59 protein-coding genes and 1 tRNA gene (1 of these 60 cut by a window edge) are annotated in these 54,647 nt (G+C 68.8%); 31 read left to right on the forward strand and 29 right to left on the reverse strand.

Going from position 1 to position 54,647, the window contains the following annotated elements:
* Positions 1-334 precede the first annotated feature (334 nt).
* Positions 335-553 (forward strand): hypothetical protein, encoded by a 219-nt coding sequence (locus ACZ5ZX_RS08225; protein ID WP_465501302.1) that lies wholly within the window; start codon positions 335-337, stop codon positions 551-553.
* Positions 554-663: 110 nt separating this feature from the next.
* Here the strand turns inward: ACZ5ZX_RS08225 and ACZ5ZX_RS08230 are convergent.
* Positions 664-739: transfer RNA gene (locus ACZ5ZX_RS08230), tRNA-His, on the reverse strand.
* An 84-nt stretch (positions 740-823) separates the two neighbouring features.
* Entirely contained in the window at positions 824-1,426 is a 603-nt protein-coding gene (gene orn, locus ACZ5ZX_RS08235) for an oligoribonuclease (RefSeq protein WP_465501303.1), read from the reverse strand.
* A 112-nt stretch (positions 1,427-1,538) separates the two neighbouring features.
* On the opposite strand from orn, the gene ACZ5ZX_RS08240 reads away from it, so the two are divergent.
* Complete coding sequence (locus ACZ5ZX_RS08240; RefSeq protein ID WP_465501304.1) at positions 1,539-3,065, forward strand: helicase HerA-like domain-containing protein; 1,527 nt, start codon at positions 1,539-1,541, stop codon at positions 3,063-3,065.
* Between the two features lie 47 nt (positions 3,066-3,112).
* Positions 3,113-3,490: a DUF3224 domain-containing protein gene (locus tag ACZ5ZX_RS08245; RefSeq protein ID WP_465501305.1), complete on the forward strand. Its 378-nt coding sequence runs from the start codon at positions 3,113-3,115 to the stop codon at positions 3,488-3,490.
* Positions 3,491-3,591: 101 nt separating this feature from the next.
* Here ACZ5ZX_RS08245 and ACZ5ZX_RS08250 read toward each other — a convergent pair whose 3' ends face one another.
* From ACZ5ZX_RS08250 to ACZ5ZX_RS08260, 3 genes are all read right to left on the reverse strand, one after another.
* Entirely contained in the window at positions 3,592-4,533 is a 942-nt protein-coding gene (locus ACZ5ZX_RS08250; protein WP_465501306.1) for a S1C family serine protease, read from the reverse strand.
* Positions 4,534-4,613: 80 nt separating this feature from the next.
* Positions 4,614-5,942: a M20 family metallopeptidase gene (locus ACZ5ZX_RS08255; RefSeq protein WP_465501307.1), complete on the reverse strand. Its 1,329-nt coding sequence runs from the start codon at positions 5,940-5,942 to the stop codon at positions 4,614-4,616.
* Entirely contained in the window at positions 5,939-6,709 is a 771-nt protein-coding gene (locus tag ACZ5ZX_RS08260) for a class I SAM-dependent methyltransferase (RefSeq protein ID WP_465501308.1), read from the reverse strand. Before ACZ5ZX_RS08260 ends, ACZ5ZX_RS08255 begins: the two co-directional genes overlap by 4 nt.
* Before the next feature lie 142 nt (positions 6,710-6,851).
* Between ACZ5ZX_RS08260 and ACZ5ZX_RS08265 the strand changes: the two genes are divergently transcribed.
* The 4 genes from ACZ5ZX_RS08265 (at position 6,852) to ACZ5ZX_RS08280 (ending at position 10,270) form a co-directional block, all read left to right on the forward strand.
* Positions 6,852-7,793, forward strand: coding sequence for a DNA-3-methyladenine glycosylase family protein (locus ACZ5ZX_RS08265; protein ID WP_465501309.1), 942 nt, complete (start codon positions 6,852-6,854; stop codon positions 7,791-7,793).
* A gap of 35 nt (positions 7,794-7,828) precedes the next feature.
* Positions 7,829-8,542, forward strand: coding sequence for a M50 family metallopeptidase (locus tag ACZ5ZX_RS08270; protein ID WP_061982143.1), 714 nt, complete (start codon positions 7,829-7,831; stop codon positions 8,540-8,542).
* A 52-nt stretch (positions 8,543-8,594) separates the two neighbouring features.
* Positions 8,595-9,827: an aldehyde dehydrogenase family protein gene (locus ACZ5ZX_RS08275; protein WP_465501310.1), complete on the forward strand. Its 1,233-nt coding sequence runs from the start codon at positions 8,595-8,597 to the stop codon at positions 9,825-9,827.
* 146 nt (positions 9,828-9,973) lie between these two features.
* A complete protein-coding gene (locus ACZ5ZX_RS08280) occupies positions 9,974-10,270 on the forward strand; it encodes a DUF1330 domain-containing protein (RefSeq protein ID WP_465501311.1) in 297 nt (98 codons plus the stop codon).
* A gap of 57 nt (positions 10,271-10,327) precedes the next feature.
* Here the strand turns inward: ACZ5ZX_RS08280 and ACZ5ZX_RS08285 are convergent, their stop codons facing one another.
* The 4 genes from ACZ5ZX_RS08285 to ccrA form a co-directional block, all read right to left on the reverse strand.
* Positions 10,328-11,491 (reverse strand): adenylate/guanylate cyclase domain-containing protein, encoded by a 1,164-nt coding sequence (locus ACZ5ZX_RS08285; protein WP_465501312.1) that lies wholly within the window; start codon positions 11,489-11,491, stop codon positions 10,328-10,330.
* Entirely contained in the window at positions 11,491-11,940 is a 450-nt protein-coding gene (locus tag ACZ5ZX_RS08290) for a universal stress protein (protein ID WP_465501313.1), read from the reverse strand. The genes ACZ5ZX_RS08285 and ACZ5ZX_RS08290 overlap by 1 nt, the downstream gene beginning before the upstream one ends.
* 104 nt (positions 11,941-12,044) lie before the next feature.
* On the reverse strand, positions 12,045-13,154 hold the full coding sequence (locus tag ACZ5ZX_RS08295; protein WP_044852594.1) for a coiled-coil domain-containing protein: 1,110 nt from the start codon (positions 13,152-13,154) through the stop codon (positions 12,045-12,047).
* A 105-nt stretch (positions 13,155-13,259) separates the two neighbouring features.
* Positions 13,260-14,600, reverse strand: a complete 1,341-nt coding sequence (gene ccrA / locus ACZ5ZX_RS08300; RefSeq protein ID WP_465501314.1) for a crotonyl-CoA carboxylase/reductase — start codon at positions 14,598-14,600, stop codon at positions 13,260-13,262.
* A gap of 204 nt (positions 14,601-14,804) precedes the next feature.
* Here ccrA and ACZ5ZX_RS08305 point away from each other — a divergent pair, with 204 nt between their 5' ends.
* Both ACZ5ZX_RS08305 and ACZ5ZX_RS08310 read left to right on the forward strand, forming a co-directional pair.
* Positions 14,805-15,173 carry an SPW repeat protein gene (locus ACZ5ZX_RS08305; RefSeq protein ID WP_465501315.1) on the forward strand — a complete coding sequence of 123 codons (369 nt, stop codon included), beginning with the start codon at positions 14,805-14,807 and terminating at the stop codon, positions 15,171-15,173.
* Positions 15,174-15,189: 16 nt separating this feature from the next.
* The gene (locus ACZ5ZX_RS08310; RefSeq protein WP_465326326.1) at positions 15,190-15,753 is read left to right on the forward strand and encodes a TetR/AcrR family transcriptional regulator; all 564 of its coding nucleotides are present in this window, start codon (positions 15,190-15,192) and stop codon (positions 15,751-15,753) included.
* On the opposite strand, the gene mce is transcribed toward ACZ5ZX_RS08310, so the two are convergent.
* Positions 15,747-16,196 carry a methylmalonyl-CoA epimerase gene (mce, locus tag ACZ5ZX_RS08315; protein ID WP_465501316.1) on the reverse strand — a complete coding sequence of 150 codons (450 nt, stop codon included), beginning with the start codon at positions 16,194-16,196 and terminating at the stop codon, positions 15,747-15,749. The genes ACZ5ZX_RS08310 and mce overlap by 7 nt on opposite strands.
* A gap of 132 nt (positions 16,197-16,328) precedes the next feature.
* On the opposite strand from mce, the gene ACZ5ZX_RS08320 reads away from it, so the two are divergent.
* Complete coding sequence (locus ACZ5ZX_RS08320) at positions 16,329-17,510, forward strand: acetyl-CoA C-acetyltransferase (RefSeq protein WP_465501317.1); 1,182 nt, start codon at positions 16,329-16,331, stop codon at positions 17,508-17,510.
* Between the two features lie 5 nt (positions 17,511-17,515).
* The gene (gene meaB, locus ACZ5ZX_RS08325; RefSeq protein ID WP_465501318.1) at positions 17,516-18,481 is read left to right on the forward strand and encodes a methylmalonyl Co-A mutase-associated GTPase MeaB; all 966 of its coding nucleotides are present in this window, start codon (positions 17,516-17,518) and stop codon (positions 18,479-18,481) included.
* A 43-nt stretch (positions 18,482-18,524) separates the two neighbouring features.
* Here the strand turns inward: meaB and ACZ5ZX_RS08330 are convergent, their stop codons facing one another.
* Both ACZ5ZX_RS08330 and ACZ5ZX_RS08335 read right to left on the reverse strand, forming a co-directional pair.
* A complete protein-coding gene (locus ACZ5ZX_RS08330; RefSeq protein ID WP_465501319.1) occupies positions 18,525-18,878 on the reverse strand; it encodes a beta/gamma crystallin domain-containing protein in 354 nt (117 codons plus the stop codon).
* 787 nt (positions 18,879-19,665) lie between these two features.
* Positions 19,666-20,253, reverse strand: coding sequence for a hypothetical protein (locus tag ACZ5ZX_RS08335; RefSeq protein ID WP_037304628.1), 588 nt, complete (start codon positions 20,251-20,253; stop codon positions 19,666-19,668).
* Between the two features lie 146 nt (positions 20,254-20,399).
* Between ACZ5ZX_RS08335 and ACZ5ZX_RS08340 the strand changes: the two genes are divergently transcribed.
* Entirely contained in the window at positions 20,400-21,080 is a 681-nt protein-coding gene (locus tag ACZ5ZX_RS08340) for a peptidylprolyl isomerase (RefSeq protein ID WP_465501632.1), read from the forward strand.
* A gap of 9 nt (positions 21,081-21,089) precedes the next feature.
* On the opposite strand, the gene pdxR is transcribed toward ACZ5ZX_RS08340, so the two are convergent.
* On the reverse strand, positions 21,090-22,469 hold the full coding sequence (gene pdxR / locus ACZ5ZX_RS08345; protein WP_465501320.1) for a MocR-like pyridoxine biosynthesis transcription factor PdxR: 1,380 nt from the start codon (positions 22,467-22,469) through the stop codon (positions 21,090-21,092).
* Positions 22,470-22,515: 46 nt separating this feature from the next.
* On the opposite strand from pdxR, the gene ACZ5ZX_RS08350 reads away from it, so the two are divergent.
* A complete protein-coding gene (locus ACZ5ZX_RS08350; protein WP_037304632.1) occupies positions 22,516-22,980 on the forward strand; it encodes a carboxymuconolactone decarboxylase family protein in 465 nt (154 codons plus the stop codon).
* Positions 22,977-23,720, forward strand: a complete 744-nt coding sequence (locus ACZ5ZX_RS08355; RefSeq protein ID WP_465501321.1) for an isocitrate lyase/PEP mutase family protein — start codon at positions 22,977-22,979, stop codon at positions 23,718-23,720. The genes ACZ5ZX_RS08350 and ACZ5ZX_RS08355 overlap by 4 nt, the downstream gene beginning before the upstream one ends.
* A 64-nt stretch (positions 23,721-23,784) precedes the next feature.
* Here the strand turns inward: ACZ5ZX_RS08355 and ACZ5ZX_RS08360 are convergent, their stop codons facing one another.
* The 6 genes from ACZ5ZX_RS08360 to ACZ5ZX_RS08385 form a co-directional block, all read right to left on the reverse strand.
* On the reverse strand, positions 23,785-25,413 hold the full coding sequence (locus tag ACZ5ZX_RS08360; RefSeq protein WP_465501322.1) for a solute symporter family protein: 1,629 nt from the start codon (positions 25,411-25,413) through the stop codon (positions 23,785-23,787).
* Positions 25,410-25,751 (reverse strand): DUF485 domain-containing protein, encoded by a 342-nt coding sequence (locus ACZ5ZX_RS08365; RefSeq protein ID WP_465501323.1) that lies wholly within the window; start codon positions 25,749-25,751, stop codon positions 25,410-25,412. Before ACZ5ZX_RS08365 ends, ACZ5ZX_RS08360 begins: the two co-directional genes overlap by 4 nt.
* Before the next feature lie 145 nt (positions 25,752-25,896).
* Complete coding sequence (locus ACZ5ZX_RS08370; protein WP_465501324.1) at positions 25,897-27,630, reverse strand: sodium/solute symporter; 1,734 nt, start codon at positions 27,628-27,630, stop codon at positions 25,897-25,899.
* Positions 27,630-27,977 carry a hypothetical protein gene (locus tag ACZ5ZX_RS08375; RefSeq protein WP_465501325.1) on the reverse strand — a complete coding sequence of 116 codons (348 nt, stop codon included), beginning with the start codon at positions 27,975-27,977 and terminating at the stop codon, positions 27,630-27,632. The genes ACZ5ZX_RS08370 and ACZ5ZX_RS08375 overlap by 1 nt, the downstream gene beginning before the upstream one ends.
* Positions 27,974-28,744, reverse strand: a complete 771-nt coding sequence (locus tag ACZ5ZX_RS08380) for a LytR/AlgR family response regulator transcription factor (protein WP_465501326.1) — start codon at positions 28,742-28,744, stop codon at positions 27,974-27,976. The genes ACZ5ZX_RS08375 and ACZ5ZX_RS08380 overlap by 4 nt, the downstream gene beginning before the upstream one ends.
* On the reverse strand, positions 28,741-29,787 hold the full coding sequence (locus ACZ5ZX_RS08385; RefSeq protein ID WP_465501327.1) for a sensor histidine kinase: 1,047 nt from the start codon (positions 29,785-29,787) through the stop codon (positions 28,741-28,743). The genes ACZ5ZX_RS08380 and ACZ5ZX_RS08385 overlap by 4 nt, the downstream gene beginning before the upstream one ends.
* Before the next feature lie 71 nt (positions 29,788-29,858).
* Here ACZ5ZX_RS08385 and ACZ5ZX_RS08390 point away from each other — a divergent pair, with 71 nt between their 5' ends.
* Positions 29,859-30,338, forward strand: coding sequence for a hypothetical protein (locus ACZ5ZX_RS08390; RefSeq protein ID WP_465501328.1), 480 nt, complete (start codon positions 29,859-29,861; stop codon positions 30,336-30,338).
* Positions 30,339-30,418: 80 nt separating this feature from the next.
* Here the strand turns inward: ACZ5ZX_RS08390 and ACZ5ZX_RS08395 are convergent, their stop codons facing one another.
* Genes ACZ5ZX_RS08395 through ACZ5ZX_RS08415 form a run of 5 tightly spaced genes read right to left on the reverse strand, consistent with a single transcriptional unit; the run spans position 30,419 to position 35,292 of the window.
* Positions 30,419-31,408, reverse strand: coding sequence for an ABC transporter substrate-binding protein (locus ACZ5ZX_RS08395; protein ID WP_465501329.1), 990 nt, complete (start codon positions 31,406-31,408; stop codon positions 30,419-30,421).
* 26 nt (positions 31,409-31,434) lie between these two features.
* Entirely contained in the window at positions 31,435-32,496 is a 1,062-nt protein-coding gene (locus ACZ5ZX_RS08400) for an ABC transporter permease (RefSeq protein ID WP_465501330.1), read from the reverse strand.
* Positions 32,493-33,257, reverse strand: a complete 765-nt coding sequence (locus ACZ5ZX_RS08405) for an ATP-binding cassette domain-containing protein (protein WP_465501331.1) — start codon at positions 33,255-33,257, stop codon at positions 32,493-32,495. The genes ACZ5ZX_RS08400 and ACZ5ZX_RS08405 overlap by 4 nt, the downstream gene beginning before the upstream one ends.
* Positions 33,254-34,309, reverse strand: a complete 1,056-nt coding sequence (locus ACZ5ZX_RS08410; RefSeq protein ID WP_465501332.1) for a class I mannose-6-phosphate isomerase — start codon at positions 34,307-34,309, stop codon at positions 33,254-33,256. The genes ACZ5ZX_RS08405 and ACZ5ZX_RS08410 overlap by 4 nt, the downstream gene beginning before the upstream one ends.
* A complete protein-coding gene (locus ACZ5ZX_RS08415; protein ID WP_465501633.1) occupies positions 34,306-35,292 on the reverse strand; it encodes a LacI family DNA-binding transcriptional regulator in 987 nt (328 codons plus the stop codon). Before ACZ5ZX_RS08415 ends, ACZ5ZX_RS08410 begins: the two co-directional genes overlap by 4 nt.
* Positions 35,293-35,564: 272 nt before the next feature.
* On the opposite strand from ACZ5ZX_RS08415, the gene ACZ5ZX_RS08420 reads away from it, so the two are divergent.
* From ACZ5ZX_RS08420 to ACZ5ZX_RS08470, 11 genes are all read left to right on the forward strand, one after another.
* Positions 35,565-36,011: a hypothetical protein gene (locus tag ACZ5ZX_RS08420; protein ID WP_465501333.1), complete on the forward strand. Its 447-nt coding sequence runs from the start codon at positions 35,565-35,567 to the stop codon at positions 36,009-36,011.
* Positions 36,012-36,041: 30 nt separating this feature from the next.
* Positions 36,042-36,641 (forward strand): phage tail tube protein, encoded by a 600-nt coding sequence (locus ACZ5ZX_RS08425; RefSeq protein ID WP_465501334.1) that lies wholly within the window; start codon positions 36,042-36,044, stop codon positions 36,639-36,641.
* Between the two features lie 24 nt (positions 36,642-36,665).
* Positions 36,666-36,974, forward strand: a complete 309-nt coding sequence (locus ACZ5ZX_RS08430; RefSeq protein ID WP_125673574.1) for a hypothetical protein — start codon at positions 36,666-36,668, stop codon at positions 36,972-36,974.
* Between the two features lie 47 nt (positions 36,975-37,021).
* Positions 37,022-37,357, forward strand: coding sequence for a hypothetical protein (locus ACZ5ZX_RS08435; protein ID WP_465501335.1), 336 nt, complete (start codon positions 37,022-37,024; stop codon positions 37,355-37,357).
* Complete coding sequence (locus ACZ5ZX_RS08440; RefSeq protein ID WP_465501336.1) at positions 37,354-38,949, forward strand: phage tail protein; 1,596 nt, start codon at positions 37,354-37,356, stop codon at positions 38,947-38,949. Before ACZ5ZX_RS08435 ends, ACZ5ZX_RS08440 begins: the two co-directional genes overlap by 4 nt.
* Positions 38,931-39,800, forward strand: coding sequence for a phage distal tail protein (locus tag ACZ5ZX_RS08445; RefSeq protein WP_465501337.1), 870 nt, complete (start codon positions 38,931-38,933; stop codon positions 39,798-39,800). Before ACZ5ZX_RS08440 ends, ACZ5ZX_RS08445 begins: the two co-directional genes overlap by 19 nt.
* Before the next feature lie 14 nt (positions 39,801-39,814).
* On the forward strand, positions 39,815-40,771 hold the full coding sequence (locus ACZ5ZX_RS08450; protein ID WP_465501338.1) for a hypothetical protein: 957 nt from the start codon (positions 39,815-39,817) through the stop codon (positions 40,769-40,771).
* 7 nt (positions 40,772-40,778) lie between these two features.
* Complete coding sequence (locus tag ACZ5ZX_RS08455; protein WP_465501339.1) at positions 40,779-41,882, forward strand: hypothetical protein; 1,104 nt, start codon at positions 40,779-40,781, stop codon at positions 41,880-41,882.
* Between the two features lie 28 nt (positions 41,883-41,910).
* Positions 41,911-42,369 (forward strand): hypothetical protein, encoded by a 459-nt coding sequence (locus ACZ5ZX_RS08460; protein WP_465501340.1) that lies wholly within the window; start codon positions 41,911-41,913, stop codon positions 42,367-42,369.
* Between the two features lie 94 nt (positions 42,370-42,463).
* Positions 42,464-44,851 carry a GH92 family glycosyl hydrolase gene (locus ACZ5ZX_RS08465; RefSeq protein WP_465501341.1) on the forward strand — a complete coding sequence of 796 codons (2,388 nt, stop codon included), beginning with the start codon at positions 42,464-42,466 and terminating at the stop codon, positions 44,849-44,851.
* A gap of 203 nt (positions 44,852-45,054) precedes the next feature.
* Positions 45,055-45,423: a DUF3817 domain-containing protein gene (locus ACZ5ZX_RS08470; protein ID WP_465501342.1), complete on the forward strand. Its 369-nt coding sequence runs from the start codon at positions 45,055-45,057 to the stop codon at positions 45,421-45,423.
* Between the two features lie 74 nt (positions 45,424-45,497).
* On the opposite strand, the gene ACZ5ZX_RS08475 is transcribed toward ACZ5ZX_RS08470, so the two are convergent.
* Positions 45,498-45,998, reverse strand: coding sequence for a MarR family winged helix-turn-helix transcriptional regulator (locus tag ACZ5ZX_RS08475; RefSeq protein WP_061982117.1), 501 nt, complete (start codon positions 45,996-45,998; stop codon positions 45,498-45,500).
* An 87-nt stretch (positions 45,999-46,085) separates the two neighbouring features.
* On the opposite strand from ACZ5ZX_RS08475, the gene ACZ5ZX_RS08480 reads away from it, so the two are divergent.
* Positions 46,086-46,385, forward strand: coding sequence for a thiamine-binding protein (locus tag ACZ5ZX_RS08480; protein WP_465501343.1), 300 nt, complete (start codon positions 46,086-46,088; stop codon positions 46,383-46,385).
* 14 nt (positions 46,386-46,399) lie between these two features.
* Here the strand turns inward: ACZ5ZX_RS08480 and ACZ5ZX_RS08485 are convergent, their stop codons facing one another.
* On the reverse strand, positions 46,400-46,783 hold the full coding sequence (locus ACZ5ZX_RS08485) for a hypothetical protein (protein ID WP_465501344.1): 384 nt from the start codon (positions 46,781-46,783) through the stop codon (positions 46,400-46,402).
* Positions 46,784-46,915: 132 nt separating this feature from the next.
* Here ACZ5ZX_RS08485 and ACZ5ZX_RS08490 point away from each other — a divergent pair, with 132 nt between their 5' ends.
* Entirely contained in the window at positions 46,916-47,890 is a 975-nt protein-coding gene (locus ACZ5ZX_RS08490) for a tetratricopeptide repeat protein (protein WP_465501345.1), read from the forward strand.
* Between the two features lie 104 nt (positions 47,891-47,994).
* Here the strand turns inward: ACZ5ZX_RS08490 and ACZ5ZX_RS08495 are convergent, their stop codons facing one another.
* Positions 47,995-49,464, reverse strand: a complete 1,470-nt coding sequence (locus ACZ5ZX_RS08495) for a neutral zinc metallopeptidase (protein WP_465501346.1) — start codon at positions 49,462-49,464, stop codon at positions 47,995-47,997.
* Between the two features lie 138 nt (positions 49,465-49,602).
* On the opposite strand from ACZ5ZX_RS08495, the gene glgP reads away from it, so the two are divergent.
* Positions 49,603-52,143 carry an alpha-glucan family phosphorylase gene (gene glgP / locus ACZ5ZX_RS08500; RefSeq protein ID WP_465501347.1) on the forward strand — a complete coding sequence of 847 codons (2,541 nt, stop codon included), beginning with the start codon at positions 49,603-49,605 and terminating at the stop codon, positions 52,141-52,143.
* A gap of 115 nt (positions 52,144-52,258) precedes the next feature.
* Positions 52,259-53,107, forward strand: a complete 849-nt coding sequence (locus tag ACZ5ZX_RS08505) for a hypothetical protein (RefSeq protein WP_465501348.1) — start codon at positions 52,259-52,261, stop codon at positions 53,105-53,107.
* 3 nt (positions 53,108-53,110) lie between these two features.
* Here ACZ5ZX_RS08505 and ACZ5ZX_RS08510 read toward each other — a convergent pair whose 3' ends face one another.
* Both ACZ5ZX_RS08510 and ACZ5ZX_RS08515 read right to left on the reverse strand, forming a co-directional pair.
* On the reverse strand, positions 53,111-53,506 hold the full coding sequence (locus ACZ5ZX_RS08510) for a rhodanese-like domain-containing protein (protein WP_465501349.1): 396 nt from the start codon (positions 53,504-53,506) through the stop codon (positions 53,111-53,113).
* Positions 53,503-54,051, reverse strand: a complete 549-nt coding sequence (locus ACZ5ZX_RS08515) for a cysteine dioxygenase (protein ID WP_465501350.1) — start codon at positions 54,049-54,051, stop codon at positions 53,503-53,505. The genes ACZ5ZX_RS08510 and ACZ5ZX_RS08515 overlap by 4 nt, the downstream gene beginning before the upstream one ends.
* A 325-nt stretch (positions 54,052-54,376) precedes the next feature.
* Between ACZ5ZX_RS08515 and ACZ5ZX_RS08520 the strand changes: the two genes are divergently transcribed.
* Positions 54,377-54,647, forward strand: partial view of an ABC transporter ATP-binding protein gene (locus tag ACZ5ZX_RS08520; protein WP_465501351.1) — the start only. It continues 542 nt past the right edge of the window; only the first 271 of its 813 coding nucleotides appear in the window; it begins with the start codon at positions 54,377-54,379; the stop codon falls past the right edge of the window.

Genomic DNA, 54,647 nt, shown 5'->3' on the forward strand with positions numbered 1-54,647 from the left:
GGGGGCCCCCCCCCGCGGGGGGGGGGGGGGGCCTGTGGGGGGGGCCGCAGTGCCCCCGGGGCGGCCCCCGCACCCCCCCGGTGTTCTGGGGGGCCCCCATGGGCCCTTTTCCCCCCCCGGGGCCACCCCACATGGCGTTCCGGGCGGAGGAGTGCCGTTGAGGTACTCCCACTGCGTTTCGCCGCTGGTCTTGTAGCGGCACTTCTGCGTGGTGGTGTCCCAGGTCTTCTCCGGGTCACGGCGGCACCTCTGGTACTCCAGGTCGGCGAGATACTTCTGCGATTGGGCCTTCGTGCAGTTCGGATATCCGGGCTCGCATCGCCACGGTGACTTCGTGGCGGAGCTCTTGGAAGGCGGCGGGGCCGGGGTCACCGTGACCGTTATCGGCGGCGCCGTCGAGGTGGACGGTGGGGCGGTCACGGTCGTGACAGGTCTGGGCGCCATCGGCGAAGTCGGCGCTGGGTCCGGTGAGGAGGTCGTGCAGGCCCCGGCCAGTACGCAGAGCCCGAAGATCACCGAGATCGGCCAGCGTCCCATGGTGCCCTCCACGTGAGTTCGCTCTGAACTCGCGCCAGCACCACGCCGCGTTACCGATGACCCCGGAAAAAGCGAAACCCCAGCCTGTCAGGAAGGGGCCCGAAGGCCCCGAACAGGCTGGGGTGATGGGGTGAGCGACGGGTTTCGAACCCGCGACCTCCTGGACCACAACCAGGTGCTCTACCAGCTGAGCTACGCCCACCATCGCCGGGCTCGGGAAGCTTCCCCATCACCTCGGCCGCACTATATTAGCGTGCCCGTTTCCGGGGCCCGCAACGGGTTACGGTTAGTGGCGTTCCTGCACTTCAGCGGCCGCGGCCTTGGCCTGTTCGGTGGTCGGGCCGGGCTGCGGGACGAAGGCGACGCGGCGGTAGTAGTCGAGTTCGCCGATGGACTCCTTGATGTCGGCGAGCGCGCGGTGCGCGAGGCCCTTTTCGGGCTTGGCGTAGTAGATCCGCGGGTACCAGCGCCGGACGAGTTCCTTGATGGACGAGACGTCGACCATGCGGTAGTGCAGGTGCCCGTCGAGGTTGGGCATGTCGCGGGTGATGAAGCCGCGGTCGGTGCCGATGGAGTTGCCGGCGAGCGGCGCGACGTTGGCCTCGGGTACGTGCTCCCTGATGTACTCGAGGACGCGCTGTTCGGCCTCTTCCAAGGTGACGGAGGAGCGCCGGACCTCTTCGGTGAGGCCGGATCGCGCGTGCATTTCGCGGACGATCTCCGGCATGCCGGCGAGGGTTTCGTCGTCGGTGTGGATGACGATGTCGACGCCTTCGCCGAGGACGTTGAGTTCGGCGTCGGTCACCAGCGCGGCTATTTCGATCAACGCGTCCTTGCCGAGGTCGAGCCCCGTCATCTCGCAGTCGATCCAGACTAGGCGGTCGTTCACCCCGGAACCCTAACCCGACCCGGGGATTCAGGGCGCGCGACGTGCGGGTGGAGCCCGTTACTGGCAGCGTGTGCATCCTCAGGTGAGCCATCTCACAGATCGGGGAGCGACAGTGGCCGAACAGGGTCCAGCCCAGGAGATCGCGCAGGGTTACGTGAGCGAGGGCGCCGCGGTCGAGCTCGGCGCCGTCGTGATCGACGGCAAGGCCGACGCCGGTGCGGCGGTCCGGCTGCCGCTGGCGACGCTGAACCGGCACGGGCTGGTCGCGGGCGCGACCGGTACCGGCAAGACGAAGACCTTGCAGCTGATCGCCGAGCAGCTGTCGGCCGCCGGGGTCCCGGTGGTGCTGGCGGACGTGAAGGGCGACCTCTCGGGGCTCGCCGCGCAGGGCGAGAACAACGACAAGATCGCCAAACGCGCGGAAGAACTGGGAGACCAGTGGGAGCCCGCCGCGTTCCCCGTGCAGTTCCTGTCGCTGGGCACCGGTGGCAAGGGCTCGCCGATCCGGGCGACGATCACGAGTTTCGGTCCGATCCTGTTGTCGAAGGTGCTGGGGCTCAACGAAACCCAGGAGTCGACGCTCGGCCTGATCTTCCATTGGGCCGATCAGCGCGGCCTGGCCCTGCTGGACACCAAGGACCTCCGTTCGGTCATCACGCACCTGACCAGTGACGAGGGCAAGGAGGACCTGAAGGGCATCGGTGGCGTCTCGGCGGCGACGGCCGGGGTGATCCTGCGGGCGCTGTCCAATCTGGAGGCCCAGGGCGGCGAGGACTTCTTCGGTGAGCCCGAGCTGGACGTCCACGATCTGATGCGCCAGGTCGACGGCAAGGCGATGGTGACCTTGCTGGAGCTGGACAACCTCCAGTCGAAGCCCGCGCTGTTCTCGACGTTCCTGATGTGGCTGCTGGCCGAGTTGTTCGAGGAGCTGCCCGAAGAGGGCGATCTCGACAAGCCGAAGCTGGTGTTCTTCTTCGACGAGGCACATCTGCTGTTCAACGACGCGTCGAAGGCGTTCCTGGAGCGCATCGAGCAGACCGTGAAGCTGATCCGGTCGAAGGGCGTCGGCGTGTTCTTCTGCACACAGCTTCCGACGGACATCCCGAACAACGTCCTGTCGCAACTGGGCGCTCGGGTCCAGCACGCGTTGCGCGCCTTCACCCCCGAGGACCAGGCGGCGCTCACGAAGACGGTGAAGACGTACCCGAAGACGAAGCACTACGAACTGGACTCTGCGCTGACGTCGCTCGGCATCGGCGAAGCGATCGTCACCGTGCTGTCCGAGCGAGGCGCGCCGACGCCGGTCGCGTGGACACGGCTGCGCGCGCCCCGTTCGAAGATGGGGTCCATCGGCGCCGAAGCGATCTCCGCGGCGACGACGTCTTCGGACCTGCACGCGAAGTACTCCGAGACGATCGATCGCGAGTCGGCTTACGAGAAGCTCGCCGCGAAGGTGGCCGCGCCGCCCACCGATGAGGTCCCGCCGGAAGCACCTCCGGCTCCGAAGCCGGAGAAGGAAGGGCCGGGGATGGTCGAGCAGGCCATGAAGAACCCGGCGGTGAAGTCGTTCCTCCGCTCGGCGGCGAGCGCGCTCGGCCGGGAGATCACGCGCGGCTTGTTCGGGAACCGGAGGCGCTGAGGAATACCTGACGCGTTCTGTCAGGTATCTCCGGCAAGGTCGACGCCATGAACAACACCGCGACAGCCTCGTTCACTGTGGACGGCTGGGAGCCGCAAACCACCGAGAAGGCCGAGGGCACCGAGTTCTCCCGCGTCTTGCTCGGCAAGACCTTCACCGGTGGCGTCGAGGGCACCAGCACCGTGGAGATGCTCACGGCGGTGAACGAGAAGTCGAGGGCGTACGTCGCCTTCGAGCGGCTTGCCGTGTCCGTCGACGGGCGTAAGGGTGGCTTCGTCCTGCACCATTCGGCGGGGGAGAACGGCCATCACCTGATCGTCTTGCCGGGCTCCGGTCACGGGGAACTGGCCGGCATCACCGGCACCGCCACGATCATCCAGGACGATAAAGGCAACCACACCTTCGCCCTCACCTACGAACTCTAGAAGTCCGTGAAGGCCTCCTTCCCTACCCTGAAGGTAGTGAAGGAGGCCTTCACGGACAGTGCCGGCTGGGCCGCCCCCTGACGCGGTCCAGGCGGCCGGGGTCAGCCGACGATCTGCTCGACGATCTTCTTCGCGTCGTTGATGGGGATCGCGAAACCGATGCCGATGCTGCCGGTCGAGGTCGGGTTGTACAGCGCCGAGTTGATGCCGATGACGTTCCCCTGCGCGTCCACCAGCGCCCCGCCCGAGTTGCCCTGGTTGATCGGCGCGTCGGTCTGGATCGCGGTGTAGCTCGGCCCGCTCTCGTTCGTCGTCCGGCTGTAGGGCGAACGCCGGTCCTGGCCACTGCTCAACTCGTCCAGCTTGCGGTTCAGCGCGCTCACGATCCCGGTGGTCACGGTGTTCTGGAGCCCGCCGGGAGAACCGATCGCGACCACCTGCTGGCCGGTGACGAGTTTGCCGGAGTCCCCGAGCGACGCGGCGGTCAGCCCGCTCGCGTCCTTCGCCTGCAGGACGGCGATGTCGGCCTTGGTGTCCGCGCCGACCACGCTCGCCTTGTACTGCTTGCCGTCCGAAAGCGTGACGGTGACGTCGCCCTCGGCGTCGGCCACCACGTGGGCGTTGGTGAGGATGCGTCCGTCCGACGTCAGGATGACGCCGGAACCGACGGCCTCACCCTGCGCGGTGGTCACGTTCACCTGGACGACGCTCGGCGTCACCTTCGCGGCGACCGCGCTGACGTCACCCGAAGTGGTGTTCCCGACCAGTTGCCCGTTGGCGACCGCGGAGGTACCCGTACCGGACGCCGACGACGCGGAGCCGAAACCCACGATCGCCGCGCCACCGACCCCGCCGACGAGCGCGGCGCCGAGTGCCGTCGCGCTGACGAGGACGGCGACGCGGCTCGCCTTCTTGCGTGGCGGGGGCGGCGGGGTGAAGAGCGGATTCGGCGCGGCCTGCCAAGAGGTGCTGTATCCGGGGTGCTGCGGCGGCTGGTGCCCACCGGTGGAGGCGGGGCCGGGCCGACTCTCGTTCTCGGTCATGGCACCAGATTCGCGCCCGTACTTGTGAACCGCCTGTGGAAATCCCCTGCGCTTTCCTGAGAAGAATCAGCTGAGAATCCTCAGTCGAAGAACGCCGGTACATCCAGTGCGCCGCCCGACGCCTCGAACTCCTCGTGCACCGCCGCGCGGAGTTTCGCGTCGGCCAGATAGTCGACGGCGGTCAGTGCCAGGCCGAGCGCGCCGTCGACGACCGCCCGATCGCCGTCCGGAGAACCGGCCGCGGCCGCGAACTCCTTGGTGTGCAAGGCGGTCGTCGGTCCGGCGATGGCGATCATCGGATGGATCGCCGGCATCCGGTAAGAGAGGTTGCCGAGGTCGGTCGAGCCGGTGAGGAAGTCGGGCACGATCCCCGGCGGCAGTGGTTTGCGGCCGGCGTCCACCTGATGCACCGACCAGCGTCCGGCGAGTGTGGTGTTGAACCGGATCGGGAGGTACGCGGGCTGGCCGTCCCAGTGCAGTTCGACGCCGCAACCGGTCATCTCCGCCGCGCCGCGCGCGATCGCCGAGATCCGTTCGGCGAGGTCGCGCAGCGTGTCCGGTTGCGAGGACCGCAGGTAGAACAGCAGCGCGGCGCGTTCGGGGACGACGTTCGGCCGCGCGCCACCGTCGGTGAAGACACCGTGGACGCGGTCACTCGACGGCAGATGTTGCCGAAGTGCCGCGACGCCCTGGTACGCGGCGACGGCGGCGTCGAGCGCGTTGCGTCCCATGAACGGCTGAGCCGAGGCGTGCGCGCCGACGCCGTGGAACACCATCTCCAGCTGACGCCTGCCGAGGAACGGGTGCATGGCGATGTCGTGACTGAAGGGATGCAGCATGAGCACTGCGTCGACGTCGTCGAAGACACCCGCGCGGGCAAGGGTTTCCTTGCCCCCGCCGCCTTCTTCCGCCGGAGTGCCGATCAGCGAGACCCGGCCGCCCAGCCGTTCGGCGACCGCCGCCGCGCCGAGGAACCCGCCGGCGCCCGCGGTGCAGATGACGTTGTGCCCGCAGCCGTGGCCGAGGCCGGGAAGGGCGTCGTATTCGGAGAGGACCGCGATATGCGGGCCGCTTCCAGGGGTGCTCGCGACCAGGGCGGTGTCCAGCCCGCCCGCGCCGATCGTCACCTCGTGACCGTGGCGGGTGAGCAGCTCGCCGAGCGCGCGAACCGAACGGTGCTCGGCGAATCCTTCTTCCGGGTGAGCGTGTAGGTCTTGGCTCAGTTCCACCAATTCCGCCGCCAGCGCGCGGATCCGGCCACTGACGGCGTCCCGCGTGGCGGGATCCGCGCCGTCATGTGGCGAGCCGAGGGGTTCGGCCGCGGCGACGGCGTCCGCGGTCGCTTCGACCAGCGAACGGAGATAGCTGTCGTCGGGCGGAATCGGCGAAGCGTGCTCAGAGCGGATCATGGCCGGATGTTAACCGGTAGCACGCCCGAGACGATTTGCGTGACACCGGAGAACCGCTCCTCCACGTCGTCGAATCCGCGCCGGGACAGTTTCCTCGCGATCTCGCCGCGGTCGAACATCCGCTGTCCGCTCACCCTGCCGAGGAAGGTGTCCGCCAGCCGCATCGGCTGGTCGTTGTGCCGGGCGCTGGTCAGCAACACCACTGAGCCGCCGGGTTTCAGCACGCGGGCGAAGGAGTCCAGCGCGGCGTCCGGATCGGCGAACATGTGCAACGCGGCGAAGCAGCAGACCGCGTCCACAGTGGAATCGGCGAGCGGCAGGTCGACGGCGTCGGCGCGCAGATAGGCCACCGAAGCCGGATTGGGCTCGGCGAGCGCCTTCTCCAGCATGGTGACCGAACCGTCCAGTCCGATCGACAGCCCGTCCGGGCCGACGGCTTCGCCGAACGCGCGGGTGAACCGGCCGGTGCCGCAGGCGACGTCCAGCGCGACCTGCCCGGGGCGCAGGCCGAGTGCTTCGATCGCGATACGGACCTCGCCCGCCATGCTCGGGCCGTTCAGTCCTTTCGCGACCCTGCCCAGCGCCGGACGCCAGTACCGCTCGTAGATCATCGGCACGGCGGAGGTGCGCATCAGCCGTTGCGCGAGGCCTGTCGACGGCCCCGCCTGCGGGATTTCGCCCAGCAGATCGAGAAAACCTTCCGTCGCTTCGGTGGGCGTGGTGCCCGGCCGCAGCAGGCCCACGAGACGTTCGCGATGGTCCGGCATGGCTGCTCCCTTCACGGTCCTCACCCGAGAATCTGCCATGACCGGCCCGTTCGCGACATTCCCGGCGCCGCGACCCGAAACTGTCGGTGGCCGTCTCTAACGTCGGAGGGAGTCGCCGTTCCCCATCCGAAGGAGCCCGAAAATGACCGGCTCGATCCTGCAGCACACCGCCACGACCACGCTTCGCATCCCGGTGCGCGGCCCGTTCGACCTCGACAAGTCCATCCGGTTCCTGACCGATTTCCCGCCGGCGTGCCGCACCGACGCCGGTGCCGAACCCGGCACCTTGCGCCTCGCTTTCCCCGCCGAAGCGGGCTGGGAGCACGTCGGCGCGGCCGTCAGACAGAGATCGCCCGGCTCCATCGAGGTGGAGGTCTTCGCCGAAGAAGGGCTCGCCGTCGAGGTCGGCGCCCAGGTGCGGCGGATTCTCTCGGTCGACATCGACGGCGTCGGTTTCGCGAAGGTCGGCAGCGCGGACCCCGTGGTGCGCCGCCTCCAACAGACGTTCCCCGGGTTTCGGCCCGTCCTGTTCCATTCGCCGTACGAAGCGGCCTGCTGGGCGATCTTGAGTCACCGGGCCCGGATGTCGCAGGCCGCCGTGGTGAAACGGCGGCTCGCCGAGGAGTTCGGCAGGCCGGTGGATGTCGGCGGGAAGATCCTCATGTCGTTCCCGGCGCCGGACGTCCTCGCCTCGCCGGAGGCCGGGCGCGGCCTGCCGGAGGTGAAGGCCGAGCGGCTGTGCGCGGTGGCCAACGCCGCCAAGGACGGTCTGCTCGACGCCGCGTATCTGCGCGCCATGCCGGTACCGGACGCGTTGCGCTGGCTGCAGCGGTTGCCGGGGATCGGTCCGTTTTCGGCGCAGCTGATCCTGATCAGGGGAGCCGGGCATCCGGACGTCTTCCCGCGTGACGAGCCCCGGCTGCAGGAAGCCATGCGGACCGCGTACGACCTGCCGCTGGCCCCGCCCGAGGAGCTGGAGGAACTCTCCACGGCGTGGCGGCCGTTCCGCAGCTGGGTCGCCTTCGCCCTGCGCAACGACCGTGAGTTTCGCATGCGCGGGATCGGGGGTTCGATGACCGCCTGACACGGGACGTATCCGGCTTGTGGTGAGCTGATGAGGTGAGCTCGTCTCCCGCCGAAACGGTTTCCGACATCGCCCAGTCCACCCCGCCCGGCACGATCACCCTGGTCACCGGTGGTCTCGCACTGCTCGTGGTGCTCTCGGGCAGGCCTTGGCGGATCGCCCGCAACCTCATCACGCTCGTCCACGAGGCAGGCCACGCGCTGGCGGCGGTGCTGGTCGGCCGACGGCTGCAGGGCATCAAACTGCATTCGGACACCTCCGGCGTCACGGTCTCCCGTGGCAAGCCCGAGGGGCCGGGGATGGCGTTCACCGCGTTGGCCGGGTACCCGGCGGCCGCGGTGCTCGGACTGGTGTTCGCCGGGCTGCTCTCGTCCGATCTGATCACCGTCGTGCTGATCGTGATGGCCTTGATGCTGCTGGGTGTGCTGGTGATGGTGCGCAACACCTACGGCGTGTTCGCGGTGGTCAGCAGCTCGGTGGTGCTCGGCTTGGTCGCGCTCGCGGCGCCGTCGTGGTTCCAGGCGATCTTCGTCTACCTGCTGACCTGGTTCCTGCTGTTCGGTGGCGTCCGGCCGGTGTTCGAGCTGCAGATCAAGCGGCGCCGGGGTGCGGCGAGGGATTCGGACGCCGATCAGCTCGGCAGGCTCACTGGGATGCCCGCCGTGCTGTGGGTGCTGGTGATGGCCGTGCTGACGGTGAGCTGTCTCTTCGCGGGCGGGTTGTGGCTGCTGGAGCCGACCGTCGCCTGAGCGGGGCGGTACGGCAGACTGGTGGCTCGTTCCGCGCGGAAGGAGTCACCAGATGGACGAGGTCGCCAAGGCCGTCGAGGAATGCGCTCGATCGGCGAAACGGGCCGCGCCGTCACTGGCCGCCGCGTCCGCGGAGGCGATCGACGCCGCGCTGAACGCCATGGCGGACAAGCTGGTGGAGCACGCCGACGCGGTTCTCGAGGCGAATCAGGCCGACATCGCCAAGGCGCGCGAGGACGGCATGAGCGCCGGTCTGCTCGACAGGCTCACCATCACGCCCGAGCGGCTGACCGGAATGGCCGAACAGCTCCGTCTCCTCGCCGGTGCGCCCCACCAGGAGCGGTCCGTCGATGTGTCCACTTTGGACGGCGGGCTGAAGCTGGTCGAACGGCGTCGTCCGGTCGGCGTGATCGGCGCGAACTACGAGGCGCGCCCGAACGTCACGGTCGATGTCGCTTCACAGCTGGTGAAGTCCCGCAACGGCGGCGTGCTCCGCACGGGTTCCGCCGCGCTCGGCTCTGCCCAGCGCCTGCGCGAGACGGTGATCGCCCCCGCGCTCGTCGACGCGGGTATCGACCCGGACGTCATCCAGCTGGTGCCGCGCGCCGAGCGCGAAGCGGCTTCCGCGTTGGTGCGTTTCCCCGCGCTCGTGCCGCTGGTGATCCTGCGGGGCAGCGGTGACAGCACCCGCGCGCTGGCCACCGAGGCGGCCGTCCACGGCGTCCGCACGCTCGCCCACGCCGACGGCGGCGGCGTGCTGTACGTCGACGAAGCGGCCGACACCGACAAGGTGCGCGACCTGGTCTTCAACAGCCTCGACCGGCTCGGCGTCTGCAACCGGCTGAACCTGCTGCTGATCCACGAGGGTGCCCACGACCGCGTCTGGCCCGGCATCTCCGGCGCGCTGGCCGAACGAGGTGTCACGCCGTCGCTCGCCCCGCACGAGCACGCCATCGGCTACGAATGGGCCCTCGACTCCGACCGCGAAGCGACCGTCACCGTCGCGAAGGTCGCCGGCCTGCTCGAAGCGGTCGAGATCGCCAACGAGCAGACCTCGGGCCTGGCCGCCGGCATCGCCACCGAAAGCAGCGAAGCCGCCGACGCGTTCTTCGACGCCTACACCGGCACCGGCGTCTTCTGGAACGCCCCGACCCGGCTGCTCGACGGCTTCAAGCTCCTGGCCGTCCCCGAGACCGGCATCAACCTGGACAAGGTCCCCGGCCCGCGTGGCCCGGTCACCTACACCGACCTCTACGTGCGCCAGTACGCCGTCCTGCCCGCCTGACCGCAAGCGGACGACACCAGGGAGTGCCCGGCGGCAGCGGCGATACCAAAAGGTCCCTTGCCGCGCTCAGTCTCATGAGTGCTGTCCGGATACGTTCCGAGACCGGCCCGTAAGTCGAACGCACATATCCCCACACTGGAGGTTCCATGGCCAAGGGCTACTGGGTCAGCGTCTACCCCACCATCACAGACCCTGAGGCGCTTGATGCCTACAGCAAACTGGCCGGTCTGGCCGTCAAGGCCGCAGGTGGACGGACGTTCGCCCGCGGCGGCAGCCGGGTCGTCGCACACGAAGCGGGAATCGCCGAGCGCGTCGTCCTGATCGAGTTCGACAGCTTCGAACAGGCGGTCGCCGCATACGAGAGTGCGGCCTACCAGGAGGCGCTGGCCGCACTCCCCGACGGCTTCAAGCGCGATTTCCGCATCATCGAAGGCCTTGGCTGACGGTCAAGGCATCTCCCCGGTGGTGAGCGGCTGGTTGCGCGCAGGTGATCGAAGCCTTCAGCGCCGCCGGCGCTTCGATCGGGGCCGCGGCTGAGGCGGCAACGAGTCCGCGGTGGCGTCCTCGACCTCGTCCGGAGCTGGGTCCGAAGCGTCCGGAGCCGGGGCGATTCCGGGCGCCAGCCCCAGCATCTCCGCAGCGAGCTGCTGCGAGGACGCGAACATGCCCGAAGGCCGTTCCCGCGCCCGCCGCAGGGAAGAAGGCCGCAGCCGGTTGTAGCCCCGCACGGAGACCGGCCGCCGGGCACGCACTTCGTAGGGGTCGAAGGCGGCCAGCTCGGTGGCGAGTTCCTTGTCCACCAGGATGGTGCCCGGCCGCGCGGTCGAGGTGAGGCGGGCGGCGATGTTCACGACCGAGCCGTAGACGTCGCCGAACCGGCTGAGGATCCGGCCCGAAGCCATGCCCGCCCGCACGCCGGGCAGGGTCTCGTCGGCTTCGGCGCGTTCGGACAGCGTCAGGGCGATCTCGGCGCCGTCGACGGCGGAATCGGCGACGAACAGCACCTCGTCCCCGATCATTTTCACGATCCGGCCGTGGTGTTCGGCGACCACCTCGGTGGCGAGGGATTCGAACCGGTCGAGGACGGCGCTCAGCTCGTCTTCACCGATCTGCCTGGTCAGCCGGGTGTAGCCGACCATGTCGACGAATCCGACGACCTCGGTCCTGGCTTCGAGGTCTTCGTCCGTGGCCGCGAACGCGCGTCCGGCGTACGCCGCGAGATGCCGCCGCCAGACGAAGTTCTGCACCTGTTCCAGCTCGGGCAGCAGCCGGTCGACCAGCCGCGCGATCTGGCGTTCGCTGGTGCCGACGTCCTTGTTCTCGGTGATCATCGTCCACAGCATGTGGACCTGCCATTCCGCGAGCCGCGAGAGGTGCTGGCCCAGCGCGCGCGTCACCGCCAGCTCGATGCTCGGGTCGATCAGGCCCGATTGCATCAGCTGGTCGGCCGTGCGGATCGCTTCGATGTCGGCGTCGGTGAAGACGACCTCGTCGTCGTCGACGGTCGCGAAGCCCAGAGCACGCCAAAGCCGCCGAGAACGCTCTTCGGGAACGCCCGCCTTCTCGGCGACTTCGAGCCGGGTGTACTTGCGTCTGCCGCCGAGCAGGATCCGTTCGAGACGCTGCTGAAGCGCGTCGGGCGCGGGCTCGCCGGTATCGGCCATTAGGTGGTGTGGACGATGAGCACGTCCACGCCCGACTTCCGGGCGACTTCGGACGGCACTGAGCCCAGGATGCGGCCCGCGAGCGTGTTCAGCCCGCGGTTGCCGACCACCAGCAGGTCCGCCGAGCGGTCGGCGACGACCTTGCGCAGCGAGTCGACCGGGTCACCGACGACGGCGGCGGTCTCGATGCTCTTCGCGCCGGCCTTGGCGGCGCGGTCACGGGCGGAGAGCAGGGTGTCCTCGGCCGGGGCCGAGCCGACGACCTGGTACGCCTCGTCGCCGAGGACGTCCTGCGCCTTCTCCACGTCGCCCTTGTTGGCGGGGTAGTAGGCGCACACGATGACCAGGGTCGCTCCGGAGTCCCCGGCGACCCCCGCGGCCTTGTCGACCGCGGCGAACGAGGAATCCGATCCGTCCGTGCCCACGACCACGGTCCGATATGCAGCCATCCGCAACCTCCACCGATCTGTCTGCCGCACCAGCGTGCGAGCAGCGACGATAACCGCTCGTCGGCGGCCTCGCAGGCCGTCGTGAGCTCGGTCGGGTGAAAAGGTTACTCGCCAGTCGGTTTCTGCGCTGCCGCAGGTCGAGGTGAAGGCTTCGCGCCGGATGTGGCCTTCGGCACATCGGCCGTCCGGAGCTGCACGGTGGCCTCCGAATCGGGTGACGGCTTCGCCTTCAGGTCCGCCGGGATATGCGGTTCGTCGCCGAGCACGTGCGTCGCCTCGGCGAGCGCGGTCCGCGCGGTGCGGACCTGCTCGGCCAGGCTGGAGCGCACCTTGCGGAGCGCTTCGACCCGTTCGGTGGCCTGGGTGATCCGCCGGTTGGACTCCTCGGTGGCCTGCCGGACGCGGCGGCGGGCCTCGTCGGCCGCCTCGGCGAGCCGGGCGTTGGCCTCGGTGATCGAGTCCTGCTTGCGCTTGTTGGCGTCGGCGACGGATTCGCGCTGACGGCGTTCGATGTCGGCCTTGGCCGCCGTCTCCTCTTCGAGCACCTTCGCGCGGATGGCGGCGGCGTCCTCGGTGGCCTCGCGGACGCGACGGGCGGCCTCGGCCTTGCTCGCGGCCTCCTGCTCGGCCAGCGCGTGCATGGCTTCGGTGCGCCGCGACGCCATCGCGATCTCGAAGTCCTCTTCGACCTGAGTGCGGCGCTGCTGCGACTCGGCGTCGAGCTTGTCCCGCTCCGCCTTCGCCTTGTCGGTGATCTCCTTGGCCTCGGCGCGCGCCTTCTCGAGCACGCCGCGGTGCTCGGCCTCCATCTCCTTGCGGCGGAGGTCGAGCTCGTTGAGCAGCTGCTCGTAGCGGGCCCGCATGGCGCTCGCGTCGGTCTCCGCCTTGGCGCGGATGTGCCCGGCTTCGGCTTCGGCGCGCGCCTTGGTGTCGGCGGCCTCGTCCTGCGCGAGCCGCAGCATGCGCTGCAGGCGCTCGGAAAGGCCTTCGACGCTCGTCGGCGGCTGGGCCAGCCTGTCGACCTGGCCGCGCAGGTCGGCGATCTCGCCGCGCGCGATCTCCAGCTGCCGTGCCAGGTCGCCCGCCTGTGCGATGGCGGCATCGCGATCGGCGGTGAGCATCTTCAGATCGGCGTCCAGCCGTTCGAGATGTTCGTCGACCTGTGCACGGCTGTAACCGCGCTTCGCCACGTCGAAGCCGGCTCCCAGCGGCACTAGCTCCCGTTCCTCGCCAAGGCTCATCCTTCTACCGTAGTCGAGCTGGAGTCACGGAAGGGTGAGCACCCACTCCAACGCGCGGCGAAAGTGCGTTCTGGTGCGCTAAACGTTCCTGAACGCGTTGATCCCGTCGATGTGCTTCTCGCGCAATTCGTGGTTCCGGACGCCCAGACCTTCTTCCGGCGCAAGGGCCAGCACGCCGACCTTGCCCTGGTGCGCGTTGCGATGCACGTCCAGCGCGGCCTGTCCGGTGTCTTCGAGCGAGTAGGTCTTCGACAGCGTCGGGTGGATCAGACCTTTCGCGATCAGGCGGTTCGCTTCCCACGATTCGCGGTAGTTGGCGAAGTGGCTGCCGATGATCCGTTTCAGGTTCATCCACAGGTAGCGGTTGTCGTACTGGTGCATGAATCCGGACGTCGACGCGCAGGTGACGATCGTGCCGCCCTTGCGCGCGGCGTAGACCGAAGCGCCGAAGGTCTCGCGGCCCGGGTGCTCGAAGACGATGTCCGGGTCCTCGCCGCCGGTCAGTTCGCGGATCTTCTTGCCGAACCGCTGCCATTCCTTCGGGTCCTGGTTGTGCTCGTCCTTCCAGAACTTGTAGCCCTCGGCGTTACGGTCGATGATCAGCTCCGCGCCGAGCTTCCGGCAGATTTCCGCCTTTTCGGGGCTGGAGACCACGCACACCGGGATCGCGCCGCCGTTGAGCGCGTACTGCGTCGCGTAAGAACCGAGACCGCCCGAGGCGCCCCAGATCAGGACGACGTCGCCCTGTTTCATGTCCGCGCCGTTGCGCGACACGAGCTGCCGGTAGGCCGTGGAGTTCACCAGGCCGGGGGAGGCGGCCTCCTCCCAGGTGAGGTGGCCCGGCTTCGGCATCAGCTGATTCGCTTTGACGAGCGCGATTTCGGCGAGCCCGCCGAAGTTCGTCTCGAAACCCCAGATCCGCTGTTCGGTGTCGAGCATCGTGTCGTTGTGCCCGTCCGGGCCTTCGAGTTCGACGTTGAGGCAGTGCGCGACGACCTCGTCACCCGGCTTCCAGTTGTGCACGCCGGGTCCGGTGCGCAGCACGACGCCGGACAGGTCCGAGCCGACGACGTGATAGGGCAGGTCGTGGCGCTTCGACAGCGGCGAAAGCCGCCCGTAGCGCTCCAGGAATTTGAACGTCGAGACAGGTTCGAAGATCGAGGTCCAGACGGTGTTGTAGTTGATCGCGCTCGCCATGACCGCGACCAGCGCCTCGCCTGGGCCGAGTTCCGGCGTGGGGACCTCGTCGACGTGCAGTGATTTGCGCGGGTCCTTGTCGCGGCTTTCGAGGCCTTCGAACATGTTCGCCTCGTCCTTGTGCACGGTCACCCCGCGATAGGTCTCCGGCACGTCGAGCGACGCCACGGCGCCGAGGTCATCGTTCAGAATGGCCTGCTGGATCTCGCCGAGCTGCGACATCGGAACCTCCGCGAAAAAGGGGGACGGCGTTAGCGGCACAAATTACTCACCGGTAACCAAGTTCACAACTGTACGAGACGTGGAGCACGTACACATCCCGAAGTGTTATCGACCGGTCTTGACCGGCTGGCCAACCAAGCGGACCATGGGCCGTGGAGATCTCTCCGACCTGCAGGTTTCGTCGATTCTCGGAGGTGAGCACGCATGAATGAACCCACGACGCGCCCTTGGACCCGGCCCCATGACTGGGCGGAGGTGGTCATCGGTGTCGTCGTCGCGCTTTCACCCCTCTGGATGACCACGGACAACACCGCCCTGTGGACGCTCGTCGTCCTCGGCGCGCTGGTCGCGCTCGACGGCCTCGCCTCGCTCGCGATGCCTGGCATGGTCTACGGCGAAGGCATCCAGATCGTGCTGGGCGCGTTGCTGTTCATTTCGCCATGGGTGATGGGCTACTCCGACCTCATGGGCGCGTCCTGGACGGCCTGGATCGGTGGCGTCCTGACCGTGGTGGCGGGCGCGGCCGCGATGCCGATCGCACAGGCGACCCACCGGACAGCGGGACAGCACTGACCCAGGAGGAGACGGCGTGAAAGAGGATTCGGCGAAACAGCGCATCCTGCGAGCCGCGGAGGCGCTTTTCGCCGAATCCGGTTTCGACGCGACACCCACGTCGCGGATCGCGGAGCGGGCCGGTGTGCCCAAAGGGCTGGTGCACTACTACTTCCGGCGTAAGTCGGATCTGCTGGCCGCCCTGGTCGCCGAACTGCCCGACGCCCGGATCGAACCGGCCGTCGTGGTCGTCCCCGGCGACCTCGCGGGCAGCCTCCGCGGCCTCGTCAGGGAACTCGACAGGCGGTTCAACCGGTCCTTGGCGCTGTCACATCTGTTGTGGCGCGAGGCCGACACCCATCGCGCGGTCCGCGACGCGCTGGCCGAACGGTTCCAGCAACTGGTCCGCCAAGTGAAGGCGGTGATCGTCGCCGCGACCGGCGGCAAACTCGCGGTCGCCGACATCGATTCGGCGTCGGGGCTGCTCGCGAGGGCGGTCAGCCATCGGCACGCGACAGCACGGCACAGCGAAGACGGGGACCCCGCCGAAATCGATCGTGAGGTCCTCTTCATCGCTGAAGCGTTGACGCGCGGTCAGTGACCGTCCGACGCGGGCTCGACCAACTCGACGAGCACGCCGCCGGCGTCCTTGGGGTGGACGAAGTTCACCCGGCTGTTGGACGTGCCGCGTTTGGCCTCGCTGTAGAGCAGCCGGAGTCCCTGCGCGCGCAGTGCCGCCGCGGCGGCGTCCACATCGGACACTCGGTACGCCAGCTGCTGCAGCCCGGGGCCGCTCTTGGCGAGGAACTTGCCGATCGCCGAGTCTTCGCGCAGCGGCGCGAGGAGCTGGATCGCGGTCTCCGTGCCGGCGGTGCCGGGCGCGCGCAGCATCGCCTCGCGGACGCCCTGCTCCTCGTTGACCTCCTCGTGCGCCACCTCCAGGCCGAAGTGCTCGACGTGGAAGGCGATCGCGGCGTCGAGGTCGGGTACCGCGATGCCGACGTGGTCGATGGCGGTCACGAACGGTTTCAGCGCCTGGTTCATGCAGAGCAGGATAGGTGCGCGGGCGGACGAACCGGCGTGCGCCGCCTCACACTGGCTCCATCAAGAAGGCCGTGACGCGGGTATGGTCGCGAAGACCGCCTATTGCCCTTGCGCCGATGCTTGGAGGACGCCGTGTCCGGTTCCGTGATCCTGGGTGCCGCCCGTACACCGATCGGGCGATTGCTCGGTTCCTTGAAGGATTTCTCGGGTGCGCAACTGGGCGGATTCGCGATCAAGGCGGCGCTGGAGCAGGCGGGCGTCTCGCCGGACGCGGTCCAGTACACGATCATGGGCCAGGTGCTCACCGCCGGCGCGGGCCAGATCCCGGCGCGCCAGGCCGCGGTCGCCGGCGGCATCCCGATGACCGTCCCGGCGCTGACCATCAACAAGGTCTGCCTTTCCGGTCTCGACGCGATCGCGCTCGCCGACCAGCTCATCCGCGCGGGTGAGTTCGACCTGATCGTCGCGGGCGGCCAGGAATCGATGACCCAGGCGCCGCATCTGCTGCCGAAGTCCCGCTCCGGCTTCAAGTACGGCGACACCACGCTCGTCGACCACATGGCCTACGACGGTCTGTTCTGCGCCTTCGACCAGGTCGCGATGGGCGCGTCGACGGAGAAGTACAACAGCCGCTACGGCGTGACCCGGGAACAGCAGGACGAGTTCTCCGCGCGTTCGCACCAGCGCGCCGCCGCCGCCATCGCGGAAGGCCGTTTCGACGCCGAGATCGCGCCGGTGTCGATCCCGCAGCGCAAGGGCGATCCGGTCGTGTTCTCGAAGGACGAGGGCGTCCGCGCCGACACCACCGTGGAAAGCCTCGCGAAGCTGCGCCCGGCGTTCGCCTCCGACGGCACCATCACCGCCGGTTCGGCGTCGCAGATCTCCGACGGCGCGGCCGCGGTCGTCGTGGCCAGCAAGGCCAAGGCCGAGGAACTGGGCCTGACCGCGCTCGCCGAGATCGGCGCGCACGGCGTGGTCTCCGGTCCGGACGCCAGCCTCCACGAGCAGCCGTCGAACGCGATCCTGGCCGCGCTGGCCAAGGAGAAGCTGACCGCGGACGCGCTCGACCTGATCGAGATCAACGAGGCGTTCGCCGCCGTCGGCCTGGTCTCGGCCGACAAGCTCGGCGTCGACGTGGACAGGGTCAACGTCGACGGCGGTGCCATCGCGCTCGGCCACCCGATCGGGGCATCCGGGGCCCGGCTGGCCGTGCACCTGATCCACGAGCTCCGCCGTCGTGGTGGCGGCCTCGGCGCGGCCGCGCTCTGCGGTGGCGGCGGTCAGGGTGACGCCCTGCTGCTCCGGGTCCCGTAAAGCCCTTGCCGGTACAGCTGGACATCGACGAACTGGTCGATCGCGCGCGGGACGGCGTTCCCCGCGCGATCGCCCGGTTGCTGTCGCTGGTCGAGGACGCCCATCCGCAGTTGCCCGAGGTCGCGGCGAAGCTGACCCCGTACACGGGCAACGCGCGGGTCGTCGGGCTGACCGGCCCACCCGGTGTCGGTAAGTCGACATCGACGTCCGCGCTGCTCACGGCCCTGCGGGCGCAAGGCTTGCGGGTCGGGGTGCTGGCGATCGACCCGTCGTCGCCGTTCTCCGGCGGAGCGCTGCTCGGCGACCGGATCCGGATGACCGAGCACGCCACCGATCCCGGCGTGTTCATCCGGTCGATGGCCACCCGCGGCCACCTCGGCGGGCTTTCGTGGGCGACCCCGCAGGCGGTCCGCGTACTCGACGCGGCCGGTTTCGATGTCGTGCTGATCGAGACCGTCGGCGTCGGCCAGTCCGAAGTGGACGTCGTGAAACTGGCCGACACCACGGTGGTCCTGCTCGCGCCGGGGATGGGCGACGGGATCCAGGCGGCGAAGGCCGGGGTGCTGGAGATCGCGGACGTGTTCGTGGTCAACAAGGCCGACCGCGAGGGCGCGGACGCGACGGTGCACGATCTCAAGCAGATGATCTCCTTGGTGCGCCGGGAGATCCGCGGCCCGAGCTGGCGTCAGCCGATCGTGCGAACGGTGGCCTCACGCGGTGAAGGCGTCGACGACGTCGTCCGCGCGCTGGCGGAACACCACGATTGGCTGGTCCAGCGGGAAGAACTGCCCCGCCGCCGCGCGGCGCGGGCGCGGGACGAGGTCGAGGCGATCGCCGTCCAGCGGCTGCGCGCGGAGATCGTCGACCTGCGCCACGGCGACCGGCTCGCCGAACTGGCGAGGCGTGTGGTCGCGCGGAAGATCGACCCGTTCGCGGCGGCCGACGAACTGATAGCCGAGCTCCACTCGTGAGTGGTAATGACGGTTGGAATCGTCATTACCACTCACGAGGCTTTCAGAGGATTTCGATGACGCGGACCTTCGGCGGACGGTTCGGGAAACTGATATCGGTCCATCGGTTGATTCTCACGTCAGCGCCATTGCTGTCGTAATAGATCAGATCGTTGTTCCCGGTGTAGATCCGGTCGATCCACCAACCCCCGAAGCTGATCCTCCCGCGGTTGGCGTAGCAGTCGACGCTGGTGCTCCCGCCGAGGTGTGACCAGATCTTCAGGAAGTTCTCCCCGTCCCGGCAGGGGATGTGGTCGATGGCGAACGAGGTTCCGGTCGGCGTGATCATGGTGAACATGGCGGCAGCGGCGGCCGCCATGGTCGCGATCCGGCCGACTTTCTTCTTGCTCGGGATCACAGGTTCTCCTTCGGTGGAAATCCGAAAAAAGGAGCTTCACCCCGAGCGTCCCGATGGTGGGCGAAGATTGTCAATTCACCCGCTGTTTCGCGGGACCGGACGGACAACCAACTCTGTCCGTCCGGGCAAGGGTTGAGGGAGGTAAAGCGAAGCCGGGACGCGGACAAACGTGTCCACAAAGGACACTCTTTGGAAGAGAGGTGTACGGTTTGAGTGGTATGCGTGGTTTCGCGCAGGGGTCGCGAGTGGCGAGTAGCGTTCTATTGAGGGGTAAGTCAGGCGTGGCGTGATCGGCTCGCCTGCCTGGCAGTAGGCGAGGACCTCCCCGTTGAGGCGGGGGGCGACTGTCCACAAGGGACGTCCTTCGGGGACTCGGCGTCCGATTGATGACGCTATGTCCGGTTCCGCGTGGGGTCGTGAGTGGCGAATAGGGTTAGAACCCTCATTGCCACTCACGACCCCCGGCTCGGAACCGTGCAAACCACCCAAGTCGGACAGCCTTCTTCGGAAAAGTGTCCCTTGTGGACGCTGGGGCGCGGCCCGGCTTCCGTCGGGCAGCCGGTCCCGCGCAGGGGGCGTGAGTGCTAAGTAGTGTTCTAACCCTATATAGCACTCACGACCCAGCGCGGAACCGTGTATATAGGTACCAATCGGACACTGTGTGGGCAGTAAGAGTCCCGGTGGACGTTGAAGGCGCGGCTGACTCCCGTCGCCCAGGCCGGAACCCGCCGCGACGCCCTCTGACACCTTGAAGCAGCAGAGCCTCCGCCGCATTTGGCTTACCCGGCTAGAATTCGACGTACATCTTGATGTCGCCGAAGTCGCTGTCCAGGTTGTCCAGATGGGCGATGGCGTCCTCTTTCCAGACCTCGAGCTGGTTGGTCTCGCCAAAGGTGAGCTGTTCCCCGTCGGCGACCTTGTTGGCGTAGTTCGTGATCGTGACCGTCTGCCCCCGGCAGAACTCGACGCGCTCCAGGAACCGGTCCGCCATGTCGGGGTCGAAGACGCGGCCCATCCGGACATAGCCGTTGTTGATGTGCTCCTCGCAGTAGAAATGCGCCGCGGCCGAGGCGATCCACTCGGTCAGCGAAGGGTCGCGAGGCGGCCACTTCTCGCGGACGTGCGACTTGATCTCCCTGGCGAGGCGGATGACCCGGCGCCGCTCGAGGTCGGTCAGCCCGTCCTCCTTGCGGAAGTCGAGGATCATGTCGTCGACGATCTTGGCGAGCCGGAGGACCCGCGGTTTGTCGAGCTCGGCGGGTTTGTCCGGCGGCAGCCCGGCCATGACCCGCTCGTGCACCAGGACGTACTGCGTGTACGCGTAGAGGAAGGTCAACGCGTTCAGCTGCCATTGGTGTCGTTCGGCGATCTCCACGGCTTCGACCCTAACCTCGGACCTACTTCCGGACCTGTGGAAGCGGCGGGGATTCACCCTATGCTCTCTTCTTCGTCCACGGCTGGGAGGCAGGAACCGTGCAGAGGATCGCGAAGGTCGTTGTGAGCGTGCTGGGTGCCGGGCTGATGCTCGCGGCCGGTACCGGGACGGCGTCGGCGGAGGCCGTGCCGCCGAAGGTCACGAAGGGGCCCTGCCAGTACACGGAGACTCCGGACGAGCCGGCCGCGCGGCCGGTCCCGCTGCCCCCGGACCCGCGTCACACGCCGAGCCGGGGCACGGTCCCGGTGCAGCTGAAGACGAACCAGGGCAAGATCGACCTGACCCTCGATCGGGCGAAGGCGCCGTGCACGGTGCAGAGTTTCCTGCATCTGGCGGTACACCGGTTCTACGACCGCACGACCTGTCACCGGCTGACGGCGTATCCGACGCTGAAGGTGCTGCAGTGCGGTGACCCGAGCGGCACCGGGGAGGGCGGTCCCGGCTACAAGTACAAGGACGAGCTGCCCGTCGGGCTGCCGCCCGCGCCGACCGACCCGACCGGCGCGCGGAAGGTGTACTCCCGCGGCGTCCTCGCCATGGCCAACGCGGGCCCGGCGACGAACGGCAGCCAGTTCTTCGTGGTGTACGGCGATTCCGCGTTGCGCCCGAACTACACGATCTTCGGCACCGTGGGCACCGACGGCCTCGAAACCCTCGACAAGGTCGCAGCGGGCGGCATCCAGCCCACGCCGGAGAATCCCGCCCCGGTCGACGGCGCTCCCGTGCTGAAGACCGACATCCTGCGGGCCCGCCCCTGGTACTGCTGACGCAGGGGGTCAGGTGACCTCGAAGATGGCCTCCCGCAGGGCTTGGGTGGCGCCGTTGAAGGCGTGTTTCGCGGCGGCGCCGTACCCGACGATGAGCCCTTCACGCTGGGGCTCGCCGATCCAATAGCCGCTGAGTCCTTCGAGCCCGATCGCGCGACGGCGGCAGGCGGCGATCACCTCCATCTCCCTGGGCAGTTCGCCCGGGAACTGGAGCACCAGATGCAGCCCGGCCGAGATCCCTTGCGGCAGCACGGAATCCGGGAGCGCCGCCAGCAGCCGGTCGCGACGGGAGCGGTACTCGGCGCGGCAGCGGCGGATGTGCTGGTCGTAGGCGCCCGACTCGATCAGCTCGGCCATCGTGAGCTGGTCCAGCAGCGGGGGCCGGGCCCCGCTCGCGGCCATCTCCGCGCGCACCGGTTCGACCAGGAACCTCGGCAGCACCATCCACCCCAGCCGCAGCGACGGCGCGAGCGTCTTGCTCGTCGTCCCCACGTACACGACCCGTTCCGGCGCCAGCGCCTGCAACGCGCCGACCTGCTGATGGTCGAACCGGAACTCGCCGTCGTAGTCGTCCTCGATGACGACGGCGCCGGTTTCCGCCGCCCACCGGGTGAGTTCCGCCCGCCGCCCCGGGGCGAGGGTGACCCCCAGCGGGTACTGATGCGCCGGGGTGACCACCGCCGCCGGACTGTCCAAAGCGGACACCGTGATCCCGTGATCGTCCACCGGGACACCGGTCACCCTTGGCCCGTTGGCCGCGGCGATCTCCCGGTAGATGTGCAGTGACGGGTTCTCGAACGCGATCTCGTCCGCGCCGCGTGCGTGCAGCACACGCGCCAGTATCGCGATGGCGTGCGAGAACCCGGCGCACACCAGGATGCGCTCGGGGTCGGCGACGACCCCGCGGCTGCGGGCCAGGTACACGGCGAGCGTCTCCCGCAGTTCCGCCGCGCCGGACTCGGCCGTGTAGTCGAACGCCGACATCGGCGCGCGGTGCAGTGCGCGCCGGGACGCCGCGAGCCACGCCGTCCTGGGGAACGCGGACAGGTTCGGCCTGCCGGGGCGCAGGTCCCAGCGGGGCGCCGGGTCGCGAGGGATGGGCTTCGGTGGCGACGCGGGCAGCGCGCCCGCCGTCGCGACGCGGGTCGGCGCGCCCTGCGAGGTCCGCAGGTAGCCCTCGGCGGCGAGGTCGGCGTAGACGCGCGTGACCGTTCCCCGTGCGACTCCGAGGTCCTGCGCCAAGGCCCTGGTCGACGGCACCGCCGCGCCCGCCTGCCAGCGTCCCTCCCGGATGGCCGCGCGGATCGCCGCGGCGAGCCCGGTCCTGCCGCTTTCGGGACGCCAGTCCAGATGGACGTCTATTCCCGAACTGGACCACGATTCTGCCATGTGACTGGACCATACTCGTGGGCCAGTTGTCGCTAGATTCAAGGTCATGACCAAGCGAATCCACGTGGGCAAACGAGTGCCCGAGATCTACCAGGCCATGGCCAAACTGCAGGCCGAAGTCGAGAAGGCCGCCGCCAACGCCGGGGTCGACCAGAAGATCCTCGAACTGGTGAAGATGCGTTCCTCGCAGATCAACCACTGCGCGTTCTGCCTCGACATGCATTCCCACGACGCGTTGCAGATGGGCGAGTCGCCGCGGCGGCTGTTCGTGCTGCAGGGCTGGCGCGAGACCGAGCTGTTCACCGAGCAGGAGCGCGCCGCGCTCGCGCTGACCGAGGCGATCACGAACGTGGCGACCCTGCACGAGGTCCCGGACGACGTCTACGAAGAGGCCACGCGCGTCTTCACCGAGGACCAGTACCGCGCCGTCGTGTGGGAGGCCATCGCGATCAACAGCTGGAACCGGATGTGCGTGACCAGCCACGCGCCGCTGCCCGAGCGCGCCGAATGACCGCGGCGCGGCTGCGGGAACTGCACGTCGCGGGCACCCCGCTGCTCCTGCCGAACGCGTGGGACGCCGACAGCGCGCGTCTCGTGGAAGCCGCCGGGTTCCCCGTCGTGGCGACGAGTTCCTTCGCCATCGCCAAGGCTCTCGGGTACGACGACGGGGAGGCCGCGCCTGTCGAGGAGATGTTCGCGGCGGCCGCGAGGATCGCGCGGGCGGTCTCGGTCCCGGTGACGGTCGACGTGGAATCCGGTTACGGACTCGAAGCGGGAGACCTCGCGGCGAGGCTCGCCGAGGCGGGGGCGGTCGGCTGCAATTACGAGGACACCGATCACGTCGCGGGCGGACTTCGATCGCTGGAGACACAGGCGGATCAGATCGCGAAGTTACGTGAGGCCGCCGGAGACGCGTTGGTGATCAACTCCCGCGTCGACGTCTTCGTGAGCGCCTCCGACGAGCGTGCCGTACTGGACGAGGCGATCGTGCGGGCCAAGGCGTATTTCGAAGCGGGCGCGGACTGTGTCTACCCGATCCTGGCGAAGTCGCCGGAAGTGCTGGGCGACTTCGTCAAGGCGGTCGCGCCCGGTGCGGTCAACGCGATGCCGCTTCCCGGCGGCCCCGATCTCTCCGCGCTCGCCACACTGGGGGTGGCGCGGATCTCGCTGGGCACCGGGCTGTGGAAGTCGGTCCGCGCCGATCTCCGGGCGAAACTGACCGAACTGGCGGCGGGGAAACTGCCGTATTAGGGAAATGGGAACCGGGGCGTGCGGCCGGGGGGCGTAAAGGATGCCCGGCCGCACGCCCCGGCGACTAGTGGGAGATCGCCTTTTCGGCGCCCGCGCCGGTGAGGGAGCGGACCTCCATCTCGGCGTACTTCTTCTGGTTGTGTTCCTTGGACAGGACCGTGCCGAGCCAGCCGAGGAAGAACGCGACCGGGATCGAGACGAGGCCGGGGTTGTCGAGGGGGAACCAGTGGAAGTCGACGCCTTGGATCATCGAGGCGCTCTTGCCGGTCTTCGGGTCCACGGGCTTACCGGAGACCGCGGGTGAGAAGACGATCAGCAGGACACAGACCGCGAGACCGCCGTAGATGCTCCACAGCGCGCCCTGGGTGTTGAAGCGTTTCCAGAACAGCGAGTACAGGATCGTCGGCAGGTTCGCCGACGCCGCCACCGCGAACGCGAGCGCCACCAGGAAGGCGATGTTCTGCCCGTTGGCGAGGATACCGCCGAGGATCGCGACCGCGCCGATCACCAGCGCGGTGATCCGGGCGACCTTCACCTCCGAGGCCGGGGACGCCTTGCCCTTCTTGATCACGTTGGCGTAGACGTCGTGCGCGAACGACGCCGACGCCGTGATCGTCAGGCCCGCGACCACCGCGAGGATCGTCGCGAAGGCGATCGCCGCGATCAGGCCGAGCAGGATCGGCCCGCCCAGTTCGAGCGCCAGCAGCGGAGCGGCCGAGTTCACCCCGCCGGGGGCGGCCTTGATCTTGTCCGACCCCACGAGCGCGCCGGCACCGTAGCCGAGCACGAGGGTGAACAGGTAGAAGATGCCGATCAGCGCGATCGCCCAGACCACCGAACGACGGGCTTCCTTAGCGGTCGGCACGGTGTAGAAGCGCATCAGCACGTGCGGCAGCCCCGCGGTGCCCAGCACCAGCGCGATGCCCAGCGACAGGAAGTCCAGTTTGGTCGTGCCGGTCTTCCCGTACTGGTTACCCGGCCCGAGCAGCGCTTCACCGGCCTTGCCCGCCTTGTCCACGGCACCCTGCAGCAGCCCGGAGAAGTTGAAGCCGTACAGCGCGAGCACCCAGACCGTCATCGCCAGCGCGCCGGCGATCAGCAGCGCGGCCTTGATGATCTGGACCCACGTGGTGCCCTTCATGCCGCCGATGAGCACGTAGGCGATCATGATGATGCCGACGATCACGATGATCGCGGCCTGCCCGGCCTTGCTCTCGATCCCGAGCAGCAGCGCGACGAGGCCACCGGCGCCCGCCATCTGCGCGAGCAGGTAGAAGAACGAGACGGCCAGCGTGGACGTCGCCGCCGCGGCCCGCACCGGGCGCTGCTTCATCCGGAAGGCCAGCACGTCGCCCATGGTGAACTTGCCGGTGTTGCGCAGCAGTTCCGCCACCAGCAGCAGCGCGATCAGCCAGGCGACCAGGAAGCCGATGGAATAGAGGAAACCGTCGTAACCGTAGACGGCGATCGCACCCGCGATCCCGAGGAACGACGCGGCGGACAGGTAGTCGCCCGCGATGGCGACGCCGTTCTGCGGACCGGTGAACGCGCGGCCCGCGGCGTAGTAATCCGACGCGGTCTTCGTGTTCCGGCTGGCCCGGAACACGACGAACAGCGTGACCAGGACGAAGAGACCGAAGATGGTGATGTTGAGCGCGGGGCTGCTGCCCTCGACTCCGGCGGCGAGGGTCATTTGGTCTCACTCTCGATGTCCGTGCGGATCTTTTCCGCGATGGGGTCGAGTTTCTTGTTCGCGTAGCGGACGTAGAGCCCGGTGATCAAGAAGGTCGATACGAACTGCAGCAGGCCGAAGACGAGGCCGACGTTGATGTTGCCGACGAGCTTCGTGCTCATGAAGCCGTGCGCGTAGTCGGCGAGCAGCACGTAGAGCAGGTACCAGACGAGGAACAGCGCCGACACCGGGAACACGAACCGGCGCAACCGCGAACGCAGCTCTTTGAACTCGGGGCTGTCGTGGGCCTTGTCCCAATCCGTCTCCGGCGGACTGGGCGCGTCCGTTTCAGTGCTCATGGTGGTCTCCTTGCTGTTCACGAGAACGACCACGGCCGGGGGACCGGGAGAAGCCAGATGCACTCGTACGCACATCGTCTTCCCTTCGCCGCGCCGCGAATGTGTTCCGCGCCACGTTAAGGAGGCCTCAGGCGGACCGGAACCGTCAGCGGTTCAAACGCCTGCCGAGACGACGAACGGTCGACGAACGGTACTCAGACCACGACGAAGGGGTTTCGGCTGTGCGATCGTCCAGATGCAGCCGCAACATGGCGGCCGTCGACCAGGAAGGAGGCCTGCCCCGCAAGGAAACCACGATCATTACGCCGAATGCCAGTGGTACCGACCACGGGGCGGGCTGCGACACCAGGATCGCGGGCAGACCGCTCAGCGCGGGACCGAACAGGGCCACGAGGATCGAGCCGGAGGACGCGACCAGTCCGGTGAGGACACCGCTGATCGCACCCGCCGCGGTCAGCCGGTTCCACCAGATGCCGAGTACCAGCAAGGGACAGAACGTCGACGCGGCCACGGTGAAGCCCCAGGTGACGAGCACACCCGCGTCCAATCTGGCCGAGGGAAGCGCGAGCAGGACCATCACCGCCGCCGCGCCGAGCACCGACCAGCGCAGCCGCCGCAGCCCGCCGGGCATCAGATCGTGCGCGATCGCGCCGGAGATCACCAGCAGCAGGCCCAGCGAGGTCGCGAGGAAGGCGGCGAACGCGCCCGCCGTCAGCAGCCCGGTGAACAGTGAACCGGCCCAGCCCTGGTCGACCTGGGACGGCAGCGCGACGACGACGATGTCGGTCGCGCCGGAGACGTACAGCTCGGGCACGAGCACTCGGCCGAGTACCCCGTAAACCCCTGGGAACAGGTAGAAAACGCCGAGCAGGGCGACGGTGATCGCCGCCGTCCGGCGGGCGGCGCGGCCGTCGGGGCTGGTGTGGAAGCGCATCAGGACGTGCGGCAGGCCCATCGTGCCGAGCATGGTCGCGATCAGGATCGCCCAGGTGCCGAGCAGCGGGTAGCCGTGGTCGCCGAGGTCGAGCAGTGGCCGCTGCCAGTCCGGCCCGCCCAGCGGGGCGCCACCGCGGACGGCGGGAACCGGTGTGCCCTGGGCGAATTCCAGCACCTCACCGCTCCTGGCGATCAGTTCTCCCGGCGGCACCACGTGTTTCTCCGGGCTGAGCAGGGTGGTCGGCTCGCGCAGGGTCAGCGTCACGTCGATCTCGAACGACAGCTGGGTATCGCGGGCGAAGTGGGTGAATTCCACTGGATGCACCGAAGCCGACCGCTCCTCTGGCGCGATTTGGGAGACCAGCCAGATCGCGGGAATGAGGAACAGCAGCAGTTTCAGCACGAACTGGAACGCCTGGACGTAGGTCGCCGCGCGCATCCCGCCGAGTGCCAGTGTCGCGCTGACCGCGGTGCCCGCGATCACGACGCCGACCCAGTACGGCGTCCCGCCCACCGCGGTGAGCACCAGGCCCGCGGTGCGGAATTGCGGTACCAGGTAAAGGGTTCCGATCACGAGGACTACGAGTGCGGCGAGGCGGCGCAGCGCGGGCGAGGCGAGCCGCGCTTCGGCGAAGTCCGGCACGGTGAGCGCGCCGGATCGCCGCATCGGCGCCGCCACGAGCACCAGCATCGCGATGTAGCCCGCGGTGAACCCGACCGGGTACCAGAGCGCACCGATACCGTCCTTCACCACCAGCCCGGCGACCCCGAGGAACGACGCCGCGGAAAGGTATTCGCCGGAGACCGCCGCGGAGTTGACCAGCGGCGAGATCCGGCGCGAGGCGACGAGGAAGTCCGACGTCGTCCGCATGGCGGCGACCCCGCGCAACCCGATCAGTAGGGTGATCAGGACGACGGGCGCCACCGACAGCACCGCGACCACTAGTCGTCCTCGATCTTTTCGGCCCGGCGCAGCTGCCACCACGACAGCAGCGCCATCGCCGGATACGGCAGGACGGCGATCATCAGCCAGGACAGCGGGATATCCAGCAGCCGTACCGAATCCAGGCCGGGGAAGACGCCGAACACCAGCGGCAGCCCGAACACCAGCCCGAACATCCCGCCCAGCGCGGGGAGGCCGCGGCGACGCTGGGCGCGATAGAGCCTGTCCGCGCGTTCGGCGTCGTTCACCGCCAGCCGGGGCACGCGCCAGCGGCCGCGCGACCGGCGCCGCGAATGCGCGAGCCGGGTCTGCGGGCTGGTGACGGCCACCCGTTTGACGCGGCTCACGCGCGGTTCCCCCGGCCGAGGTCGCCGCGTTGCGCGGCGGCGAGCAGCCGGTCACGCAGGTCGCGCGCGTGGCGGCGGCTCACCGGGACGTCACCGGCCTCGGTATGCGCGAGCAGTCCGCCGGTGGTGTCGCTGCGCAGTTCCAGTACCGCGTCGACGGCGAGCAGGAAGCCGCGATGCACGCGGGTGAATCCCGTTCCCTCCCAATACTCTTCGAGCCGGGAGATGGGCATCCGCGTGACGTGGACGCCGGATTTCGTGTGCAGCCGGACGTAGTCGCCGTGGGCCTCGACGAACTGGACGTCGTCACGCCGGACGTACCGCGTGCGGCCACCGGATTCGACCGGCAGCGCCGACATCGCGTCCGGTGCGGGCTTCTGCTCTTCAGTCTGGTTGCCCGCCATCCTGACCACTTTGGACAGTGCGGCGGACAGTCGTTCCGCGCGCACCGGTTTGAGCAGGTAGTCCACGGCGCCGATACCGTAGGCGGTCACGGCGTGACCGTCGTGCGCGGTGACGAACACGATCACCGGCGGCTCGCTGAGCCGCGCCAGCAGTGAGGCGAGTTCGAGCCCGTCGAGTCCCGGCATGGAGATGTCGAGGAAGACGGCGTCGAAATGACTGGCCTGCAACAGTTTGAGCGCCTTGAGCGCGTCACCGGCCGCGACCACCTCGGCGACTTCCGGTGCTTCGCGCAGCAGGCTGCACAGTTCGTCGAGGGCGGGTGGCACGTCGTCGACCGCCAGTACCCGGAGCCCGTTCGTCACGGCAGCACCCCCGGCTGGAATCGGGGCACGCGCACCACGACCCGGGTACCCGCGCCGACCTCGGTCTCCACCGTCAGTCCGTACCACGGCCCGTAGACACTCCGCAGTCTCTTGTCCACATTGGCCAGTCCGACGCCGCCGTCGTCGCCGCGCCCGGCCAGGATCGCCGCCGCACGGGCGGGGTCCATGCCGAGTCCGTCGTCCTCGACGCTGATCACGCAGTCGTTCCCTTCCGCCATTCCCTGTACCTGGATGAACCCCGCCTCCGAACGAGGTTCGATCCCGTGCCGGATCGCGTTCTCCACCAACGGTTCCAGCACGAGATACGGAACCGCGACGGCCAGCACCTCCGGCGCCACCCGCACCTGGACCCGCAGCCGTTCGCCGAGTACCGCCCGCTGCAGCGCCAGATAGGTCTCGATGGCGCGGAACTCCTCGGCCACCATCGTGTACTCGCCGTGCCTGGCGAGGCTGTAACGCGTGTACTCGGCGAAGTCGAGCATCAGGTCGCGGGCGCGATCCGGATCGGAGCGGACCAGCGAGGAGATCACGGTGAGCGCGTTGTAGACGAAATGCGGCGAGATCTCGGCCCGCAGCGCGCGCAGTTCCGCCTCCGCGGCCTGCTCTGCGGACGCCTCCAGGCGCCCGCGTTCGAGCGCGTGGACGACGAGTTCGGCGGCCTGGCGGGCGACGGCGGTCTTTCCTTCGGTGACCAGGAGGACACCGGCGAGTTCGTCGTGGACGTGCAGCGGCAGGGCCAGCAAGCCGGGCTCGGACACCGGTGTCTCGGAGTGGAGGACCTCGTCGAGCGCCGAGACGACGACGTCGTCGGCAGCGGGACGACCGGACCAGATCAGCGAGCCGGAGAGGTCGGTGAGCCCGAGGCCGGGGACGCCGAACAGCCGGCGGAGGCCGTGCGCGGCGTGACGGGTGCGGGGTCCGGCGAGGCCGTCCATGAGATCGTCGGAGACGCGCTGGGCGGCGGCGAGTACCGGCACCGGATCGGCGCTCGCGGCGGGGCGCCAGGGCAGACGGGTGGTCATCCGGCCTCCTCCGCGACGTCGAGGGCTAGATCCTAACGTCGGTGCGTGGTTTCGGCGGTTACGCTCCGGGCATGGTCGTTGGGGATGCCGTGGTGCTGCGCCTGGACGTCGTGATGCGGCGGCTCGCGTGGGTGGGTTTCGTGGTCTTCGGCGCGGGCGGTTTGGTGGCCGTCGTCGTGTCGCTGTTTTCGCGCTCGATCCCCGGGGTGGTGTTCGGCCTGCTCAGCGTGGGTTTCGCGGGGCTGATCCTGCTCGGGCTGCGGCGGTCGGCGGGGTCACTGGTGATTTCCGCCGCGGGGTTCTCGGTTCCGGAGGTCTTCGAGGTCCGGTGGACCGAGGTGACGCGGCTGCGGGTGTGGCGGGAGAAGCGGCGGGTGGGGCGGTGGACGCACTGGTGGCACTACCGGCTCGAATGGACCGGGTCGGGACCGGATTTCCTTCTTGAGGGTGACGAGTACGCGTACGCGCTGGGTCACCTGGGTGGGGGCGCCAGGCTGTATGCGGCTCTCACGCTCTTCGCACCTGCTGGAGTGGTCGAGCTCGCGGAGTGAGTGGGTCCCGAACGCCATGAAAGGTCCTTTCCTTGCAAAATTTGCAAGGAAAGGACCTTTCATGGCATTACCGAAGCGCGTCAGCAGCTCTGCTTGTAGAAGTACTGCGCGTTAGCGTCCATGTTCGCCTTGGTGATGGAGTGCAGCGAAGCGGTCAGGTTGCGCGTGACCGGCTTACCCTCCAGCGCCGCGATGGCCTGCTGCACACCCTGCTGCCCGATGGCGGCCGGGTCCTGCGCGATGAGGCCCTGGTACTCGCCCTTCTTCAGCCCCTCGATCTCCGACGGCGAAGCGTCGAAGCCGATCAGGTTGACCGCGCCGATCTTGCCCGCGTTCCGCAGGCCGGTCGCGGCGCCCTCACCTGTGTTGAGGTTCGTCGCGAAGATGCCGATCAGGTCCGGCGTGGACGCCAGCGCGGCGGTCACCTTGGACGCGGCCTGGTCCGGCTCGTTCTGGGTGAACTGCACGCCCGCCGACTTCAGGTTCGGGTAGTTCTTCAGCTCGTCCTCGAAACCCTTCGCGCGGGTGTTCGTGGTCGAGGTACCCGCGATGGTGTCGAGCACCAGCACCGAACCGGTCTTGCCCACGGCCAGTTCCGCCATCGTCTTGGCGGCGAGCTTGCCGCCCTCGGCGTTGTCCGAGGAGATGGACGACTCCGCCACGCTGGTGTCCTTCAGCGCGGTGTCGACCTCGATGATCTTCGCGCCGCGGCCCTTGACCTGCTGGATCGGCGCGAGCATCGCCTGCGCGTCGGTCGGCGCGATCAGGAGCGCGGCGGGCGGGTTGGAGCCCAGTGCGTTGACGAGCTGTGTCTGCATGGCGGCGTCGAACTTCTGCGGCGCCTGCGTGGTGATCTCGTAACCGGCCTTCTTGGCCTCGGCCTCGGCTCCGCACTGCATCGAGATGTAGAACGGCTCGGCCTGCACCCCCGGGATCAGGGACAGTTTCTTGCTGGTGGTCTTGGCGCCGGAGTCGCCCGACGACGATCCGCCGACGGTGCCACCGCCGCAGGCGGTCAGCAGGAGGGCCGCGGAAACGGCGGCACCGGTGACGAGCAGGGTCTTCTTCATGGGATGCACCTCTTTGTGCGTAGGAATCATCGAGAATTGCGGCGACGACGGCGCCGCTGGTCGAACCAGACCGCGGCGATCAGCACCGCGCCGACCGCGATCATCTGCCAGAAGTCCTGGACGTGCGTGATGTTGAAGCCCTTCTTCAGCACGGCCGGGATGAACACGCCGATCACCGTGCCCAGCACCGAACCGACACCGCCGAAGAGGCTCGTGCCACCCATCACCGTGGCGGCGATGGCGTTGAGGTTGTCCGTGGTGTGCGCCGAAATAGTCGTCGACGCGTAGTACGCCAGCGACAGAAAACCGGCGACACCGGCGAGGAAACCGGTGAGCGTGTACACCTTCAGCAGATGCGCGGTCACCCCGATCCCCGCCCGGCGCGCGCCCTCGGCGTTGGAGCCGACGGCGAAGGTGTAGCGGCCGAATTTGGTGGTGTGCAACAGCCAGGCACCGATCAGCGTGATCACCACGGCCACCAGCACCAGGTTCGGCACCCCGCCGAACGAGGTCCCGTAGCCGAGCGTCTTGTTGAGCTCGGTCGGCACACTGCGCACGTCGGAGCCGTTGTTCAGCAGGTACGCGGCACCGAGCGCGGCACCCATCGTGCCGAGCGTGACGATCAGCGGCGGGATGTTGGCCACCGCGATCAGGAAACCGTTGATGAGGCCCCAGATCGTGCCCGCGACGACCGCCGCCACGAGCCCGGCGGTGATGACGCCCCAGCCTGCCTTGGTCGCGTCGCCGTCCGGGCTCAGCGCCTCCATCGTCTTGCCCGCCACCATGCCCGCGAAGATCAGCACGGAACCGACCGAGAGGTCGATCCCCGAGGTGATGATCACGAACGTCATGCCGACCGAGAGCACCAGCAGCACCGAGGTCTCGATGAGCAGCGTCTGGAAGGTGAACAGCGTCGCGAATTCGGCGGGCGCGATCGCGGTGAACACGATGACGAGCGCCAGCAGCACCAGCGCGATCCAGAAGGTGTTGGCCCCGATCAGCCGCTGGCCGATCGAGCGTTTGCCGAAACCACCGTCCACAGTGGTCTGGATCCCGGGGTCCTTCTTCGCCGGAGTGGACACGGTCACGCCGCCTCCTCTTGTACGAGCGCCCCGGTCATGGCGGCGACCAGGTCTTCGAGTTTCGTGTCGGCGCCGGTGAACCGGGCGACGCGCTTGCCGAGCCGCAGTACTTCGATGCGGTCGGACACCGAAAGCACCTCCGGCATGTTGTGGCTGATCAACACGACGGCGATGCCCTTGTCCCGCACCTTCTTGATCACGTCCAGCACACGTTCGCGCTGCACCACGCCGAGCGCGGCCGTCGGCTCGTCCATGAACACGACCTTCGAGGCCCACACGACCGAGCGCGCGACCGCGACGCTCTGCCGCTGCCCACCGGACAACGAGCCGATCGGGACGTCGGGACTTTGCAAGGTCACGCCGAGCCGCTGGAACTCCTCCACGGCCTGGCGGCGCATTTCCTTCTTGTCCAGCATCCCCAGTTTGCCGAGGATCCCCTTGCGGTGGATCTCCCTGCCGAGGAAGAGATTCGCGGCCGGATCGAGTTCCGGTGCGACCGCGAGGTCCTGGTACACCGTCTCGATCCCCATCCGCCGGGCCGTGGTGGGGGAGTCCAGCACAACCTCGGAGCCGTCGAGCAGGATCTTGCCGGACGTCGGCTGTTCCGCGCCGGACAGGCATTTGACCAAAGTGGACTTCCCGGCGCCGTTGTCGCCGATCAGCGCGGTGACCTCACCGGCCCGCGCCTGGAACGACGCGCCGCGCAGCGCTTCCACCGAGCCGTAGCGTTTGACCAGGTCCTGTGCGTCGAGCAGGAGTTCGCTCACGATCGCTCCCTCTTCTCCGGTGCCGGCGGCCTGCAGCGGATGACCGTGACGTCGCCCTCCACGCTTGCCTGACCGGCGTCGTGCGGGACTACGTAGGTCTCGCCCTTGCCCAGTGCGTACTCGCCGCCGTGTTCGGTGCGGAGCGTCCCCGAACCGTCCATGACGACCAGTACCGCGAACGACGGGTCGAGTGACAACGTTGTCGACCTACCGGAAGCAGCGGGACGGAGCCGGTCGGCGCGGAAGTACGCGTCGCTGCCGTCGGCGAGCAGGTCCACAGTGGACGCTTCGTCGCCGGCGGTGCGTTTGATGATCGAGCCAAGCCGTTCTTCGTCCCAGCCCGAGGTGTCCAGTGTCTCGATGGCGGTTTCGAACCCGATCCCGAGATGCGCCTTCTCCGGGTTCGCCAGGAAGTCGCGCCACTCCAGGGTCAGCGAGAAGTCGGTCGGCTGCTGGAGTTCGACGACGAACACGCCCTCGCCGATCGCGTGCGGCAGGCCGGCCGGGATGTAGACCGTGTCACCGGGCGTGACGGCCACGCTGTTCAAGGCTTCGAGCATGGCGGGCGCGTCCTGGGTGCGGGCCCATTCGTTGACCGTCGCCTTGTCGACCGTGTCCTGGAAACCCGGGTAGACGCGCGGGTCGTCGCCATAGGTGCCGACCACGATCCACGCCTCGGTCTTGCCGAAATGCGAGTCGAAATGCCGCCGGGCGAAGGCGTCCGAGGGGTGGAAGTGCACCGGCAGGCGCTGGCCGGCGTCGAGCAGTTTCACCAGCAGGCCGGTCGAGTCGCCGAGCGCCTCGACGTGTTTGGCGCCGAGCCAGGCGGAAGGGTTCTCGCGGACGGCGTCGCGCAGCCAGACCCCGTCGGGGAGTTTGGTCAGGCCGTTGGTCTCCTGGCCGAACATCGTGGTTGCCGAGCCGACCCAGTCCTCCGGGCCGTATTTGGATTCGGACGACGCGCCCCGCAGCGCCGCGATGGCGTCGCCGCCGCGGTAGAACTGCGGCGGCTGGTTCGCCGGCAGGCGGATCGGTGAGAGGTGGCCGCTCATGACGGGGCGACCTCCCCGGAACCGCGGGCTACGAGATGCACGGGCAGAACTACCTTTCTCGGTGCGGATTGATCTCCCTGGACCCGGGCGAACAGCAGTTCCGCAGCCGCCCGGCCCAAGGCGCTCACGTCGTGCGCGATCACGGAAACCGGCGGATCCAGCAGATCCGCCAGCTCGAAGTCGTCGAAGCTGATCATCGCGGGCCGCTTTCCGGCGTGTGCGAGCGCGCGCAGCAGGTGCACGGCGACCCGGTTGTTGCCCGCGACCACCGCGGTGGCCGGATTCGGCCCGGTGAGCAGCCGGCGCACGGCGTCGCCGACGCTCTCGGCCGTCGGCGTCCGCATCACGACGAGGCTCTCGTCGTAGGGGATCCCGTTGCGGACGCAGCCTTCCCGGAATCCGCGCAGTCGTTCACCCGCGGTGAAGATGTCCGGGCTGTCGGCGAGGAACGCGATCCGGCGGTGGCCGTGTTTCGCGAGGTGGGCGACCGCTTCGATGGTGCCGCCGATGTTGTCGACCAGCACGGTGTCGGCCACGATGTCGCCGGCCGGCCGGTCGAGGAACACCACGGGCGTGCCCGCGCGCATCTCGGGCACCAGGTAGCCGTGCTGCATCCCGGCCGGGACGACCAGGATGCCGTCGACGCGGCGGGAACAGAACTCGAGGACCAGCTCGCGTTCGCGATCGGAGTTCTCCTCCGACGAACCGGTCAGCACCTGCCGCCCGAACGAGGTCGCGATGCGTTCGACCGCCCGGTTGAGTTCCGAGTAGAAGGGGTTCCCGACGTCCTCGACGATCAGGCCGATCGTCCCGGTCGTCGAGCCGCGCCGCAGATTCCGCGCGCCGAGGTTGCGCCGGAACCCGAGCTGCTCGATCGCCGCCATGACGCGCTCCGCGGTGTCCGGATGGACGGCGGGCTCGTCGTTCACTACCCGCGAGACGGTCTTGATGCTCACGCCCGCGAGCCGGGCCACGTCGCTCATCGTGGCCCGTCGGCTGGTGGTGCGGTGGCCGTTGTCCGGGCCGCTGGAAGACAACGTTGTCATAGTGGCGGGAATTGAACTTGAGCGACGCGATGATGTCAATGCCCGGTTCGCCGGGGAACCGCTTTCCGAGTTCGAACCGTTACGACGTCCTAGTGACCGTCCGTGCGCCGTCCGGTGAGGGCACCTTCGCCCGAACGGCCCCTTACGCCACAAGATCACTGAGTTACCTTGGTCACATTCCTGTGGGCCACGGGGGAGGCGAGTGGGGGATGGGGAGCACGGTTTCGGCCATGGCGCAGGTGCGGCCGCTGGTGTTCCCGAACGTGGAAAGCGTCGTGTCCGGGTATCTCAAAAGCCGGCCGGAGCTGACCGGAGTCCCCATCGGATCGCTGCCTCCGCCGGGTTTCGACGGGACACAGCGCGCGGTCGTGCTCACCCGGCTCGGCGGTCATTTCGCCGACGACGATCTGCTCGACCACGCGGAAGTGCGGATCGACTGCTACGGACCGGACAAGCCCGCCGCGCACACGCTCGCCTTGGCCGTGCGCGGGGTGCTGCCGTTGATCACCGGGGTGGCGCTGGCGGACGACGTCGTCCTGCCCGACACGACCGAGCTCCAGGGGCCGTGCTTTTCGCTCGACCGCAGATTCTCCAACGCCGCCCGGTACCTCATGAAGTACCGGTTCCTGCTCGTGATCAGACAAAGACCGGCCTGACCGGGCCGGCTGAGACTGGGAGGGGCTCTCATGCCAGGACTGAACGCCAGCGAGATCCGGGTGGCGGGGACCGGATCCCTGTTCGTGGCACCCGCGCACACACCCGCTCCGGCGGATTTCACCAAGGACTGGGCGGCACCGTGGGTGAACCTCGGCTACACCAGTTCCGACGGGGTCAAGTTCGTCAAGAAGGACAAGCTCGATCCGGTCGACACCTGGCAATCGGTGGCGGCGATCCGCTACGTGTTCAGCGACCGCGACTTCTCGGTGAAGTTCGCCCTCCTGCAGATCAACAGCGACACGCTGACCTTCTTCTTCAGCTCACCGGCGCCCGCCACCCCGAACGTCTTCAACATCGACGCGGCACCGCGGGTCGACGAACGCGCGCTCGGCATCGAGTTCAGCGACGGGCCCACCGTGCGGCACCGGTTCTACATCCCGCGCGGAGTGGTCACCGAAACCGATGAAACGTCGGTGACGAGGACCTCGGCGATCAAACTCGGCGTCACCTTCACCGCGCTGACGCCGATCAAGGACAACAAGTTCGAACCGCTGGCGCAGTGGTCGATGAACGCCGCCGCGCCGTCGGCGGCCGAGACCGAGAACGAGCCCGAAGAACAGCCCGCGTAAGCAGAGCCAGGGGGAACACCGGAAATGGCGAAGTACAACGTCAACGCCGCACGCGCGCAACGGCTCGAAGCGCTCGGCGAGCGGTGGGAATTCGAACTCGACGGCGAGACCTTCTCGCTGCCGACCGAGCTGCCGAGGGATTCCGTCGGCAGGCTCGCCGCGCTCGATCCGTCCGATTTGGACGGTCTCTTGCAGGTCCTGCTCGGCGACGAGCAGTTCAAGCGGCTCGACGAACACGCCGTTTCGGTGCAGGACGTCCAGGCGCTGCTGGAGGCGTACGGGCGCGACACCGGCATGTCGCTGGGGGAATCTTCGGCCTCGACGAGCTCCTGAAGGAGCACGGCGAGGCCGTCGAAGCCGATCTTCTCCGGTTCTACCGGGTGGATTTACTCGACTACTACCGCGGCCGGCTTTCCGCGAGACGCCTGCGGGTGCTGATCCGGCATCTGCCGAGGGAGTCCGCGCTGGTGCGCGCGCTGCACGGCGACGTCGCCGACTGGGGCATCGCCGAACATCTGCTCGCCGGCGCGGTCGACGAACTGGCCGTCGGCAACTGGCTGTTCGTCTCCGCGAATGCCGACGAGAACGCCGAACGGCCGGAGCGGCCGCGTCCGGTGCCGAGGCCGGGTGTCGAAGGGGAGGAAGAGGTCGTGGCGACAACGCCTGAGCAGCTCGCCGCCTTCTTCGGCGCGCCGGTGCCGGGAGGTGGCCGGTGAGCATGCCGATCGCCCCGATCCCGGCGACCGACATCGTCGGCGGGTTCAAGAAGGTGGCCGACGAGATCGGCAAAGGGCTCGTCGAGTTCGCGAAGAACGTCAAGGCGAGCGCCCAGTACGTGAAGGCGGACGCCCAGGGCATCAAGGCCGACGCACAGGCGATCAAGGTCGATCTCAGCGGGATCCAGCTCAAGAGCATCAAGGACATCAAGGACGCGGTCGGCGGGCTGGCGAGCGGTGCGTCCAAGGCCTTCGGCACCATCGGATCCAAGGCCACGGAGGCGGGACGGGCGGTGTCCGGGCTGGCCACCTCGGCCAAAGGCACCGCCACGTCAGCGATGACCAGTGCGGGCAAGGCGGCGGCGAGCGCGGGGCAGTCCGTCGGACGACTGGCCACCAACCTTCGCGGCGCGGGGGCGGCCGCGCTTTCCGGGGCGGGATCGGGGCTCAGCAGGTTCGCGACCGGGGTCCGCGGACTGGCGGTCGCCGCGGCCGCCGGAGCCCGGGAAATGATCAAGCTGACGGTCGCCACCGCGAAGAACGCCGCCGCGTCGGCGATCGCGACCGCCAGAACGATCGCGCAGACCGTCGCGCAACGGGTCGTCGCCGTGGCGACGAGGTTGTGGGCGATCGCGCAGACGCTGCTGAACGTGGTCATGCGGCTCAACCCGATCGGCCTGATCATCACGGCGATCACCCTGCTCGTCGGCGCGGTCATCCTGGCCTACAACCGGAGTACGACGTTCCGGAACATCGTCAACGCCGTCTTCACCGCGGTCAAGAACGTCGTCGTCGGCGCGGTGAACGTGGTGCGGAACATCATTTCCGTGGTCTGGCCCTACGTCGCCAAGGTCATCCAGGTCGCGGTGACGGTCATCCGGACCTACGTCACCACCTACTTCACGGTCGTCAGGACCGTCGTCACGACGGTGTTCAACGCGGTGCGGTCGATCATCTCCGGCGCGATCAAGTTCGTGGTCGGCACGATCCGCGGGGTCGGTCAGGTGGTCGGCATCGTCCGGAACGCGTTCAACCAGGCCAAGGACGCGGTCAGTTCGGCGATCTCCGGCGTCATCGGCTTCGTCCGCGGCCTGCCGGGGAAGATCGTCGGCGCGCTCGGCAACATCGGCCGCACGCTGTACGGCGCCGGGAAATCGCTGATCACCGGGTTCATCAGCGGTATCCGGGACATGGCCGGGAACATCCTGTCCGCGATCAAGAACTTCATCGTCGACAAGATCCCCGGTCCGATCAAGAGCTTCCTCAAGATCTTCTCCCCGTCGCAGGTGATGGCCGGGATCGGCAGGAACATCGGCGAAGGACTGATCGTCGGCATCGACGGGACCGGCGACAAGGTCTCCACCGCGATGAAGAAACTCGTGCCTGTCCCGAATTCGGCGACCATCAAACCCGCCATGGCCGCGTTGAGCACGACACTCGCCGCGACCGTGACCGGACCGCTCGGCCGGGCCGCGGCGGTGCGGGAGGCGGCCGCCGCGGTGACGGTCAACGTGCATCCGAGGGCGGGCCAGTCGGAATACGAGATCGGCCGGGTGGCGGCCAGGGAGGTGGCATGGGCGGCGAAGCGGTAGCCGAAAGCGTCCTCGCCTTGCCCACGTACACAGTGGACGGCTGGGCGGGTAACACGGTCGACGGTGACGGTGTCGAATGGTGGGTGACCAAAGAGGACGGCTGGTCCAGCGCGCCGGGAGTGCGGCTCGAACTTTCCGACCGTCCCCAGCGTGACGGCAGTTTCGACGCGCCCTCGTTCCGGTCGGCGAGGGTGATCACCTTGGAGGGCACGGCCGTCGCGCCGGACGAGGACGCCCGCGAGCGGGCGAAGGACCGGCTGGCGGCGGTGCTCGCCGACGGTTCGGCACTCGCCGAATTCGCCGTCGCCGAACGGACGGTGACCCGGCGCGCGCTGGTCCGGCTCACCGCGGGCACCAAGGTGGTGGACACGACGCCGGTCAGTTTCGACTTTTCCGTCCAGCTGGTCGCACCGGATCCGCTGCGGTACGGCTCCGGCGTCCACGAGGAGTCCTGCGGGCTGCCGCGACCGGGCACCGGACTGACGTTCCCGCTCACCTTTCCGCTGGCGTTCGGGGAATCCGTCGACGGCGTGATCGCGGTCACCAACGCGGGCACCGCCACCGCGTGGCCACTGTGGACGATCACCGGACCCTGCACGCAGCCGGTGATCCGCAACGACTCCGGCGGCCAGCGGCTCGCGTTCTCCTTGAGCCTCGGAGAGGGGGACGTGCTCGTGGTCGACGCCGGGGCGAGGACCGTCTTCCTCGGCGGGGCGTCGCGGCGCGCGGCGCTGCTGCCGAGGTCGCGATGGTTCGGTTTCCCGCCCGGCAGCACCACGATCGGTTTCGATTCGTTCGACGACTCGGCGTCCGGGAGGCTCACCGTGAGCTGGCGCGACGCCTGGATCTAGGGGAGGCAACGGCGATGGCAGAACGGCGTCCAGGCTGGGGAAACGGGGTCGAAGCCGCTGACGCGAGGCTGGTCACCGGCGCGCTCGTGCAGGCGCAAGGCATCGGTGACGCCCTCGATCCGCTCCGGGTACGGCCGGGGATCCGCGACAGCGCCGGCACTCCAGGCAACTGCGTACTGGCGAGCAACAAGGTCACGGTCAACCCGTTCCAGGCCGTGCTCGCCGATCCGGCGAAACCCGGTGACGGCGCCTACATCGTCACCCTCGACGCGGCGAGGGAACTCGCGTTCGGCGCGCAGCACGCGTCACTGCGCCGGATCGATCTGGTGGTCGCCGAGATCACCTCCGACGGCCGGTTCGCGGTCACCCTCTACGCCGGGGAGAACTCCGCGACGCCGGTGCGCCCGGTGCCGTCGGGAAGTCCCTACCTCGTGCTCGCCGAGATCACCGTCCCGCCGGCGGGGAGCGTGCCGGGACCGTCGCTTGTGGACAAACGGCAGTTCACCGCGGCGGCGGGGGCGATCCTCCCGGTGCGCGGCGAAGCCGACCTCCCGCCGGTCGGGCCCGCACACGGCAGCCAGTTCGTCTACCGGCTCGACACCGGCCAGCTCCAGGTCAAGAAAGGGGGCGCCTGGGTCGCCTACCGGCCGCCACGCGGCGACACCTGGCATGCGGCCACCCTGCAGAACGGCTGGCAGAACTACGGTTCCGGGTTCAACACCGCCGCGTACACGCTGATGGACGACGGCTGGGTGCGGCTGCGCGGGCTGGTGCGGTCGGGCACCTTGGACAAGGCGATCTTCACGCTGCCACCGGGCTTCCGCCCCGCCGGGCGCTGGCTGCTGCCGATCAGCACCGCACCCGACACGATCGGCAGGGTGGACATCATGCCCGATGGGACGGTGATCGCCAGCACCGGCAACGCGGGGTGGATGAGCCTCGACTCCCTGACCTTCGCCACCTACTCGTAGGCACCCGATGGGCACGACGTACACCTACCTCATCGCGGATCTTCGCGAGGGCACGATCCTGGACGAACTGCCGCTGTCGGGGGTGTCGTTCGACAAGAAGCTCAACGACACCGGGACCCTGCGAGGGCAGGTGCGGGTCGACGACCCGGTGCTGCGGGCACGGGAGCCGCGGGTGCTGACCGAACCCGGCCGGACGGCGATCTACGTCGATCGCGACGGAGATCTGTTGTGGGGCGGCATCGTCTGGACGAGCCGGTACTCCGCGGCCAAGGGCACGCTGGAGCTCGGCGCGTCGGATTTCCTGTCCTATTTCGACCATCGGCTCGTGCTCGACCCGGCCGATCCGACCAAGCCCGTGACCTTCACCAGTACCGACCAGATCACTGTGGCGCGGGGCGTCGTCGGCCTCGCGCAGTCCCATGTGGACGGTGATCTCGGAGTGACCTTCCTCGGTGCCACCGCTTCGGGGGTCGCGCGGACGGTGAGCTACGCGCCGGCCGAAGCCAAGGCGGTCGCCGAGGTGCTGCGGGATCTCGCGGGTGCCGACGACGGGTTCGACTTCACCTTCGACGTCCGCTACGACGGGAGCGGGGCGATCGAGCGTTTCCTGCGGTTCGGCCACCCCCGGCTCGGGCAGCCGGGCGGACCGCATGTCTGGGAGTACGGCGCGAACCTGATCGACTTCACCTGGCCGAGCGACGCGGCGAGTATGGCGACGCGCGTGCTCGGGACCGCGAGCGGGCAGACGGGCGCGCCGGTGATCCGCGCCGATCCGACCGCGTCCGCGGCGGGCTGGCCGCTGCTGGAGGCCACCGCGCCACAGCTGGACACCGCCGACGCCGCCCTGCTGGCGGCGCATGTGGCCGGTGAACTCTCCGTCCGGCGGCGACCGGTGGTGCTGCCCGAACTGACCGTGCGGGCGGATCTCGATCCGGTCGTCGGCTCGTACTCGGTCGGCGACGACGCTCGGGTGCTCGTCGACGACCCCTTCTTCGCCGGAGACCTGCTCGACGTCACCGTCCGGATCCTCGGCCTTTCCGTCACTCCCGGCGACGACGCCGGGCAGGAGGAGGTCGTGCTGACCGTGGCACCGATACTGGGTACCGGATGAGCGCGTTCCCTTCCCGGCCGGAGGCGGTATGAGCAAGGTCTACCAACCCGACACGCTGGTGTCGGAGCTGCGCGAGATCCAGCGACGGCTCCGGTTGCTGGAGGCCGGCGCGCCGCGGGTCGCGATGGCGATGGCCGCCGCGGCCCCGGCGGGTATCGCGCTGGGCGAGCCGTTCGCCCCCGCGCGGCCGTCGGACTGGCCCGGCACGGAGTCCACGGAGTGGGAACCCCTGCTGCGTGCCTTCGTCACGCCTGGCCGGGTACGGCTGATCATCGAGACCGTCGCGGGTGCGGGGACCGTGGGTCGCGTGCGCCTGCTGATCGACGGCGATTCGCTGGCCACCGAGCTGGGCGCGGGCGAGGACGTCTCCCGCGAGCTGGTCGAATTGGACATCGAGGACGAGCTGACCGAGATCGTCCTGGAAGGGCTGCGGCAGTCGGGGCCGGGCGCGGTCCGCGTCGCCGCCTTCGTGGTTCCGCTGTCCTGAATCGGACAGGGTTTGACGGACCTCTTGACCGGGCGGTCGGTTCTTGTCGAAGGTGAGCGGGCAGCGACAACGTTGTCAGGAGGCGGCCTTTCCCATGCCTGCACGCACTTCGACCCGCGTCGCCGGGTTGCTCACCGCGCTCGTCGTCCCGGCCGGGCTTTTCACGCCCGTCGCGGCGGCGGCGCCCGGCGGCGACCCCGTGGACGCGGTCAACACCTTCATCGGCACCAAGGACGACGGGAACACCTTCCCCGGCGCTTCGGCGCCTTTCGGGATGACGCAGGTCAGTCCCATCTCGTCGCATTACGCCGGCTATCGCTACGACGACACCGCGATCCGCGGCTTCGGGCATTTCTTCCTGTCCGGCGCGGGTTGCTGGGAGCAGGGCGGCCTCGTGTCGACCCTGCCCACCACCGGCGCGGTCGGCCCCGGCGCGGCGTTCGACACGGGCAAACCCGAGACGTTCGACCACAAGCGGTACGCCTCGCCGTACACGCACGAGGGCGAGGTCGGGAAACCCGGCTACTACAAGGTGCGGCTCACCGGCTACGGCGGCGTCGACGCGGAGACCACGGCGACCACGCGGACCGGTGTCGAGCGGTACACCTTCGCGAAGTCCGGTGACGCGAACGTCTTCGTCAACGTCGGTCAGGCCAATGACAAGGAGCCGGTGACGGCGAGCCAGATCCGCGTCGTCGGGGACCGGACGGTCGAAGGGATGGTGGAGTCCCAGGCGTTCTGCGGCGGGAAGCCGTACAAGACCTGGTTCACCACCACGTTCGACAAGCCGTTCAAAGCGTTCGGCACCTGGTCGCCGACCGGCGGTGCTCCCGGTTCGAAGGAGTCCTCCGGCGGCGAGGGACTGCGTGGCGCTTGGCTGACCTTCGACGGCGGGCAGGTCACCGCGACGACGGCGATCTCCCATGTGGACGCTTCCGGTGCCCGGCTCAACCTCGCGTCCGAGAAGAACCGTTCGTTCGACGCGGTCCGCGACGGCGCCCAGCGCGCCTGGCGCAAGGAATTGTCCTCAGTGGACATCCGCGGCGCGGCGAAGGACGACCGCACGGTGTTCTACACCTCGCTCTATCACGCGCTGCTGCAACCGTTGACGGGCAACGACGCCGACGGCCGCTACCGCGGGTTCGACGACAAGATCCATCGCGCGCTGGGCTGGACGTACTACGAGTTCTTCTCGCTGTGGGACACCTACCGCACGCAGAACCAGTTGCTCGCCCTGCTGCGGCCGTCGCGGGCGAAGGACGTCGCCAAGTCCGTGCTCGCGATCCACGACCAGGGCGGCTGGCTGCCGCGGTGGGCGTACGCGAACCAGGAGACGAACACGATGACCGGCGACCCGGTCACGCCGTTCCTCGTCGACCTGTGGCGGTTCGGTGCGTTGTCGGGGCAGGAACTGAAGGCGTACCAGGCACTTCTGCAGAACTCGCGGGAGATCCCGCCCGCGTCGTCGCCGTTCCAAGGCCGTTCGGGCAACGCGAGCTATCAGAAGGACGGCTTCGTCCAGTACGACAAGGACTTCCCGAAGAAGGGCCAGGACACCGACCCGAACCACGGTGCTTCGGCCACCTTGGAATACGCGCTCGCGGACTGCTCACTGTCCATCATGGCCGCCGGGCTCGGCAAGAAGGACGACGCGAAGGCCTTGGCGGACAAGGGACGGAGCTATCGCACGCTGTGGGATTCCTCGGTGACCGACCGCGGCTTCACCGGGTTCTACCGGCCCAAGCTCGAAGGCGGCGCATGGTTCAGTCCGGCGGGCAAGCCGTTCGACCCGCAGAGCCAGGACGGATTCCACGAAGGCACGTCGTGGCAGTACCAGTGGCTGACCCAGCAGGACGTCCCCGGCCTGGTCGACCGCATGGGCGGCAAGGAGAACGTCGGCAAGCGGCTCGACGACTTCTTCGCCTACGGGGATCTGGTCAAGGATCCGGCGAAGACCGTGCGCGAGGAATGGGTCGTCGGCCCGTACAACTACTACAACCAGTTCCGCTACAACCCGAACAACGAGCCGGATCTGCACTCGCCCTGGATGTACACGCTGACCGGGCAGCCGTGGAAGACCTCGGCCGTGGTGCGTGCCGCGCACACGTTGTTCACCAACGCGCCGAACGGTGTCACCGGGAACGACGACCTCGGGACCATGTCCGCGTGGTACGTCTTCAGCGCGCTGGGCCTCTATCCGGCCGTACCCGGGACGGGGCAGTTCGTGCTCAACGCGCCGCGGTTCGAGAAGTCGGTGGTGCATCTGGAGAACGGTCGCGACATCACGATCAAGGCCGACGGCGCCGACGCGTCGAAGCTCCAGTACGTCCAGGGACTGGGATCCGGGTCACAGCGGGCATATGTCGGTTTGGAACAGTTGACGCGGGGGACCACTTTGGACTTCCGCCTCACGGACGATCCGGCGAAGGCCACCTGGGCGACCGGTCCCGAAGGCGCGCCGAAATCGCCGTGCGCCGGGTGATCCGACTGGTTTAGACCGGTTCGCACCGGGGGTCGTGAGGAGCATCACGGCCCCCGGTGTTCCGGTGAGGGCCGTCACGCCTCACACTGGTATTACCACGTCCGACAGCGCTGTTGACGTTCTTGGCGAGTCCGCCTTGGACAGTGCTAGTCGGACGTAGTCATGTGTGTACGCATAGTGGTGAGACCCCACAGGAGGAGAAAGTGTCCAGCAAGGCCGCTCTAGTATTCCGCGTGGCCGCGGTAGCCGAAGCCCTCTCGTGGGCCGGGCTGCTGGTCGGGATGTTCCTCAAGTACGCCGTCAAGCTCGCCGAGGGCGGCGTTCCCGTCCTCGGCATGGTGCACGGCGTCGTGTTCGTCCTCTACGTGCTGGTCTCCCTCTCCGTGGCGAAGCCGCTCGGCTGGCGCCCGAAGACCCTGATCCTCGCGCTGCTCTCCAGCATCCCGCCGCTGTTCACCTGGCTGTTCGAGTCCTGGGCGCTGCGCAACGGCAAGCTCGACGGCCCGCAGCGGCTGTCGCACGGCGGTGTCGGCCTGTTCGCCCGCACCCCGGAGACCGCTGCCGCCGCCTGATCTTCCTTTAAGCGCGTGAAGGCCCCCTTCCCTCGGCTCAACCGAGGGAAGGGGGCCTTCACGCGCTTCCGGGGTTATTCGGTGAAGTCGCCGGTGGCCTTGCGGACCTTGGTGAGCAGGTCGGTCAGCTGCTCGGTCTGCTTGCCGGTGAGCCCGGTCAGCCCGAAGTCGATCTCGGTGACCGCCTTGGTGGCCTCTTCGCGGCGTACGCGGCCTTCTTCGGTGATCTCGACCAAGGTGGTGCGGCGGTCGGTCGGATGCGGGACCCGCTTGACCAGACCGTCTTTTTCGAGCCTGTCCACGATGTTGGTGACGCTCGTCGGATGCAGCTGCAGCCGCTCGCCCATCACCCGCATCGGCAGGCTGGACGCGCGGGCGAAGGTCAGCAGGACCAGTGCCTCGTACCGGGCGAACGTCAGCCCGTGCGGTTTGAGGGCACCGTCCACCGCGGACTGGATGATCTGCTGCACGCGCATGATCCCGGTCACCGCGGCCATGGTGGAGGACGGCCCGATACGGGCCTCCCACAGCTGCGCCGCGCGGGCGATCGGGTCGAACGGCAACGGACGGCTCATGACGTTCGAAGTTACCAGCGGGTACCCGTGCCATGCCGCACGACCGGGTGTTATGCGTGGGAAAAGTGTCTGAACGAGGAGCAGAACATGATCGTGGCCTTCAGTGTCAGCCCGTCCGCGACCGAGGAAGACGGCGGGGTCAGCGAAGCGGTCGCCCGCGCGGTGAAGGTGGTGCGCGAGTCCGGCCTGCCGAATTCGACCAACGCCATGTTCACCAACATCGAGGGCTCCTGGGACGAGGTCATGGACGTCGTCAAACGGGCCGTCGAAGCCGCGGGTGAAGGCTCGTCGCGGGTCGGGCTGGTGCTCAAGGCCGACATCCGGCCGGGTTACGAAGGGCAGCTGACCGCGAAGGTGGAGCGCGTCGAGAAGCACCTGAGCGAGTAGCCCAGGCGCTTTCGTCAGGGGAGCGGTGGGGTGAAGGAGACCATCCACAGCTTGTCCTTGACCGCGATGGCCACCGGATAACCGAAGGAACTGCCGTCGCCCAGTTTCCCGCTGACGGTCGCCGAAGTCGGCGCGAGATCGTTCGGCGCGAACTTCACCGTGACGTCGTGCGCACCGCGGCCCGCCAACGCGTCGATGTAGGACTTCGCGAAGTCGTCCGCCGACGCGGGCGGATAGTCGATGAGCTCGGAGAGGGCCTCGACGTCGTGCCGGTTGAGCGCGGTGGCGAGGTCCTCCCGGAGCTGCCCTGGACTGCCGACACCGGGGTCGGGCTGATGGGCGATCAGGACGGTGATCACGGCCACCCAGGTGACGGCGATGGCGATCGCGGCGACCACCGTGGCCGTCCTGCGTGTCGGAATGTCGATCACCCCCTCGCAGCGAGCCTGCCGGAACGGACCCGTCCTGCCAAGCGGGCAGCCGGGGGCACCTGCGGTGAAACGCTCGGCGATGCGTGCCAGGATGGAACCGTGACACACCCACGCGGATCAGCAGCGAAGACGGCGGCGATGTCCGCCGCGCTTTCCGGCGCGGTCGACCTTTCCGCACTCAAGGCACGAGCCGAAGCGACTCAGAAACAGCCCCCGGCGCCACCGCGGCCCTCATCGGACGGCGCCGCACAGCCCGGCCCGGCAGCGGGCGGCGCCGTGATCGAAGTCACCGAAGCGACCTTCCAGGCCGAGGTCGTCGAGCGATCCCTGCAGCAGCTGGTGGTCGTCGACCTGTGGGCCGAATGGTGCGGGCCGTGCAAGCAGCTCAGCCCGGTGCTGGAGCGCCTCGCCGCCGAGTCCGGCGGTGCCTGGGTGCTCGCGAAGGTGGACGTCGACGCGAACCCGCGCATCGCGCAGCTTTTCGGCGCGCAGTCGATCCCGACGGTCATCGCCATCGGCGGCGGCCAGCCGGTCGACGCGTTCTCGGGCGCGCTGCCCGAACCCGAGATCCGCAAGTGGCTCGGTTCACTGCTCGACGCGCTGCGCGACCGGCTGCCCGGGATCAAGGCGGCCGAGGAGAACGGCGGCGGCGTCGAACAGCCGGAGGACCCGCGCTTCACCGAGGCCGAGGAGGCCTTCGAACGCGGTGACTTCGCCGCGGCGCAGGCGGCCTACGAGCGCATCCTCGACGTCGAGCCGGCGAACGAGGAGGCGAAGACCGCGCTCGCGCAGGTCAAGTTCACCGCGCGCGCCGAGGCCGCCGGCCCGGACGCGATCGCGAAGGCCGACGCGGACCCGGCCGACCTCGACGCCCAGCTCGCCGCGGCCGACCTCGAGGTCGCCGGGCAGCAGCCGGAGGCGGGTTTCGCGCGGCTGGTCGCGGCCGTGCGGCGTACCGCGGGCGACGACCGCAACAAGGTGCGGGAGCACCTGGTGGCGCTGTTCGACCTGTTCGACCCGACCGACGAGCGCGTCATGAAGGCGCGCCGGGACCTGGCGAGCGCTCTTTACTGAGGTATCGCAACCCCCGGATGCTATGAAAGGTCCTTTCCTTGCAAATTTCGCAAGGAAAGGACCTTTCATAGCACTTCAAGGACCCGTCACCGGGCCGTTCACGATCAGCCGTACTGGGTCGAGCACACCGCGGAGCTCTCCAGGTAGCCCTTCCGCAGCGCCTCGATCCGCTCGAAACCGTTCTCCACGCGCTTGCCGTTGACGTCGGCCGAGACGAGGCTCTCCGGGCTCAGCAGATCCGAGATGGCCTCGTCGAGGTCGCCGGCCGAGAGCCGCAGGGTCGCGCCGGGCACCGTGCTGGCCTTCGCCCACGCGCCGACCAGGCAGGCGGTGCGCAGCCCGGCGTTCGCGTTGTCGATCGACGCGCCGACACCCTTCTGGATGCCCATCGCGTAGCGGGACGCGATTTCCGAGAACGCGGCGAAGTCGCCCTTGCCCTCGCTGTGCCCGCTCTTCCACTCGGCTTCCTGGTCGACCGGCTGGGCGAGTTCGCGCAGTTTGGCCATGTCGATGCTGACGGTGTTGTTCGACGCGCAGTACGAAGCGGGCGGGGTGCTGGGGCCGCCGGGGCAGCTGCCGTTGCCGTCCTCGGTGATCTCCGGGCCGGGGACGCCGGCGCCCTTGAAGGCCTCGTCGAGGCTCTTCTTCAGGATCCCGACGATCTCGGCGTCGAGCTTCGCGTCGCCCTTGCCCTTGTCACCCTTGTCGAACGGGCGCTCGGTGATCCGCGCCTTGATGTTCTCCTCGTTCATCGCCGCGCATTCCTTCGGGCCCTTCTCGAACCCGACCTGGAACGCGTACGTGCGGTCGAACGCCGTGCCGTGCGCGCCCTGTTTCGTCGCGCTGGTGCCCGCCTGGTCGCGGATCAGGAACAGCGACGCCATGACCTGGTTCAGGCCCTCGGAGGTGGAGACGCGGTAGAACTTGCTCTTGTCCTCGGCGACCCAGCGGAAGTAGCCGCCGGCGAAGCAGTCGGCCTGCTGCTCCTTGACGATCGAGGGGGTGTTCTTCTTGATGTTGGCCTTCTCGCCGAGCCGGTACTGCACGGCGTGGCCGAGTTCGTGCGCGAGCACGACGGCGCTCGCCATTTTCCCGAACCGTTCGCGCAGCATCGGCAGCAGCACGCCGCGGTCCCACGCCACCGAATCGTCCGGCGGGCAGTAGAAGGCGTTGACCAAGCCCTTGACGCTGCCGCATTCGGTTTCTTCGGTGTCGGACCGCGCGCTGTAGGACAGCAGCGACTTCAGCGGCTCGTACTGCTGGCCGAAGTCACGCGGCATGACCTCGGTCCAGTAGGTCTGCGCGTCGGCGATCGCGGCGATGGCGAGCGTGTCGTCTTCGGACCCGTCCTCGTTGCGGACCTGCAGATCCGGCTTGGGCGCGTCCGGCTTCAGGCCGCTTTCGAAATGCGTGACCGGCAGTCCGGCGATGTCACCGGCTCCCGGCTGGCTGCCGTCCTTGCCGGTCGAGCTTCCCTTGTCGCCGCAAGCGCTCAGCCCGAGGGCCAGCACCGTCACGACCGCGATCAGAGCCGGGCGGCGCAAGCCCCGCACTCCCCCTTGGATCATGTTCACTCGCTTATCATCAAGGCCCCGACCGGGCCGCGTACTCCGGCAAGCAGGGACCATACCCAGCGCTTATGGCCCGCGTGCAGGTAATCCCCGAAGTGGGTCTTGAGCGGGGCGGGGACCGTGGCGATATGGTCGCTCCTCATGAGAGCTGTCCGCCGGTTCACCGTCCGCGCGAGCCTGCCGGAGTCGCTCTCCGGCCTCGGTGACCTCGCCACGAATCTGCGCTGGACCTGGCATCCGCCGACCCGCGACCTGTTCGCGTCGATGGACGCGGACCTGTTCAACCGTGTCCGCGATCCGCTGCGGATGCTCACCGCCCTGCCACCGGCCCGGCTCGACGAACTGGCCGTCGACGACTCCTTCCTCGCCCACGCGCGCGAGGCGGTCGCCGATCTGGACCGCTATCTCGCCGAGCCGCGCTGGTACCAGAAGCAGGACGACGCCGAGCTGCCGTCGGCCGTCGCGTACTTCTCGATGGAATTCGGCGTCACCGAGGCGCTGCCGAACTACTCCGGCGGCCTCGGCGTGCTCGCCGGAGACCATCTCAAGGCGGCGTCCGACCTCGGCGTGCCGATGATCGGTGTCGGGCTGCTCTACCGCGCCGGGTACTTCCGGCAGGCGTTGTCGCTCGACGGCTGGCAGGTCGAGCACTACCCGGTGATCGACCCCAACGCCTTCCCGCTGGAGCTGCTGACCGACGGCGGGAAGCCGGTGCTCGTCGACGTCGCGATGCCCGCCGGGCGCACCCTGCACGCGCAGATCTGGAAGGCCCGCGTCGGCCGGATCCCGTTGCTGCTGCTGGACACCGACACCGACGCCAACGACGAGGACCTGCGCGCGGTCACCGACCGGCTCTACGGCGGCGACGCCGACCATCGCATCCGGCAGGAGATCCTGGCCGGGATCGGCGGCTTCCGCGCGGTGCGGCGCTACTGCGAGCTGACCGGACATCCGCAGCCGAAGGTGTTCCACACCAACGAAGGCCACGCCGGGTTCCTCGGCCTGGAACGCGCCCGGGAGATCATCCAGGCCGACGGGCTGGCGTTCGACGAGGCGCTGCCCGCCGTCCGCGCGGGCACCGTGTTCACCACGCACACCCCGGTCAGCGCCGGGATCGACCGGTTCCCCGTCGACCTCGTCCAGCGGTACTTCACCGACGGCAGGCTCGTCCCGGACGTCGACCCGCGCCGCGTGCTGGCGCTCGGCGCGGAGGACAACCCCGGCCTGTTCAACATGGCGCATATGGGATTGCGGCTCGCGCAGCGGGCGAACGGCGTCTCGGCGCTGCACGGCAGGGTGTCGCGGCGGATGTTCTCCCGGCTGTGGCCCGGCTTCGACTTCGACGAGGTGCCCGTCTCGTCGGTCACCAACGGCGTGCACGGGCCCACCTGGGTGGCGCGTGAACTGAGCGCGCTGCTCGGCCGCAACCACGAGGAGTGGGGCCTCGACGGCACCCAGGGCAAACCGCTGCGCGACGGCGTCAGCGACGAGCAGCTGTGGGCACTGCGGCGTGAACTGCGCGAGAAGCTGGTCGCCGAGGTCCGGCGCCGGGTGCGGGCCGCGTGGATGCAGCGTGGCGCGTCCGCGCTCGAACTCGGCTGGACCGACACGGTCTTCGACCCGGACGTGCTGACCGTCGGCTTCGCGCGCCGCGTGCCGACGTACAAACGGCTGACGCTGATGCTGCGCGACCCGGAACGCCTGCGCGCGCTGCTGCTGGACGAGAAGCGCCCGATCCAGCTCGTCGTCGCCGGCAAGTCGCATCCCGCCGACGAGGGCGGCAAGCAGCTGATCCAGCAGATCGTCCGGTTCGTCGACGATCCCGAGGTGCGGCGCCGGATCGTGTTCCTGCCGGACTACGACATGTCCATGGCGCGCTACCTCTATCGCGGCTGCGACGTCTGGCTGAACACGCCGGTGCGGCCGCTGGAGGCGTGCGGGACCTCGGGGATGAAGTCCGCGCTCAACGGCGGCCTCAACCTGTCCATCCGGGACGGCTGGTGGGACGAGTGCTACGACGGCAGCAACGGCTGGGCGATCCCGACCGCGGACGGCGTCACCGACCCGCTGCGCCGGGACGAACTGGAGGCCGCGGCGCTGTACGACCTGCTGGGCCACCAGATCGCGCCGCTGTTCTACGACCGCGACGCCGACGGTGTGCCCGGTGGCTGGCTGTCGATGGTGTGGCACACGCTGGAGACGCTCGGGCCGCGCGTGCAGGCGTCGCGCATGGTGCGGGAGTACGTCGAATCGGGCTATCTGCCCGCGTCGCGGATGGTCGCCGAGGCGACGGGTGACGGGTACCGCGGCGCGCTGTCGCTGGCCGACTACCGGACCAAACTCGACGTCGCCTGGCCGCGTGTGCGGATCTTCGACACCGAACTGCTCGTCGAGGACGCCGCGCCGATGGTCACCGGGACCGAGGTGACCATCCGGGCGCGGATCGACCTCGCCGGTCTCGAACCGTCCGAAGTGGACGTCCAGGCCGTGGTCGGGAAGGTCGGCGACGGGGACGAGCTGAGCGAACCGGTCACCGTCGGCATGTCCGGCGACGGGATCGGCGCGTTCTCCGCGCGGCTGAAACTGCCGCACCCCGGCTCGATCGGCTACACCGTCCGCGTGCTGCCGAAACACCGGTTGCTCGCGACTCCGGCGGAACTCGCGCGGGTTGTCCTGGCCTGAGTGGCTGTCAAGCCGGTGCCGAACAAAGTAAAACCCTGATCTTCGATTTCCGCCGAACAATGACAAACAAGCAGGTGAAATAGACTTTGCCGGGCCTATCCCGAATATCGGAGGAATGGTGGCTTCGGCGAAGGAAACGAAACTGTCGCGCCGGGCCAAAGACCGGCTGCATCACATCCACGCCCGCGCCGGTATCCGGCAGGAGGGGCTCGCCCGCGCGCTCGGGCCCGAACTGCGCGCCATCTGGGGCATCGCCGAGGACGCCGAGCCTGCCCGGGTGCGCGAGATCGTTCTCCTGCGGCTGAACCGCGTCCTCGGCCGGTCCGCCGACCCGCTCATGCCCGAGATCGTCTGGACCGCCTACAACCTCGGCGTCGACCCGGCCGACGGCGAGTCGGGAATGGTCGGCAGGCTCCGGGGGCTGGTCGCCCGCGGCCAGGTCACCGTGTCCGAACGGACCTGTACCCGGCGGTTCTACGAATTCCTGGGGAGCGTCAAGAACAGCCTGGACGGCTTTCAGGAGGACCTCACCGGAGAAGACTTCAGGCTCGCTTCGCAGTGGCTCGCCAGGAACGTCCGGCCGGATCGGGAAGAGCTCGCCAGTCCCAGCGCGCTTCCCGAGGTCGCCCGCGAGCCGGTGTCCCCGGTACTGCGGACCTTCCTCGAGCGCTCGGTGTGGGGTCCGGCGGACCTGGCGGGCGCGCCGCTCCCGGCCCGGCTCGGTACGCACGGCGACTGGTTCTGCGTCTTCACCGACGAGCGGCTGCTCGCCGAGTACCGCGCGGCCACCGGCGCGGGCTGGCCCCGGATCCGCCGCCGGACCGGGCGCGAGGTCGTGGCGGCCGCCGCCGGACGAGCCGTGGCGACCGGCGTCCTGGTCAATCCGCGCCCGACGCGGGGTTCGGCGATCGACGCGGCCCTGCCGCTGTCCCCGGACTCGGTCGCCAGGCTGACGATCCGGTAGGCGTCAGGGGACGGCGGGAGTGCCGCCTTCCCGGACCGGGAGGCCGGCCGAACGCCAGGCGCGGAACCCGCCTTCGAGGTCGGTCGCGCCCGGCAGGCCGAGCCGCCGAAGGTCGGCGGCGGCCAGGCTGGAGGCATACCCCTCGTTGCACACGACGATCACCGTCGAGTCGGGCTTCACCTCCGGCAGCCGCCATTCGCTGTCCGGCGCGAGCCGCCATTCGAGGTGGATCCGCTCGACGACCACCGAGCCGGGGATCTCACCCTCTTCGAGCCGGTTGACGTGCGGACGGATGTCCACGATCAAGGCGCCGTCACGTTGCAGCCGCAGTGCCTGCCCGGGCTCCGCCCGGTCCAGTCCGGACCGGGCGGACGCCAGCAGGTCGTCGATCGCACTCATCGACCCAGTATCGGGGCCAGCGAGGGGATCTCGGCGGGAACGTCGGCGAGCGTGCGGTACTCGCGGGTCGCGACCAGCGGGGGCGAGTAGGCGTGGACGCTGGCGGCGGGCTCGGTGCCGATACCGGTCACCTGGTGCGCGCGGCCCGCGCCGAAGCCGATGCTCTCACCCACGACGTGCGTGCGGCGCCGGATCGGGCCGCCGGGGTAGCGGTACTCCTCGCCGAGTTCCCCTTGCAGGACGGTGAACGAACCGGACGCGCCACCGTGGTCATGCGGTTTGGTCCGCTGGCCGGGCAGCCAGGACAGCAGCCACAGCTCGACGCCGTCGGTCAGCGCGAGCCGGGCCCACCAGCGGCGGTCCTCGTCGAAGCGCAGCAGGCCGCGCAGGCCGGTGGTCAGTTCGGTGGCGACGGTGGAGGTCAGCTCGGCCAGTTCCCGCGGCGTCCAGAGCAGGCGCTCGGGGTGCAGCAGCTCCGGTAGCAGCGGGTCGACCAGCTGCGGGTGGGTCTCGAAGTCCTGGCGTGGCGAAAGGGACGTGGTCAACTTGGGGCTCCTCGTGAAGACTCGCGGGCTCGGGAAAGCAGGGCCGAACGCGGCGCGACACGGGGTGGGAGTCGGAAGAGCCGGGACTCAGCCGTGTCGCGCGGTGGTACACCCACAGGAGGCGACGAGGAGCAGGTCGATGGCCCGGCGGCGCCAGAAAGAGCCCCCGATGACGGGGAAGGCGGCGGACACGGACCTGATCATGCCTCCGATCGTGCCACAGCCACCCCGCCGGGGACGCCGCGTCCCACTTCCTGGACCAGCCGCTTTCCGCGGACCGGCGGCCCGGTGTTCACGCGCGCGCGTGTGCGGACACAATGGGCGCGTGAGTGAGCCGATCCAGCCCAGCGAACTTGACGACCTCGTGGTGAGGATGACCGGTGTCGGGGTCCGCCGAACAGGCAATGATCTCCTCGCCGACCTCGACTGGACCGTGGAACTGGACGAGCGATGGGTGGTGCTCGGCCCGAACGGCGCGGGCAAGACCACCCTGCTCCGGCTGGCCGCGGCCGAACTCCACCCGACCTCGGGAACGGTCGACCTCCTCGGCGACCGGATCGGCAAGGTCAACATCTTCGACCTGCGCCCGCGCATCG

It is taken from the genome of Amycolatopsis sp. NPDC033938 (genome assembly GCF_055575975.1).

What these genes read in the sequence shown, in the direction of transcription:
- ACZ5ZX_RS08245 (WP_465501305.1), top strand. Translation starts at nt 3,113, where the DNA reads ATGAACAACACCGCGACAGCCTCGTTCACTGTGGACGGCTGGGAGCCG.
- ACZ5ZX_RS08250 (WP_465501306.1), bottom strand. Translation starts at nt 4,533, where the DNA reads ATGACCGAGAACGAGAGTCGGCCCGGCCCCGCCTCCACCGGTGGGCAC.
- ACZ5ZX_RS08255 (WP_465501307.1), bottom strand. Translation starts at nt 5,942, where the DNA reads ATGATCCGCTCTGAGCACGCTTCGCCGATTCCGCCCGACGACAGCTAT.
- ACZ5ZX_RS08260 (WP_465501308.1), bottom strand. Translation starts at nt 6,709, where the DNA reads ATGCCGGACCATCGCGAACGTCTCGTGGGCCTGCTGCGGCCGGGCACC.
- ACZ5ZX_RS08265 (WP_465501309.1), top strand. Translation starts at nt 6,852, where the DNA reads ATGACCGGCTCGATCCTGCAGCACACCGCCACGACCACGCTTCGCATC.
- ACZ5ZX_RS08275 (WP_465501310.1), top strand. Translation starts at nt 8,595, where the DNA reads ATGGACGAGGTCGCCAAGGCCGTCGAGGAATGCGCTCGATCGGCGAAA.
- ACZ5ZX_RS08280 (WP_465501311.1), top strand. Translation starts at nt 9,974, where the DNA reads ATGGCCAAGGGCTACTGGGTCAGCGTCTACCCCACCATCACAGACCCT.
- ACZ5ZX_RS08285 (WP_465501312.1), bottom strand. Translation starts at nt 11,491, where the DNA reads ATGGCCGATACCGGCGAGCCCGCGCCCGACGCGCTTCAGCAGCGTCTC.
- ACZ5ZX_RS08290 (WP_465501313.1), bottom strand. Translation starts at nt 11,940, where the DNA reads ATGGCTGCATATCGGACCGTGGTCGTGGGCACGGACGGATCGGATTCC.
- ccrA (WP_465501314.1), bottom strand. Translation starts at nt 14,600, where the DNA reads ATGTCGCAGCTCGGCGAGATCCAGCAGGCCATTCTGAACGATGACCTC.
- ACZ5ZX_RS08305 (WP_465501315.1), top strand. Translation starts at nt 14,805, where the DNA reads ATGAATGAACCCACGACGCGCCCTTGGACCCGGCCCCATGACTGGGCG.
- mce (WP_465501316.1), bottom strand. Translation starts at nt 16,196, where the DNA reads ATGAACCAGGCGCTGAAACCGTTCGTGACCGCCATCGACCACGTCGGC.
- ACZ5ZX_RS08340 (WP_465501632.1), top strand. Translation starts at nt 20,400, where the DNA reads ATGCTCGCGGCCGGTACCGGGACGGCGTCGGCGGAGGCCGTGCCGCCG.
- pdxR (WP_465501320.1), bottom strand. Translation starts at nt 22,469, where the DNA reads ATGGCAGAATCGTGGTCCAGTTCGGGAATAGACGTCCATCTGGACTGG.
- ACZ5ZX_RS08350 (WP_037304632.1), top strand. Translation starts at nt 22,516, where the DNA reads ATGACCAAGCGAATCCACGTGGGCAAACGAGTGCCCGAGATCTACCAG.
- ACZ5ZX_RS08355 (WP_465501321.1), top strand. Translation starts at nt 22,977, where the DNA reads ATGACCGCGGCGCGGCTGCGGGAACTGCACGTCGCGGGCACCCCGCTG.
- ACZ5ZX_RS08360 (WP_465501322.1), bottom strand. Translation starts at nt 25,413, where the DNA reads ATGACCCTCGCCGCCGGAGTCGAGGGCAGCAGCCCCGCGCTCAACATC.
- ACZ5ZX_RS08365 (WP_465501323.1), bottom strand. Translation starts at nt 25,751, where the DNA reads ATGAGCACTGAAACGGACGCGCCCAGTCCGCCGGAGACGGATTGGGAC.
- ACZ5ZX_RS08385 (WP_465501327.1), bottom strand. Translation starts at nt 29,787, where the DNA reads ATGACCACCCGTCTGCCCTGGCGCCCCGCCGCGAGCGCCGATCCGGTG.
- ACZ5ZX_RS08390 (WP_465501328.1), top strand. Translation starts at nt 29,859, where the DNA reads ATGGTCGTTGGGGATGCCGTGGTGCTGCGCCTGGACGTCGTGATGCGG.
- ACZ5ZX_RS08395 (WP_465501329.1), bottom strand. Translation starts at nt 31,408, where the DNA reads ATGAAGAAGACCCTGCTCGTCACCGGTGCCGCCGTTTCCGCGGCCCTC.
- ACZ5ZX_RS08410 (WP_465501332.1), bottom strand. Translation starts at nt 34,309, where the DNA reads ATGAGCGGCCACCTCTCACCGATCCGCCTGCCGGCGAACCAGCCGCCG.
- ACZ5ZX_RS08415 (WP_465501633.1), bottom strand. Translation starts at nt 35,292, where the DNA reads ATGAGCGACGTGGCCCGGCTCGCGGGCGTGAGCATCAAGACCGTCTCG.
- ACZ5ZX_RS08420 (WP_465501333.1), top strand. Translation starts at nt 35,565, where the DNA reads ATGGGGAGCACGGTTTCGGCCATGGCGCAGGTGCGGCCGCTGGTGTTC.
- ACZ5ZX_RS08425 (WP_465501334.1), top strand. Translation starts at nt 36,042, where the DNA reads ATGCCAGGACTGAACGCCAGCGAGATCCGGGTGGCGGGGACCGGATCC.
- ACZ5ZX_RS08430 (WP_125673574.1), top strand. Translation starts at nt 36,666, where the DNA reads ATGGCGAAGTACAACGTCAACGCCGCACGCGCGCAACGGCTCGAAGCG.
- ACZ5ZX_RS08445 (WP_465501337.1), top strand. Translation starts at nt 38,931, where the DNA reads ATGGGCGGCGAAGCGGTAGCCGAAAGCGTCCTCGCCTTGCCCACGTAC.
- ACZ5ZX_RS08450 (WP_465501338.1), top strand. Translation starts at nt 39,815, where the DNA reads ATGGCAGAACGGCGTCCAGGCTGGGGAAACGGGGTCGAAGCCGCTGAC.
- ACZ5ZX_RS08455 (WP_465501339.1), top strand. Translation starts at nt 40,779, where the DNA reads ATGGGCACGACGTACACCTACCTCATCGCGGATCTTCGCGAGGGCACG.
- ACZ5ZX_RS08460 (WP_465501340.1), top strand. Translation starts at nt 41,911, where the DNA reads ATGAGCAAGGTCTACCAACCCGACACGCTGGTGTCGGAGCTGCGCGAG.
- ACZ5ZX_RS08465 (WP_465501341.1), top strand. Translation starts at nt 42,464, where the DNA reads ATGCCTGCACGCACTTCGACCCGCGTCGCCGGGTTGCTCACCGCGCTC.
- ACZ5ZX_RS08475 (WP_061982117.1), bottom strand. Translation starts at nt 45,998, where the DNA reads ATGAGCCGTCCGTTGCCGTTCGACCCGATCGCCCGCGCGGCGCAGCTG.
- ACZ5ZX_RS08480 (WP_465501343.1), top strand. Translation starts at nt 46,086, where the DNA reads ATGATCGTGGCCTTCAGTGTCAGCCCGTCCGCGACCGAGGAAGACGGC.
- glgP (WP_465501347.1), top strand. Translation starts at nt 49,603, where the DNA reads ATGAGAGCTGTCCGCCGGTTCACCGTCCGCGCGAGCCTGCCGGAGTCG.
- ACZ5ZX_RS08505 (WP_465501348.1), top strand. Translation starts at nt 52,259, where the DNA reads ATGGTGGCTTCGGCGAAGGAAACGAAACTGTCGCGCCGGGCCAAAGAC.
- ACZ5ZX_RS08510 (WP_465501349.1), bottom strand. Translation starts at nt 53,506, where the DNA reads ATGAGTGCGATCGACGACCTGCTGGCGTCCGCCCGGTCCGGACTGGAC.